50 protein-coding genes and 7 pseudogenes (2 of these 57 cut by a window edge) are annotated in these 56,936 nt (G+C 70.5%); 37 read left to right on the forward strand and 20 right to left on the reverse strand.

The features are described from left to right. Both ACSUPV_RS38550 and ACSUPV_RS38555 read left to right on the forward strand, forming a co-directional pair. Positions 1-440: the 3' portion of an SDR family oxidoreductase gene (locus ACSUPV_RS38550; protein ID WP_436949606.1), read on the forward strand. The gene continues 310 nt to the left of window position 1, outside the view; only the last 440 of its 750 coding nucleotides appear in the window; the start codon falls outside the window, past its left edge; its stop codon occupies positions 438-440. 50 nt (positions 441-490) lie between these two features. Next, positions 491-1,105 (forward strand): TetR/AcrR family transcriptional regulator, encoded by a 615-nt coding sequence (locus ACSUPV_RS38555; RefSeq protein ID WP_359784960.1) that lies wholly within the window; start codon positions 491-493, stop codon positions 1,103-1,105. Between the two features lie 97 nt (positions 1,106-1,202). On the opposite strand, the gene ACSUPV_RS38560 is transcribed toward ACSUPV_RS38555, so the two are convergent. Then, on the reverse strand, positions 1,203-3,842 hold the full coding sequence (locus ACSUPV_RS38560) for a cellulosome protein (RefSeq protein WP_436949986.1): 2,640 nt from the start codon (positions 3,840-3,842) through the stop codon (positions 1,203-1,205). A 325-nt stretch (positions 3,843-4,167) separates the two neighbouring features. Here ACSUPV_RS38560 and ACSUPV_RS38565 point away from each other — a divergent pair, with 325 nt between their 5' ends. The 8 genes from ACSUPV_RS38565 to ACSUPV_RS38600 all read left to right on the forward strand — a co-directional run bounded on the left by ACSUPV_RS38565 (position 4,168) and on the right by ACSUPV_RS38600 (position 11,539). Further along, positions 4,168-5,214, forward strand: a complete 1,047-nt coding sequence (locus tag ACSUPV_RS38565; protein ID WP_359784958.1) for a LacI family DNA-binding transcriptional regulator — start codon at positions 4,168-4,170, stop codon at positions 5,212-5,214. A 117-nt stretch (positions 5,215-5,331) separates the two neighbouring features. Further along, the gene (locus ACSUPV_RS38570; protein ID WP_031119536.1) at positions 5,332-6,576 is read left to right on the forward strand and encodes an ABC transporter substrate-binding protein; all 1,245 of its coding nucleotides are present in this window, start codon (positions 5,332-5,334) and stop codon (positions 6,574-6,576) included. 20 nt (positions 6,577-6,596) lie between these two features. After that, complete coding sequence (locus tag ACSUPV_RS38575) at positions 6,597-7,571, forward strand: carbohydrate ABC transporter permease (protein ID WP_382611459.1); 975 nt, start codon at positions 6,597-6,599, stop codon at positions 7,569-7,571. Next, complete coding sequence (locus ACSUPV_RS38580) at positions 7,568-8,395, forward strand: carbohydrate ABC transporter permease (RefSeq protein ID WP_037758088.1); 828 nt, start codon at positions 7,568-7,570, stop codon at positions 8,393-8,395. Before ACSUPV_RS38575 ends, ACSUPV_RS38580 begins: the two co-directional genes overlap by 4 nt. Before the next feature lie 60 nt (positions 8,396-8,455). Then, positions 8,456-10,198 carry an amylo-alpha-1,6-glucosidase gene (locus ACSUPV_RS38585; RefSeq protein ID WP_436949607.1) on the forward strand — a complete coding sequence of 581 codons (1,743 nt, stop codon included), beginning with the start codon at positions 8,456-8,458 and terminating at the stop codon, positions 10,196-10,198. Between the two features lie 153 nt (positions 10,199-10,351). Next, positions 10,352-10,669, forward strand: a complete 318-nt coding sequence (locus ACSUPV_RS38590) for a PadR family transcriptional regulator (protein WP_031119532.1) — start codon at positions 10,352-10,354, stop codon at positions 10,667-10,669. Then, on the forward strand, positions 10,669-11,370 hold the full coding sequence (locus ACSUPV_RS38595) for a hypothetical protein (protein ID WP_031119531.1): 702 nt from the start codon (positions 10,669-10,671) through the stop codon (positions 11,368-11,370). The genes ACSUPV_RS38590 and ACSUPV_RS38595 overlap by 1 nt, the downstream gene beginning before the upstream one ends. A gap of 28 nt (positions 11,371-11,398) precedes the next feature. After that, positions 11,399-11,539 carry a hypothetical protein gene (locus tag ACSUPV_RS38600; RefSeq protein ID WP_359785293.1) on the forward strand — a complete coding sequence of 47 codons (141 nt, stop codon included), beginning with the start codon at positions 11,399-11,401 and terminating at the stop codon, positions 11,537-11,539. On the opposite strand, the pseudogene ACSUPV_RS38605 reads toward ACSUPV_RS38600, so the two are convergent. After that, positions 11,479-11,775, reverse strand: a pseudogene (locus ACSUPV_RS38605) (non-oxidative hydroxyarylic acid decarboxylases subunit D); the annotation flags it as partial. The gene ACSUPV_RS38600 and the pseudogene ACSUPV_RS38605 overlap by 61 nt on opposite strands. 546 nt (positions 11,776-12,321) lie before the next feature. Here ACSUPV_RS38605 and ACSUPV_RS38610 point away from each other — a divergent pair. Then, positions 12,322-12,369: pseudogene (locus tag ACSUPV_RS38610) on the forward strand (hypothetical protein); the annotation flags it as partial. Positions 12,370-12,530: 161 nt separating this feature from the next. Here ACSUPV_RS38610 and ACSUPV_RS38615 read toward each other — a convergent pair. After that, positions 12,531-13,568 carry a LacI family DNA-binding transcriptional regulator gene (locus tag ACSUPV_RS38615; protein WP_037758093.1) on the reverse strand — a complete coding sequence of 346 codons (1,038 nt, stop codon included), beginning with the start codon at positions 13,566-13,568 and terminating at the stop codon, positions 12,531-12,533. Positions 13,569-13,815: 247 nt separating this feature from the next. Between ACSUPV_RS38615 and ACSUPV_RS38620 the strand changes: the two genes are divergently transcribed. From ACSUPV_RS38620 to ACSUPV_RS38635, 4 genes are all read left to right on the forward strand, one after another. Further along, positions 13,816-14,766 carry a carbohydrate ABC transporter permease gene (locus ACSUPV_RS38620; RefSeq protein ID WP_037867523.1) on the forward strand — a complete coding sequence of 317 codons (951 nt, stop codon included), beginning with the start codon at positions 13,816-13,818 and terminating at the stop codon, positions 14,764-14,766. Next, complete coding sequence (locus ACSUPV_RS38625; RefSeq protein ID WP_436949608.1) at positions 14,763-15,584, forward strand: carbohydrate ABC transporter permease; 822 nt, start codon at positions 14,763-14,765, stop codon at positions 15,582-15,584. The genes ACSUPV_RS38620 and ACSUPV_RS38625 overlap by 4 nt, the downstream gene beginning before the upstream one ends. A gap of 32 nt (positions 15,585-15,616) precedes the next feature. Beyond that, positions 15,617-16,885, forward strand: coding sequence for an ABC transporter substrate-binding protein (locus tag ACSUPV_RS38630; RefSeq protein WP_436949609.1), 1,269 nt, complete (start codon positions 15,617-15,619; stop codon positions 16,883-16,885). A gap of 145 nt (positions 16,886-17,030) precedes the next feature. After that, a complete protein-coding gene (locus tag ACSUPV_RS38635) occupies positions 17,031-20,051 on the forward strand; it encodes a family 78 glycoside hydrolase catalytic domain (RefSeq protein ID WP_436949987.1) in 3,021 nt (1,006 codons plus the stop codon). 43 nt (positions 20,052-20,094) lie between these two features. Here the strand turns inward: ACSUPV_RS38635 and ACSUPV_RS38640 are convergent, their stop codons facing one another. Further along, positions 20,095-21,831 carry a cellulase family glycosylhydrolase gene (locus tag ACSUPV_RS38640; RefSeq protein WP_436949610.1) on the reverse strand — a complete coding sequence of 579 codons (1,737 nt, stop codon included), beginning with the start codon at positions 21,829-21,831 and terminating at the stop codon, positions 20,095-20,097. Between the two features lie 202 nt (positions 21,832-22,033). On the opposite strand from ACSUPV_RS38640, the gene ACSUPV_RS38645 reads away from it, so the two are divergent. The 4 genes from ACSUPV_RS38645 (at position 22,034) to ACSUPV_RS38660 (ending at position 26,667) form a co-directional block, all read left to right on the forward strand. Continuing rightward, positions 22,034-23,101 carry a LacI family DNA-binding transcriptional regulator gene (locus tag ACSUPV_RS38645; protein ID WP_436949611.1) on the forward strand — a complete coding sequence of 356 codons (1,068 nt, stop codon included), beginning with the start codon at positions 22,034-22,036 and terminating at the stop codon, positions 23,099-23,101. A 91-nt stretch (positions 23,102-23,192) separates the two neighbouring features. Beyond that, positions 23,193-24,737 (forward strand): glycoside hydrolase family 43 protein, encoded by a 1,545-nt coding sequence (locus tag ACSUPV_RS38650; RefSeq protein ID WP_436949612.1) that lies wholly within the window; start codon positions 23,193-23,195, stop codon positions 24,735-24,737. Positions 24,738-24,855: 118 nt separating this feature from the next. Further along, on the forward strand, positions 24,856-25,956 hold the full coding sequence (locus tag ACSUPV_RS38655) for a winged helix DNA-binding domain-containing protein (RefSeq protein ID WP_436949613.1): 1,101 nt from the start codon (positions 24,856-24,858) through the stop codon (positions 25,954-25,956). A 129-nt stretch (positions 25,957-26,085) separates the two neighbouring features. Continuing rightward, entirely contained in the window at positions 26,086-26,667 is a 582-nt protein-coding gene (locus ACSUPV_RS38660; protein ID WP_436949614.1) for an Rv1733c family protein, read from the forward strand. A gap of 63 nt (positions 26,668-26,730) precedes the next feature. Here the strand turns inward: ACSUPV_RS38660 and ACSUPV_RS38665 are convergent, their stop codons facing one another. From ACSUPV_RS38665 to ACSUPV_RS38705, 9 genes and pseudogenes are all read right to left on the reverse strand, one after another. After that, positions 26,731-27,987: a cation:proton antiporter gene (locus tag ACSUPV_RS38665; protein WP_436949615.1), complete on the reverse strand. Its 1,257-nt coding sequence runs from the start codon at positions 27,985-27,987 to the stop codon at positions 26,731-26,733. Positions 27,988-27,993: 6 nt separating this feature from the next. Continuing rightward, positions 27,994-28,479, reverse strand: a complete 486-nt coding sequence (locus ACSUPV_RS38670; protein WP_037758104.1) for a cation:proton antiporter regulatory subunit — start codon at positions 28,477-28,479, stop codon at positions 27,994-27,996. A gap of 131 nt (positions 28,480-28,610) precedes the next feature. Beyond that, positions 28,611-29,066 (reverse strand): hypothetical protein, encoded by a 456-nt coding sequence (locus ACSUPV_RS38675; RefSeq protein WP_037758105.1) that lies wholly within the window; start codon positions 29,064-29,066, stop codon positions 28,611-28,613. 151 nt (positions 29,067-29,217) lie between these two features. After that, positions 29,218-30,882: a purine-cytosine permease family protein gene (locus tag ACSUPV_RS38680; protein ID WP_436949616.1), complete on the reverse strand. Its 1,665-nt coding sequence runs from the start codon at positions 30,880-30,882 to the stop codon at positions 29,218-29,220. Positions 30,883-31,000: 118 nt separating this feature from the next. Then, positions 31,001-31,147: a hypothetical protein gene (locus tag ACSUPV_RS38685; protein ID WP_359785290.1), complete on the reverse strand. Its 147-nt coding sequence runs from the start codon at positions 31,145-31,147 to the stop codon at positions 31,001-31,003. A 31-nt stretch (positions 31,148-31,178) separates the two neighbouring features. After that, positions 31,179-31,433: pseudogene (locus tag ACSUPV_RS38690) on the reverse strand (sigma factor); the annotation flags it as partial. A gap of 180 nt (positions 31,434-31,613) precedes the next feature. After that, a complete protein-coding gene (locus ACSUPV_RS38695; RefSeq protein WP_031119516.1) occupies positions 31,614-31,964 on the reverse strand; it encodes a hypothetical protein in 351 nt (116 codons plus the stop codon). Between the two features lie 89 nt (positions 31,965-32,053). Beyond that, positions 32,054-32,419, reverse strand: a complete 366-nt coding sequence (locus ACSUPV_RS38700) for a DUF6479 family protein (RefSeq protein WP_031119515.1) — start codon at positions 32,417-32,419, stop codon at positions 32,054-32,056. A 166-nt stretch (positions 32,420-32,585) separates the two neighbouring features. Continuing rightward, positions 32,586-32,981: pseudogene (locus ACSUPV_RS38705) on the reverse strand (ChaB family protein); the annotation flags it as partial. Between the two features lie 124 nt (positions 32,982-33,105). Between ACSUPV_RS38705 and ACSUPV_RS38710 the strand changes: the two are divergent. The 3 genes from ACSUPV_RS38710 (at position 33,106) to ACSUPV_RS38720 (ending at position 35,642) form a co-directional block, all read left to right on the forward strand. Continuing rightward, entirely contained in the window at positions 33,106-33,480 is a 375-nt protein-coding gene (locus ACSUPV_RS38710) for a ferredoxin (protein ID WP_031119513.1), read from the forward strand. A 161-nt stretch (positions 33,481-33,641) separates the two neighbouring features. Then, positions 33,642-34,820 carry an acyl-CoA dehydrogenase family protein gene (locus tag ACSUPV_RS38715; RefSeq protein ID WP_436949617.1) on the forward strand — a complete coding sequence of 393 codons (1,179 nt, stop codon included), beginning with the start codon at positions 33,642-33,644 and terminating at the stop codon, positions 34,818-34,820. A 432-nt stretch (positions 34,821-35,252) separates the two neighbouring features. Further along, positions 35,253-35,642, forward strand: coding sequence for a hypothetical protein (locus tag ACSUPV_RS38720; RefSeq protein ID WP_436950005.1), 390 nt, complete (start codon positions 35,253-35,255; stop codon positions 35,640-35,642). 10 nt (positions 35,643-35,652) lie between these two features. On the opposite strand, the gene ACSUPV_RS38725 is transcribed toward ACSUPV_RS38720, so the two are convergent. Beyond that, the gene (locus ACSUPV_RS38725) at positions 35,653-36,330 is read right to left on the reverse strand and encodes a TetR/AcrR family transcriptional regulator (RefSeq protein ID WP_436949618.1); all 678 of its coding nucleotides are present in this window, start codon (positions 36,328-36,330) and stop codon (positions 35,653-35,655) included. An 88-nt stretch (positions 36,331-36,418) separates the two neighbouring features. Here ACSUPV_RS38725 and ACSUPV_RS38730 point away from each other — a divergent pair, with 88 nt between their 5' ends. Both ACSUPV_RS38730 and ACSUPV_RS38735 read left to right on the forward strand, forming a co-directional pair. Beyond that, a complete protein-coding gene (locus tag ACSUPV_RS38730) occupies positions 36,419-36,862 on the forward strand; it encodes a nuclear transport factor 2 family protein (RefSeq protein WP_037758112.1) in 444 nt (147 codons plus the stop codon). Next, positions 36,859-37,074, forward strand: coding sequence for a heavy-metal-associated domain-containing protein (locus tag ACSUPV_RS38735; protein WP_382611423.1), 216 nt, complete (start codon positions 36,859-36,861; stop codon positions 37,072-37,074). Before ACSUPV_RS38730 ends, ACSUPV_RS38735 begins: the two co-directional genes overlap by 4 nt. A gap of 16 nt (positions 37,075-37,090) precedes the next feature. Here ACSUPV_RS38735 and ACSUPV_RS38740 read toward each other — a convergent pair. Then, positions 37,091-38,157, reverse strand: a protein-coding gene (locus tag ACSUPV_RS38740; RefSeq protein WP_436949619.1) for an IS630 family transposase whose coding sequence is annotated in 2 segments (ribosomal slippage) — positions 37,091-37,677 and positions 37,677-38,157 — 1,068 coding nt in all. Because the reading frame shifts where the segments join, the coding sequence is not laid out codon by codon here. A gap of 70 nt (positions 38,158-38,227) precedes the next feature. Here ACSUPV_RS38740 and ACSUPV_RS38745 point away from each other — a divergent pair. Further along, positions 38,228-38,503, forward strand: a pseudogene (locus tag ACSUPV_RS38745) (DNA helicase); the annotation flags it as partial. A 245-nt stretch (positions 38,504-38,748) separates the two neighbouring features. On the opposite strand, the gene ACSUPV_RS38750 reads toward ACSUPV_RS38745, so the two are convergent. The 4 genes from ACSUPV_RS38750 to ACSUPV_RS38765 all read right to left on the reverse strand — a co-directional run bounded on the left by ACSUPV_RS38750 (position 38,749) and on the right by ACSUPV_RS38765 (position 43,484). Continuing rightward, positions 38,749-39,627, reverse strand: coding sequence for an NAD(P)-dependent oxidoreductase (locus ACSUPV_RS38750; RefSeq protein WP_436949620.1), 879 nt, complete (start codon positions 39,625-39,627; stop codon positions 38,749-38,751). Between the two features lie 69 nt (positions 39,628-39,696). Beyond that, a complete protein-coding gene (locus ACSUPV_RS38755; RefSeq protein ID WP_359787314.1) occupies positions 39,697-41,118 on the reverse strand; it encodes an APC family permease in 1,422 nt (473 codons plus the stop codon). A 628-nt stretch (positions 41,119-41,746) separates the two neighbouring features. Next, entirely contained in the window at positions 41,747-42,697 is a 951-nt protein-coding gene (locus ACSUPV_RS38760) for an alpha/beta hydrolase (protein ID WP_436949621.1), read from the reverse strand. Positions 42,698-42,737: 40 nt separating this feature from the next. Next, positions 42,738-43,484, reverse strand: a complete 747-nt coding sequence (locus ACSUPV_RS38765; protein WP_436949622.1) for an acyl-CoA dehydrogenase family protein — start codon at positions 43,482-43,484, stop codon at positions 42,738-42,740. Positions 43,485-43,636: 152 nt separating this feature from the next. On the opposite strand from ACSUPV_RS38765, the gene ACSUPV_RS38770 reads away from it, so the two are divergent. Next, positions 43,637-44,224, forward strand: coding sequence for a TetR/AcrR family transcriptional regulator (locus ACSUPV_RS38770; protein WP_436949623.1), 588 nt, complete (start codon positions 43,637-43,639; stop codon positions 44,222-44,224). A 15-nt stretch (positions 44,225-44,239) separates the two neighbouring features. Here the strand turns inward: ACSUPV_RS38770 and ACSUPV_RS38775 are convergent, their stop codons facing one another. After that, the gene (locus tag ACSUPV_RS38775) at positions 44,240-44,836 is read right to left on the reverse strand and encodes a TetR/AcrR family transcriptional regulator (protein WP_436949624.1); all 597 of its coding nucleotides are present in this window, start codon (positions 44,834-44,836) and stop codon (positions 44,240-44,242) included. Positions 44,837-45,127: 291 nt separating this feature from the next. Here ACSUPV_RS38775 and ACSUPV_RS38780 point away from each other — a divergent pair, with 291 nt between their 5' ends. The 11 genes and pseudogenes from ACSUPV_RS38780 to ACSUPV_RS38830 form a co-directional block, all read left to right on the forward strand. Next, on the forward strand, positions 45,128-45,610 hold the full coding sequence (locus ACSUPV_RS38780; protein WP_436949625.1) for a 3-hydroxyacyl-CoA dehydrogenase NAD-binding domain-containing protein: 483 nt from the start codon (positions 45,128-45,130) through the stop codon (positions 45,608-45,610). Between the two features lie 307 nt (positions 45,611-45,917). Then, positions 45,918-46,784, forward strand: a complete 867-nt coding sequence (locus ACSUPV_RS38785) for a phytanoyl-CoA dioxygenase family protein (RefSeq protein ID WP_436949626.1) — start codon at positions 45,918-45,920, stop codon at positions 46,782-46,784. Between the two features lie 55 nt (positions 46,785-46,839). Next, positions 46,840-48,438: a flavin-containing monooxygenase gene (locus ACSUPV_RS38790; RefSeq protein ID WP_436949627.1), complete on the forward strand. Its 1,599-nt coding sequence runs from the start codon at positions 46,840-46,842 to the stop codon at positions 48,436-48,438. Between the two features lie 49 nt (positions 48,439-48,487). After that, a complete protein-coding gene (locus ACSUPV_RS38795) occupies positions 48,488-49,114 on the forward strand; it encodes a hypothetical protein (RefSeq protein WP_436949628.1) in 627 nt (208 codons plus the stop codon). Position 49,115: 1 nt separating this feature from the next. After that, positions 49,116-50,480, forward strand: a complete 1,365-nt coding sequence (locus tag ACSUPV_RS38800; protein ID WP_436949629.1) for a glutamine synthetase family protein — start codon at positions 49,116-49,118, stop codon at positions 50,478-50,480. Continuing rightward, a complete protein-coding gene (locus tag ACSUPV_RS38805) occupies positions 50,480-51,586 on the forward strand; it encodes a Zn-dependent alcohol dehydrogenase (protein ID WP_436949630.1) in 1,107 nt (368 codons plus the stop codon). Before ACSUPV_RS38800 ends, ACSUPV_RS38805 begins: the two co-directional genes overlap by 1 nt. Positions 51,587-51,642: 56 nt before the next feature. Then, positions 51,643-52,370: pseudogene (locus ACSUPV_RS38810) on the forward strand (gamma-glutamyl-gamma-aminobutyrate hydrolase family protein). 47 nt (positions 52,371-52,417) lie between these two features. Further along, positions 52,418-53,923, forward strand: coding sequence for an aldehyde dehydrogenase family protein (locus ACSUPV_RS38815; RefSeq protein ID WP_436949631.1), 1,506 nt, complete (start codon positions 52,418-52,420; stop codon positions 53,921-53,923). A 14-nt stretch (positions 53,924-53,937) separates the two neighbouring features. Continuing rightward, positions 53,938-54,966 (forward strand): dihydrodipicolinate reductase, encoded by a 1,029-nt coding sequence (locus tag ACSUPV_RS38820; RefSeq protein WP_436949632.1) that lies wholly within the window; start codon positions 53,938-53,940, stop codon positions 54,964-54,966. 80 nt (positions 54,967-55,046) lie between these two features. Then, the gene (locus ACSUPV_RS38825) at positions 55,047-56,624 is read left to right on the forward strand and encodes an AMP-binding protein (RefSeq protein ID WP_436949633.1); all 1,578 of its coding nucleotides are present in this window, start codon (positions 55,047-55,049) and stop codon (positions 56,622-56,624) included. Continuing rightward, a pseudogene (locus ACSUPV_RS38830) lies at positions 56,585-56,936 on the forward strand (SDR family oxidoreductase); it runs 324 nt beyond the window's last position. Before ACSUPV_RS38825 ends, ACSUPV_RS38830 begins: the two are co-directional and overlap by 40 nt.

A 56,936-nucleotide genomic window follows, 5' to 3' on the forward strand; every position in this document is an offset into this window, starting at 1 on the left:
TCGCAGAGCTGAACCTGGACGACCTGGACCGGATGCACCGCACCAACATCCGCGGCACCTTCGTCGTCGCCCAGCAGGCCGCCCGCCGGGTGCGCCGCGGCGGCGCGATCATCAACGTGTCCACGTCGGTCACCCGCACCCAACTGCCCGGCTACGGGGCGTACGTCGCCAGCAAGGCGGCCGTGCAGAGCATCTCGCTGATCCTCGCCCGCGAACTGCGCGGCAAGGACATCACCGTCAACACCGTCGCCCCCGGCCCCGTCGCCACCCCGCTCTTCCTGGAGGGCAAGGACGAGGCCACCGTCGCCCGCTTCGCCCAGGCCACCCCGCTGGAGCGGCTGGGCGAACCGCGCGACGTCGCCGAGTCCGTCGCCTTCCTCGCCGGCCCCGCCCGCTGGGTCAACGGCCAGGTCCTCTACACCAACGGCGGGCTCGCCTGACCCCGGGCCAGGGAGCCGGCCCGACCTGGAACGAGCGAAGGAGAGACACCGTGACGCAGCAGGACGCGGGCGCCGAGGAGCGCCCGGCCCGCCGGCGCGGGCGCCGCCCGGCCGACGAGGTCCGCGCGGACGTCTTCCGCGTGGTCGGCGAGGTGCTCCTGACCGAGGGCATCGCCGACCTGACCTTCGAACGGGTGGCCCGTCTGTCCGGCGTCAGCAAGACGACGCTGTACAAGTGGTGGCCCTCCAAGGGCGCCCTCGCCCTGGACGGCTACTTCCACGCCGTCGAGGAAACCCTCGCCTTCGAGGACACCGGCGACATCCGCGCCGACCTCACGCGTCAACTGCGGTCGTTCGCGCACCTGATGACCCGGACGCCGGCCGGGCGGGTGCTGACCGAGCTGATCGGCCAGTCCCAGACCGACGAGGACCTCGCCACGGCCTTCCGCTCCCTGTACTCCTCCGGACGCCGACGGCTGGCCGGGGAGCGGTTGCTGCGCGCCCGGGAGCAGGGGCAGATCCGCGACGACGTCGACGTCCAGGTCCTCGTCGACCAGCTCTGGGGCGCCGTCTACCACCGGCTGCTCATCCCGGACGAGCCCGTGACCGACGACTTCGTCGCCGCCCTGGTCACCAACCTGTTCGACGGCATCACCCCACCGTGACCAAGCGCCCGCGCCGTGCGCCGCGGTGCCGCACGGCGACGACCTCCGCCGTGCGGCACCGCGGCCTCCGTCAGGGCACGGCCCGGTGATCCGCGGGTTACCTCCGGGTGAGCGGTGTGACGGCGACCCGGTCGATGACCGGTGCGTACGGGGAGCGCTGGTCGTACTGGTTGAACGTGTCGCCGTCGAAGTCGGGCAGTTCCTCCGCGGTGAAGGTGAGCCGGTTGGTGCCCTTCTTCAGGGTGACCGGGACGGTCAGGTCCCAGAAGTTGTTGAAGTGGAAGGTCGTCGGGAACAGGATGCGCCGGGCCGGTCCGCCGTTGACCGAGAGGTCGGTGTGGCGGGCGATCGGGTCGGGGTTGTAGTGCGTGGCCGGCGCCTGTTCGGCGTTGGAGTAACGGATCGTCAGGGCGTGGCGTCCGGAGCGCTCGGCGACGACGTCGAGGGTGAGGGCGTTGGCCTTCCCGTCGCCGATGCCGGTGACGGCCTTGCCGCCGGAGGCGAAGCCGTAGGCCTCGGTCACCTTGGCGGCGCCGCTGGGAGTGCCGGACTCCGCCTGGTACACCGTCGGCACCAGTACGCCGCTGGACGATGTGACGCGCAGGCGGTCGAGCAGCAGCGCGCCCGACGCACCGGTGACGGTGATCTTGTTGATGCCGCCGGACAGGAACAGCCGGAATCCGTCCGTGCCCTTCCTGGCACCACCGGCCTTGGGCAGGTCGAGCGGCTCCCCGTTGAGGGAGAGGGCCGCCCGGCCGCCGCCCAAGTGGTCGACGGACACGGTCGATTCACCGTCGGTGGGGGAGTGGACCCAGAAGGTCGCGGAGGCGCCCTTGGGCAGCGGTACCGTGCCGGGACCCGAGGCGCCGGGGTGGGTGTAGTCGGGCCGGGCTCCGGAGAGGGTGGCGTACTCGGCCTCGTAGATCGCGGGTGCGGTCACGCGCTCGTCGCGCAGGGCCAGGTCGATCTTGTCGATGATGGCGTCGCCCTTGGTGACACCGAGGTCGGGGTCCTGCGCGGCGAGCGTGATGCGGTGCTTGCCCGCGGTCAGCTTCACCGTGGTGTCCGTGTGGCCCCAGACCACCCACTTGTAGCCGAGCGGCAGGCGCAGCTCCTGCGGGTCCCTGCCGTCGACGCGGAGGAAGACGTTGGTGGGGCCCTGCTCCTTCACCAGGTCGTACAGGTTGTAGGAGTTGGCGAAGACGCTGAGATCGTAGGTGCCGTCCTGAGGGACCTCGACGTCGAAGGCGAGCACTCCGTCGGAGCCGGTGCGCAGGCCGCCGACGTTGTACATGCCGGAGGTGGCGAACTTGCCCACCTGAGAGGGCGATCCCTCGGGCCCGTTCTTCGAGTAGCCGCGGCCGGTGTACGTGGCGTTCTCCGCCTCGTAGGTCCTGCGCCAGCCGACGGACGGTTCGGCCGGTGTTCCGCCGTTGCCGCCGGGGGAGAGGATGACCTGGTACGCGGACATCTCGTTCATGCCGGTCATGGGGAGCGTGACCGAGCCGTCGGCGCCGACCGTCAGCTCCTGGTCGGACAGGCGCAGCGGCTGTGCGGAGTCGCCGACCTGCCCGGTCCAGGGGATCTCCTGGACGATCGCGCGCACGGTCTTCCCGAACAGCTTCGGGTCGACGTTCTCGAAGACGATGTCCGCGTCGCCGCTCTTGCCGCCGAAGAGCGCCCGCGACTGCCTCTTGTCCTCGTCGAGCGTGGCCACGCCCTGGAGGGTGTACTGCTGGTTGGGGTGCGGTGCGGTCACCTCGACGGTGTGGCCGGTCATCCGGCCGTAGGCGTTGAACAGCCACCACTGTCCGTTGCCCTTGTTGGCCTCCACGGCCGAGTCGTTGAGGTTGCCGTCGATGTTCCAGTACGCCAGGTCCGCGTCGATCTTGGACTCCTCGATGGCGGAGACCCACTGGACGACCTGGCCGGGCACGGACAGGTGGTAGTTGTGGCCGTACTCGTTGACGTTGATCGGCAGCGGGCCGACGCCGACGTCCTTCTCCATCTGCCGGTACCTGGCCACGTTCGTGCGGACGGCGGCGGGGCTGGACAGCTCGTGCCAGGTCATCACGTCCGGCACCACGTCGTTGGCCTTGGCGTACTCGAGGAAGCCCTTGACCTGGTCGTAGAGCACGCTGGTGTTGGGGCCGGCGATGCGGGCGTCCGGGTCGAGTTCCTTGATGAGCCGGTAGACCTCCTTCCAGGCCGCGAAGTAGTCCTTCGGGTCGTTCAGCCAGGAGATCTTGTTGTAGCTCCACGCGCCGGTGCCGAACATGTTCCCTTCGGGCTCGTTGAAGGGCACGTAGACGACGTGGTCCTTGTACTCGCCCATGGTCAGGACCTGCCGGACCTGCTTCCTGATCTTCTCCTTGAAGTCGGCGAGCCGGGCCGGACCGTCCGCGCCCGGCCACTGGTACGGGAAGCCGCGGTAGATGTCGGTCATGTAGATGTAGACGTCCTTGCCACCGGAGTCCACGAACGGCGGCAGAATCTCCAGCGCGTCCGCTCCCGGGTGCTGGGGCCCGTCCTGCGCCTTCGTCGAGACCGTGCGGACGTGCATGCCCTCCAGGAGGTTGCGGGTGGGCACCCCGTCGCCGTAGACGCCGTACAGCGAACCCGACGCGCCTCCGTGGAAGGGGCCGGTGTCGGTGCCGAGATCCACGACGAGCCGCTCCGGCTCCGCCGCGCCGGCCGTGCCGGTGGTGCCGGCGAGTGCGGTGGCGAGGACCGCCACGGCCACCGCCGCGGCACCTGCTCCGGTGGTTCTTCTTCTGCGTGGCACTGAGGTCTCCGAGTCGTCCGTGAGAGGTGGGATGGAACGTGGAGGGGGTGGGAGGTGAGACATGAGGAGTCGAACCGGTTCGACGGCTCGACGGAAGCTAGCACCGGCGATACGGGCCAGCAATACTCCGTACGCGAAGTCTGTGCCGGGGGTGCCGTGTTCTCGCAGGTGCGCCGGGAAGCGTGCGCAGGCCATTGACAGTCGCGCGGACAGCTCCTACCTTCCCATCACGCGAACCGGTTCGATGACGCCGGATCAGTCCTGTGAAGGAGTCCCCGTGAACATCGGTGAGATCGCCCGGCGGGCCGGTGTCTCGCGGAGCACCGTGTCGTACGCGCTGAGCGGCAAGCGTCCGGTGTCGGACGAGACCCGGGAGAAGATCCAGCGGGTCATCGACGACCTCGGCTACCGGCCCAACGCGAGCGCACGCGCGCTGGCCAACGGCCGGACCAGCACCATCGGCCTGGTCTTCCCGCCGGCCGGTGACCACTACACCGGAATGCAGCTCGACTTCATCGGCAGCGTGGTGGAGGCCGCGGCCACCTACGACTACGACGTGCTGCTCTCGCCGAGCGGCGTGGACAGCGACCGCTCGTTCCAGCGGCTGCTGGGCGAGCGGCGCGTCGACGGCGCCATCCTCATGGAGATCAGGCTCCAGGACGACCGCGTCGACCACCTCCTGGCCGAGGACTTCCCCGCCGTCTGCATCGGCCGCACGGCGCGGCCGGAGGGCGACTGGTGGGTCGGCCTCGACCACACCGCACTGGCGGCGGCCTGCGTCCACCACCTCGCCGACCTGGGCCACCGCCGGATCGCGTTCGTCAACCGGCCCGAGCGGCTCCTGCGCGCCGGGTACGAGTCCGCCCACCGGGGACTGGACGGCTTCACCAAGGCCGCCGCGGAACGCGGGCTCACCGTCCGCACGTACACCTGTGGGGACGACGCACCCTCCGGCCAGGCCTGCCTGGAGCGGATCCTGCACGACGACCCCGCCACCACGGCCCTCGTCACGCTGAACGAGGCCGCGCTCGGAGGCCTCTACCGGGGCCTCGCCCACGCGGGCCGCCATGTGCCGCGCGACTTCTCCGTCACCGGTGTCGTGGCCTCGCGCTGGGCCGAGACGGTGACCCCACAGCTCACGGCGGCCGACGTACCCGCGGCGCAGATGGGACGGCTGGCCGTGGACCTGCTCGTCGAGCGGCTCGACCACCCCGATGGGCCGCCACGCCACCACCTGCTCACCCCGCCGATCTCCCTCCGCGCCAGCACCGGGCCCGCCGGCGCGGTCGCGCCCCCGAGCCCCGCTCCCGAGCCGACCGCCTGACCGACCGTCCGACCGGCCGCCTCCCGGAGGGCGCCCCCGCCCCGGACCTGGTTCCCGGGTCGGTCTGCTTGGCATGCCCACGTCCACCACGAGGCCGTACTACCCGAAGGAACACCCATGACCAGACCCGCAAGACGCCGCCTCACCGCCACCGCCCTGACCGTCGTCGCCCTGACGGCCGGCGCCACCGCATGCTCCTCCGGCGACGGCACCACCACCGCGACGGCGGAGGACAGCGGCACCTACACCGTCTGGGACCCGTACCCGCAGTTCGCCAAGGACTCGGACTGGGCGAAGCTGCTGGACGACTGCGGGGGCAAGGCCGGCGTCACGATCAAGCGGACGGCCTTCGACACCAGCGACCTGACGAACAAGGCGCTGCTGGCGGCGCAGCAGGACAACTCGCCGGACGTCCTCATCCTCGACAACCCGGTGGTGTCGACGCTCGCCGAGGCGGGAGTGCTCACCACGACCGACGAGAACAAGGTCGACACCTCGAAGGCCGACCCCAACCTGCTGGCGGCCGGCCAGGCGGACGGCAGGACCTACGGCACGCCCATCGGCGCCAACACCCTCGCCCTCTACTACAACAAGGACGTCCTGAAGGCCGCCGGCGTCGACGTCGCCTCGATCAAGGACTGGGCGTCGCTGACGTCCGCGCTGGAGAAGGTGAAGAAGGCCGGGAAGAAGGGCATCACCTTCTCCGCGATCGGAACGGAGGAGGGCAGCTTCCAGTTCCTGCCCTGGTTCTGGGGATCGGGCGCGCAGCTGACCGACCTCGACTCCGCGCAGGGCGTCTCGGCCCTGTCCCTGTGGAACGACTGGCTGAAGAAGGGCTACGCCCCCAACTCGGTCATCAACAACACGCAGACCACCAGCTGGCAGGAGTTCGCGAGCGGCGACTACGCCTTCGCCGAGAACGGCACCTGGCAGCTCGCGAACGCCGAGAAGGCCGGCTTCGACTACGGCGTCCTGCCCATCCCCGCGTCCGACGGCGGCAACGCCGCGGCCCCGACCGGAGGCGAGTTCGTCACCGTCCCCGTCCAGGGCGACACCGGACGCTACGCCACCACGCGGAAGCTGGTGTCCTGCCTGACCAGCACCGAGAACCTGTACGCCACGGACACCACCCTGTCCTACGTGGCGCCCACCGCCGAGGTCCAGGACAAGCAGGTCGCCGAGAACGCCGGGTTGAAGCCCTGGGTCGAGGCGGTCAAGGCGGCCAAGGGACGGACCAGCGACGACCTCGGCACCACGTACCCGAAGATCTCCGAGCAGATGTGGAAGGCGGTCCAGTCCGCCCTCAGCGGGGCCGAGTCGCCCGAGGACGCGCTGGCCAAGGCCCAGTCCGCCGTCAAGTGACGGTATTCCAGGACCTCTCGATGAGTCACACGACACAAGTACCGCACCGCCGGCCCGTGCCCGGCCCCAGCGGGGCGGTCCCCGCGGAACCGCCCCGCGCACGGCGCCGCCGCCCCACGTCCCAGCAGCTCGCCGCCTGGGCCTTCCTCGCCCCGGTCGCCCTCTACCTCGCCCTCTTCTACGCCTATCCGCTCTACCGCAACGTCGACCTGAGCCTGCGCGACTACACCGTCCGTTCCTTCGTCCAGGGCGACGCGCCGTTCACCGGGCTGGAGAACTACCGGAAGGTCTTCGACGACCCGGCCTTCGGACCCGCCCTGACGCACACCATCGTGTTCACCGCCGTGTGCCTGGTCTTCCAGTACGCCATCGGCCTGGCCCTCGCGGTCTTCTTCAACCAGCACTTCCGGCTCTCCGCGACGCTCCGGGCCCTGTTCCTCGTGCCGTGGCTGCTGCCGCTGATCGTGTCGGCCTCGACCTGGTCGTGGATGCTGAACAGCGACTCCGGGATCGTCAACGCCCTGCTCGGTGCCGTCGGCATCGGTCCGGTGAACTGGCTGACGTCACCGGACTGGTCGCTGACGTCGGTGATCATCGCCAACGTCTGGATCGGCGTGCCGTTCAACCTGGTCCTGCTGTACAGCGGCCTGCAGTCCATCCCGGCGAGCCTGTACGAGGCGTCCGCGCTGGACGGTGCGGGCCCCTGGCGGCGGTTCTGGAGCATCACCTTCCCGCTGCTGCGCCCGGTCTCCGCCATCACCCTGCTGCTGGGCCTGGTGTACACGCTCAAGGTCTTCGACATCATCTGGATCATGACCAAGGGCGGCCCGGCGGACTCGTCCACCACCTTCGCCACCTGGTCCTACCGCCTCGGCTTCGGCAACCTGCTCCCCGCCTTCGGCCCCGGCGCGGCCGTCGGCAACCTGCTCGTCGTCGCCGCCCTGATGTTCGGCCTGGTCTACCTGAGGGTCCAGCGAAAGCAGGCACCGGCATGAACTCCCCGCACCGTCGCCGCACGGGGTGGCAGACCGCCCTCGGCCTGGCGCTGACCGCCGTCATGCTCTTCCCGGTCTACTGGATGCTCAACGTGTCCTTCACCCGCGACCAGGACATGCGCAAGAGCCCGCCGGACCTGTTCCCCGTCCACGCCACGCTGGACGGCTACCGAGCCGTCCTCGACCAGCAGTTGCCCTACCTCGGCACGAGCCTGGTCGTCGGCCTGGGCACGGTCGTTCTGACCGTGGCGCTGTCCGCGCCCGCCGGTTACGCGCTGGCGAAACTCCGGCCGCGCGGCGGGGGCGTGATCGGCTTCCTGCTCCTGGTCGCCCAGATGATCCCCGGCATCATCATGGCGATGGGCTTCTACGCCATCTACCTCCAGCTCGGACTGCTCCAGTCCGTGCCCGGCCTGATCCTCGCGGACTCCACCCTGGCCGTCCCCTTCGCGGTGCTGATCTTCACCGCGTTCATGTCCGGCATCCCCGGAGAACTGCTCCAGGCCGCGCAGATGGACGGAGCCGGGCCCCTGCGCACCTTCCGGTCGGTGGTGCTGCCGATGAGCCGCAACGCCGTCGTCACGGTGTCGCTGTTCGCGTTCCTGTGGTCCTGGTCCGACTTCGTGTTCGCCGGCACCCTGGTCAACGGCGGCGCCCACGAGCCGATCACCCTCGGCATCTACCACTACATCGGCAACAACAACCAGGAGTGGAACGCCATCATGGCCACCGCCGTCGTGGCCTCCCTGCCCGCCACGGTGATCCTCGTCCTCGCCCAGCGCTACGTCGCCGCGGGCGTGACGGCCGGAGCCGTCAAGGACTGAGACCCGGGTCGGCGCTCACCCGGAGCAGCAGACCACCGCAGAAGAAATGAGTCACGCCTGATGACCGCCGCCCGATCCGGCCCGGCCTTCTCCCTCCACGACATCCCGTTCAGCACGTACGGATCCTGGTTCGGTATCTCTCCCGTCCTCGCGGAGAAGACCCGGGCCGAGGACCTCCACCTCGTCTCGCACCAGAACGGCATGCACCCGGTCCTGCGCTTCACGCCGCTCGACGCGACGACAGGCGACCGGGCCGCGACCCACGTCGAGGCGACACCGGGCCTGCTCACCTGGACCGGCGCGGCAGGGCGCGTCGGCCTCGCCTACGCCTCACCGGACACCGTCCGCCTGCGCGGCGAAGGACTGGGCCTGCGCATCACCGCCGCGGCGGACACCCTGACCCCCTTCACGGGCACCTACTTCTACCGTGACCCGGTGGCCGGGGCGTACGTGTTCACCTCGTACGAGACCGGGCGCCGCTACCGGATCACCGTGCTGTCGGGCACCGTGACCGAGGAGTCCGGCACCCAGGCCCTCGGCGCCGGCGAACGCGGCGTCACCCTCACCGCGGAGGCCGACGAGGCCTGGGAAGCGGCCGTCGAGGAACTGGACACCGCCCGCGCCCCCCACACCCCCACGGGAACGTTCGACCAGATCGTGGCGGGCGCGCGGGCCGCGTTCGCCGCCTTCGCCGACGCGGTCGCCCCCTGGCGCTCGCCGGACACCCCGGCCGCCGAACTCGCCGTGTACGTCCTGTGGTCGGCGACGGTCCGCCCGGCGGCCCTCGTCACCCGCCCGGCGGTGCTGATGTCCAAGCACTGGATGGACAAGGTCTGGAGCTGGGACCACTGCTTCAACGCCCTCGCCCTGGCGCCCGGGGCACCCGCGCTGGCCCGGGACCAGTTCTCGCTGCCGTTCGACCACCAGGACGAGTCCGGCGCCCTGCCCGACTCGGTGACCCACTCCGAGGTCCTCTACAACTTCGTCAAACCCCCCATCCACGGCTGGACCCTCTCCCGGCTGCGCAGCCGGCTCTCCGAGCCCCTCGGCCGGACGGAACTCGCCGAGATCTACGGCAGGCTGGCGCGGTGGACGGACTTCTGGCTCACCGCCCGCCGGGCACCGGGCGCCGCCCTGCCGCACTACCACCACGGCAACGACAGCGGCTGGGACAACGCCACCACCTTCGACCCCGAGCGCGTCGTCGTCACCGCCGACCTGGCCGCCTTCCTCGTCCTCCAGCTCCGCGAACTCGCCCGTCTGGCCACCGAGCTGGGCCTTCCCGACGACGCCCGCCGCTGGACCCGTACCGCCGAGGCGACCCAGGCGGCGATGGTCGACGAACTGTGGACGGGGAAGCGGTTCGTGGCCCGCGGTGTCGCCAGCGGGCGGACGTGGGGCAGCTCCGGTCTGCTGGATTTGATGCCGATGGCCCTGGGCGAGCACCTGCCCGAGAACATCGGCAAGGCCCTGGCCGCCCGGATCGAGACCCACCTGACCGCGTACGGCCTGGCCACCGAACGGCCCGACTCCCCGCACTACCTCTCCGACGGCTACTGGCGCGGCCCGATCTGGGCGCCCGCCACCGTCCTCGTCGAGGACGGGCTGCGCCGCGCCGGCCACCACCGCCTCGCCGACGCCATCAGCGCCCGATTCCGGGCCCTGTGCGAAACCCACGGCTTCGCGGAGAACTTCGACGCCCTCACCGGTACGGGCCTGCGCGACCGCGCCTACACCTGGACCGCGGCCGGCTACCTCCTCCTCGCCGAAGCCCACGCACTCCGGCGCACCACGACCGCTTGACGTCCGAACCGATCCCCTCAGCGCGCCGACGTCCGGCGCAGCCCACCGGCGATCGAACGGACATCGTATTACCGTCGGCCGTCACAGCATGCTCCAACTCTACCTAGCCCTAAGTAGAGTTGGAGCATGCCTCACGAGCCGTCGAGTCCACGGATGACGCTGCCGACCCAGTTGGTGCTGCGTGCGTTCCTGGAGGAGCCCACCGAAGAGTTGTACGGGCTGGAGGTCTGCGCCAGAGCCCAGCTCGCCAGCGGCACGATCCACCCGATCCTGGCCCGCCTGGAGTCCGTCGGCTGGCTGGTGTCCCGCTGGGAGGAGGCGGATCCGCACGAGCAGGGCCGCCCCCGGCGGCGCTACTACCGACTCAGCCCGGACGGCTGCGTATCGGCCAGGGCCGCACTGGCCCGCGCCACGGCCGACAGGAACGCGCTCGGCGTACTCCGGCCCGGCCTGGCCGGAGGCGCCGGCTGATGAACGCGGAGCCCCTTCCCGGCGGTCCGAGCCTCGCCGCCGAGTCCCCCTACAGTCACGCGGTCAGCCTGGCAGGCGACCTCGTCCGCACGCTCGCCCGCGCCGACATCCGCGCCAAGGACCTGGCGCACGGCCTCGCCCTTCGGCGCTCCAGGGTCATCAGCAGCGACATCGACCTGGCGCTCGACCTGGCCGAGGCCGTCGGCAACCTCCATATCGCCGCCGTCCGGCTCCCGTCCGTGATCGACAGGCCCCGGGTCGTCGCGGCCCGCACCGCCTACCTGGTCAAGGGACTGGCCTACGCCTCCACGGCCGCCGGCGAACTCGCGCTGCAACTCGACCGCGTCGACCCGCGCGGGGGTGCTCAGGCCCGCCGCGTCGCCCAGGCCTGCGGCGAAGCGACGACGCTCCTCGACCGGTTCACCACCGCCCTGCACAGTCCGGGAGAGGCCGCCGCCCCCCTCACCACTCGGCGCCGGGTCAGTCCGGCGGCGCAGTGGCTCATCGGCTCCGCGGCGCTCGTCCTCCCGGCCGCGGACCGGGCGCGGTACACCGAGGAGTGGCGCGGCGAGCTGTGGGACCTCGCGGCGGAGCCGCGCCGCCGCCACCTCCTGCACGCCCTCCGCGTCGCGTTCCACGCCTGGTCCACGCGCCGGGCGGTCCTGTCCGCGCGGCGCGACGACGACGGCGGGGAGTGGTGAGAGGAGGGAGTGGGGCGGGGAGGCTCGGATGCGGTCGCCCGGCGCGCGCCGCGGCGGGACGGCGGGCACCTCGATCGCGTTCTCGATGTCCGTCGCGGTCATCCTGAACTCCTCCGGGTACGCCTGGCGCGTGGTGCGGCGGGCGGGCTCGGTGGTGCGCCAGGTGTAGAGGCACCGCTCGCACTGGCGGACCAGCCACACGTCCGCCACCGGCGAGGCGGCGAGCGTCCGAACGGCGTCGAAGGCACAGCGGGGGCACACGGCGTCGGTGGTCATGAGAGCTCCTCGAGTGGGCCAGGGGGGCGGGTCACCGGGCAGAGGCGGCGCGCAGCTGCCGGAGCCTGGCCGTCCAGTCCCGGACCTCCGGCAGGTCCCGCACGGGCGTCGAGAAGGTGCCCCGCGCATCGGGGAAGCGGGTTCGACGACGGAGAGGTTGGGGACGACGACCACGTCCTGGACTTCGTCGAGCACGAGCTGCCGCCCGGCGCCTGGCTGTGGATCCGCCCCGGGCAGGTGCAGCGGTTCGGACGGGACCCGCCGGCCGCCGAGGGGACGATCGTGGTGTTCCGGCCGGGGTTCCTGCCGCCCGCGACCCTCGCCGCCGGCGGCATGGACCCGCCGTACCGGCAGGCGCCGGTGCTGCCCTTGGGGCAGGACGCGCGGGCGCTGGGACTGGGCCTGGAACACCTGGCGTTCGGGTACGCCGCGCTGACCTCGCTGCCGCTCGCCGCGCACGTCGAGGTGCTCCGGCACCTGGTGTCCGTGCTGGTCCTGCGCCTGGCCAAGGTGACGGGCGGGTCCGCCGCACCGGCCCCCGCGACGGAGGTGTTCCGGCGCCTGTCCGACGCGGTGGAGCGCGACCACCGGGTGACGCGGCGGGTGGAGGACTGCGCCGCCGCCCTGGGCTACAGCCCCCGCACCCTGTCCCGCGCGAGCCTGGCGGTCACCGGGATGAGCGCGAAGAAGTACATCGACGAGCGGGTCCTGCTGGAGGCGAAGCGCCTGCTGCTGCACACCGACCGCGCGGCGAAGGACGTGGCCGCGGAGCTGGGGTATTCGCCGATCCCAGCGACTTCACCAAGTTCTTCCGGCTGCGGACGGGCACGACGCCCGGAGCGTTCCGGGCGGGAACACCCCGCGCCGGCAGCACCTGAACGCCCCTACGCGGGCGGCCGGTCCGTGGTGCGGCGCGCCACCAGCGTGGGGGAGAGCCTGACCTGGACCGAGCGCCTGCCGCGGTCCGCGATGCGCTCCAGGAGCAGCCGGGCGGCGTTCCGGCCGATCTCCTGGCCCGCCTGGTCGACGCTGGTCAGGGAGATCTGACCGAGCGCGGCGAAGGTGGTGTTGTCGTAGCCCGCCACCGAGAGGTCGCCGGGCACCGAGAGGCCGGCCTCGGCGACCGCCTCCAGCACGCCCATGGCGACGATGTCCGCGCCCGCGAAGACGGCCGTGGGCCGGTGGGGGCGCGCGAGCAGCTGCTTCGCGCCCTCGTAACCGCCCTGCTGGGTGTAGCTGGTGGAGACGACGTCGATCTCCCCGTCCAGGCCGAGGTCCCGCATGGCGCGCCGGTAGCCGTCGGCGCGCTGGGCGTTCGGCATCTCGGTGGCGCGCGTCGGGTCGGTCTCGTGGTGCTCGATGTGGGCGATCCGGCGGTGGCCGAGCTCCGCGAGGTGACGGACCACCAGGGCCGCGCCCGCGCGGTCGTCGTCGGCGACGGTGTCGTACACCGGGGAGTGCCCGTGGCGGCCGACCACGACGGTCGGCACGGCGGAGGCGACGTGTTCGAGACGGTCGCGCGGTGACACGGGGGCGACGAGGACGAGGCCGTCCATGCCACGGTCGATCATGGCGTCGGTGACGCGGACCTCCTCCTTCTCGCCGTTGCCGCCGGGGCCGAGCAGGACCTGGTAGTCGGTGCCCTCCAGGCAGCCGGTGACGCCGTCGAGGATCTCGGGGAAGAACGGGTTGCGGATGTCGGGCAACATCACGCCGATCGTGTACGTCTGGCCGCGCAGCCCCCGGGCGGCCGCCAGCGGCCGGTAGCCCAGCTCGTCGATCGCCCGCCGCACCTTGGCCCGCATCTCCGGGCTCGCCCCGTAGGCGTTGCGCAGCACCTTGGAGACGGCGGTGGTCGACACGTTGGCGTGCCGGGCCACGTCGACGATGGTGACGCGACGGGGTGCTGCGGGCGGCTCCATGCGGCTTCCTCCGGGTGCCGTGGGCAACGTTGGCGAGAAGTGTACGGATCCAGCCCGGACCGGGTAAGGGGCCTCCCCCACTACGTCTCCGGGCGAGGCGGCCGCAACGCGTGACGACAGTGCAGCGTGCGCGACATCTTGACGCCCCGTGGAGGGCTCTCTAGGGTCTGGCCCACCCCATGGGAAACGTTACCCATCAGCTTGCCCGCAGCGAGTGCTGAAACGTTTCAAGGAAGCAGGTCCGCCCGTGACCCTCGCCCCGAACGAGCAACTACCGGATCGTGACCGTCCCCCGGACCCGGTCCCGGTCACGACCGCCCGCCGCGACGCGCGCACCACCCCGCCCTGGTGGTTCGCCGCGCCGGCGCTCCTGCTGTTCGCGTTCGTCGTCCTCGTACCGAGCGCCCGCGGTGTGTACTACGCGTTCACCGACTGGGACGGACTCGATCCCCACTACGCCTTCGTGGGCCTCGGCAACTTCGCCGACATGCTCCGCGACGCCGACGCGATGCAGGCCATCTGGCACACCCTGCTGATCGCCGTGTCGATCACGGTCGTCCAGAACGGGGTGGGGCTGCTACTGGCGCTGGGCGTCAACACGGCCATCCGGTCCCGGAACCTGCTCAGGGTGTTCCTGTTCGCCCCGGCCGTGGTCACCCCGATCGTGACCGCCTACCTGTGGCGCAACCTGCTCGGCCCGGACGGAGCCGTGAACAGTCTGCTGGGCGCGGTCGGACTGGACAGCTGGGAACAGGACTGGCTGGGCGATCCCGACCTCGCCCTCTGGGCCGTCGTCGGAGTCGTCGTGTGGCAGTTCGCCGGCTACTCCATGGTGATCTTCCTGGCCGGGCTCCAGTCGGTGCCCAAGGAGGTCCACGAAGCCGCCGCGATGGACGGCGCCGGTCCCGTACGGCGCTTCTGGTCGGTGACCCGGCCGCTGCTCGCCCCCGCCCTCACCATCAACCTGATGCTGTCGATCATCGGCGGAATCAAACTCTTCGACCAGGTGTACGCGCTGACCGGCGGCGGCCCCGGACACGCGACCGACACGCTGTCGACCCTCATCTACAAGGACGCCTTCACCCTCGGCGAGTTCGGCTACAGCATCGCCCTCGCGGTGGTCCTGACGGTCATCGTGGCGGTCGCCTCCACGGGGCAGTACCTGCTGCTCTCCCGCAACGAGAGGGCCGCGTCATGAACCGCTACCGTCCCCGCACGTTCGCCCTGGAACTGGCGATGATCGCCGCTGCCCTGTTCGTGGCGTTCCCGCTGTACGTCCTGGTCAACCTGGCCGTGCGTCCGTCCTCCGACACCTCCTCGCCCATCAGCCCGACCGGCTCGCCGACCCTGGAGAACTTCACCCAGGCCTGGCAGCAGGGCGCGCTCGGCGGGGCACTGGCCAACAGCCTGCTCGTGACGGTGTGCAGCGTCGCGATCGTGCTGGCCGTCTCCTCCCTCGCCGCCTACCCGCTGGCCCGCGTCACGGCCCGCTGGTCACGGGGCACCTACCTGCTCGTCCTGCTGGGCCTGGTGCTGCCCTTCCAGCTCGCGTCCCTGCCGCTCTACCAGACCTTGCGCGACCTCGGTCTGCTGGGCACCCCCTGGGCGCTGGTGCTGTTCTACTCCGGGCTGCAGGTGCCGTTCACCGTCTTCCTCTACGTCGGGTTCCTGCGCGCATTGCCCCGGGACTTCGAGGACGCGGCGCTCATCGACGGCTGCACACCGCTGCAGGCCTTCCGGCGCGTGGTGCTGCCGATGCTCAAACCCGTCACCGTCACGGCTCTGGTGCTCAACACGGTCGCCGTGTGGAACGACTTCTTCACCCCGCTGCTGTATCTGAGCGGCAGCGCCCAGCAGACCATGCCGGTCGCGATCGCGGGCTTCGTCGGCCAGTACGTCACCGACTGGAACCTCATCTTCGCCGCCCTCATGATCAGCGTCCTGCCCGTCCTGCTCGTCTACTTCCTCCTGCAACGCAGCATCATCAACGGCTTCGCCGGAGGGCTGCGGGGATGATCCCCGCCTTTCTTCTCCGTAAGGGAGACCTCATGAACACACGCAACCTCACCGTCCTGGTGGCCGCGACGACGGCCACCGCCCTCCTGGCCGCGTGCAGCGGCGGGACGAAGGCGAGCGACTCCGGCGGAGGCGGTTCCAAGACGCTGACGCTGGCCTCGGTCGATCAGGGCTCCGTCGAGGACGTCGTCAAGGCGTTCGAAAAGGCCAACCCCGGCGTCAAGGTCCGCTACACCACCAGCGGCGCCGACCAGTACCAGCAGCAGATCCGTACCCAGCTGTCCTCGGGTACCGCACCGGATGTGATGTCGGTCTGGCCGGGCAACGGCAACCCCGGCGCCACCTATGTCCTGGCCAAGCCGGGCTATCTGCGTGACCTTTCGGACCAGCCGTGGGCCGCGAAGCTGCCGGACGCGGTCAAGAGCGTGGCCCAGTACGAGGGGAAGACCTACAACGCGGTCTTCGGGCTGAACGGCATCGGCGCCGTCTACAACCAGCAGGCGATGGAGAAGGCCGGGCTGACCCCGCCGGACACGTGGAAGGAGCTGCTCGCCTTCTGCCGGGACGCGAAGGCCAAGGGCACCCCGGCCTTCGCGCTGGGCATCCAGGACAACTGGGTCACGCAACTCGTGCTCTATTCGATGGTCGCCACGACGGTCTACGGCGACGACCGCGACTTCGATCAGAAGATGCAGGCGGGACAGGCCACCTTCGCCAAGTCGGCGTGGACCACCGCCGTCGACAAGTACCTGACGATGGAGAAGACCGGCTGCTTCCAGAAGAATCCTCTGGGCACCAACTACGAGGCCAGCCAGCAGCTCGCCGCCACCGGCGAGACGCTCGGCATCGTCCAGGGCAACTGGGTGATCGCCCTGCTCAAGGGCAAGAACCCCAAGGGCACGTTCACCTTCAAGGCGCTTCCGGCCACCGACGACCCGGCCGCGACCCTCATCCCGGCCGCGGCGGGTGCCGGCTACGGCGTCAACGCCAAGGCGAAGAACCCGGAACTGGCCCTGAAGTTCGTGAACTTCGTGATGTCTCCCGAGGGCATGAACCTCTTCGTCAAGAAGCAGGGGAGTCTGCCCTCCCTGCCCGACACGGGCCACAAGGTCGACCCGTCCCTGACCGAACTCTCCACGTTCATCCAGGATGACCGCACGGTGCCCTTCATGGACCAGCTGTGGCCCAACCCCAAGGTGCAGCAGACCATGCTCAGCGGCCTCCAGGAGATCTTCAGCGGCCAGACCACATCCGCGGAGCTCCTCGCCGAGATGGACAGCGACTACAAGGCCGGCTCGTGAGCGCGACGCCGGCCCCGACCGAAGGGACGACGGAGTGACGAAGGACGTGCGCGAACCCGACGACGCGGAACCCGGGAACCGGGGACCTCGCCGCCGGACCGTGCTCGCGGCGAGCACCGGCGCGGTGCCGGTGCTCGCCGAGGTGATGAGCGCCGGCGCCACCGCGCAGGCAACACCGACTCGCCCCCCGGAAGGCGGCACCGTGTACGGACTGACCGTGGAACACCGCACCGACCCGCTCGGCGTGGACGCCGCGCGCCCCCGCTTCGGCTGGCGCATGCGAGCCGACGGACGGGGGCGGAGCCAGGGCGCGTACGAGATCCTGGTGGCGACCTCGCCCGGCAAGCTGACCAGTGGCCGCGCGGACGTCTGGACCAGCGGCCGCGTCCGCTCCGACCGGTCGGTGGCCGTCCCGTACGCGGGCGAACCCCTCAAGCCCTCGACCCGCTACCACTGGACCGTCACCGTCTGGGACACCGATGACCGAAAGGTCGGCAGCGGGCCCGTCGCCCGGTTCGAGACGGGCCTGATGAGCACCGACGGCGTCACCGGCTGGGACGGCGCGCAGTGGATCGGCATGCGGGGCAAGGCCCCCAACTCCCCGGGCGCGCCGATGCTGCGCACCGAGGCACCATTGACGGGCCGGGTACGCGAGGCACGGCTCTACGTCTCCGCCCTCGGGGTCTACGACGCCTACGTCAGCGGGCACCGCGTGACCGTCCCCCAGGACGACGGCACCACCCTCGAACTGCTGCCCCCGGGGTGGACCAACTACGACGCACGCGTCACCTACCTCACCTACGACGTCACCCACCTCGTGGCCCGGGAACCGACCGTCACCCTCGCGGCCGTCCTCGGCAACGGCTGGTACAACGGCCGCATCTCCGAGGGCAGCACCTACTACTCCGAGAGCGGCAACGCCCTCGCCCTCAAGGCCAGGCTGCTGATCCGCTACGCCGACGGCACGACCCAGTCCGTCGTCACCCGCCCGGACGGCTCCTGGAAGGCCACCGACACCGGCCCCTGGCGGGCCGACGACATCTACGACGGCGAGACCTACGACGCCCGCCTGGAACTGCCGGGCTGGACCTCCTCGGGCTTCGACGACTCCGCCTGGTCCGACACCGAACGCGTCCCCTTCGAGACGAGGTACCCGCGGGCACAACTCCTCGCCTACCCCGCCGAGACCGCCCGGCTGATGAGCCGCTGGGACCGCCGGCCCCGGTCCGTGACCGTCTACACGGGAGTGACCGGCGAGGGCCGGGGCCGTATCGTCGTCGACCCCGACCGGACCGTGACCGACCCGCACCGGGCGGCCTCCGCGCCGGTCACCATCGGAGCCGGCGACACCGCCGTCTTCGACCTCGGACAGAACATGGTCGGCGTACTCCGCTACACCCTGCGCGGGCCGGCCGGCGCCCAGGTCACCTTCCGCTTCGGCGAGATGCTGAACGACGACAGCGCCGGCGCCGACGGGCCCGAAGGGTCCGTGTACCTGGCCAACCTGCGCAGCGCCAAGGCCACCAGCACCTACGTCCTCAAGGGCGACCGCGACGGCGAGACCCACCAGGACTCCCTGACCTTCTACGGCTTCCGCTACGTCTCCGTCACGGCGACATCCACGGTCACGATCACCGGACTGACCGGCAAGGTCGCCACCTCCGCGATCCGGGAGACCGGCACCCTCACCACGAACGACCCCGACACCAACCGGCTCGTCAGCAACATCCGCTGGGGCCAGCGCGGCAACTACCTCTGGGTCCCGACCGACTGCCCGCAGCGCGACGAACGCCTCGGCTGGACCGGCGACACCCAGGTCTTCGCCGCGACGGGCCTGTACAACGCGGACGCCGGACCCTTCCTCGCCCACTTCCAGAACACCGTGATCGACTCGCAGACCATCTACGGGGAGGACAAGGACCAGTTCACCGGAGTCGCCCCCGGGGGCCGCTACAACTTCCCCGGCGGCGGCAGCGGTTGGGCGGACTGCGGCGTCGTCCTCCCGTGGACCCTGTGGCAGATGACCGGCGACCCGGCCGTCATCGAGAGCAGCTGGCCCGCCATGACCCGCTACCTCGACTGGATCCGGCGGCAGACCGGCGACACCTACGCCGGGCAGGGCTCCCTCACCGGCGACTGGCTCGCACCGCAGAAGACCAGCGCCCAGCTCATGAGCGACGTCTACTACGGCTACTCCGCCCGGCTCATGGCCCACATGGCCCGAGCCGTCGGCCGTCCCGCGGAGGCCACGGCGTACGAACGGCTCTTCGGAGACATCAGGAAGGCGTTCATCAAGAAGTACCTCGCCACCGACGGCGGCACGGTCACCGTCAGGTCCAGCCTCGGTGACGCCTCCCCGATCGAACCGGGCGCGGACCCCGACGAGAAGACCGAGGACAACTCCCAGTCGGCCCTGCTGTGGGTGCTCAAGCTCGGCTTCTACGAGACCGAGGCCCAACGCCGCGCCCTCGTCGAGGCCTTGGCGGACAACATCGGCAACGACGCCGCCTACAAGGCGGCCCACCCCGACAGCAGCCGGGTCAAGTACGCCGAGAACACGCTGTCCGTCGGCTTCCTCGGCGTCAACGTCCTCGCCCCCGTCCTCACCGACGAGGGCCGCGCGGACCTGGCGTACAAGCTGCTGCACCAGGACGCCATGCCGTCCTGGCTGTTCTCCGTGCGGAACGGCGCCACCACCGTCTGGGAGCGCTGGAACTCCTACTCCGCGGAGGCCGGCTTCGGCCCGGTCAGCATGAACTCCTTCAACCACTACGCCTACGGCGCCGTCATGGAGTGGATGTACGCCTGCATGGCGGGCATCGCCCGGGATCCGGAGAGCCCCGGCTTCAAGCACTTCGTCCTGCGGCCGTACCTCGACCCCACCGGGAGGATCACGCACGTCACGGGCTCGCACGTCTCGCCGTACGGCGAGATCAGGAGCGAGTGGAGCGTGCCGGACGGCGGCGGGCGGCTGTCGTACGAGGCGGTCGTGCCCGCCAACAGCGAGGCCACGCTGTACCTTCCGGCGGTCTCGGCCGACGCCGTACGCGAGGGGCGCACCCCACTGGCGCGTGCGGACGGCGTGCGGTTCCTCGGGCACAGCGGCGGTGTGGCCTCGTTCCGGCTGCCGTCCGGCTCGTACCGCCTGACGAGCCTGCTGCGCTGACCCGTCCGGTCCGGCCACACCGCCCTGGTCACCGGCGCCCGGCTCAGGCGGGGGTGCCGGTGACCGTGGTGCCGGTCCTGGTGACGTGGTAGGCCACCTCGGCGCCGCTCCAGAAGTGGAAGGTGAGCGTCACCCGGGAGCCGTCCTTGAGGGAGTCGAGGAACGCGGAGGTCAGCTTGATGGAGTCGGGGGTGTACGCCGTGAAGGAGGTGTCCCACTGCTGGAAGGGGGTCCAGTCGGCGGGGCCGGCGTTGCTCCCGTCGTCGTACCGTGACTCCATCGTCGCCAGCATGTCGCCCCGGAACCGAGTGGGTATCGTCAGGCCGCCGGTGTCCCCGGTGGCGTTCGACAGCACCGGCGTGTCGGACGTGATCACGTCGATGCGCCAGGGGACGCCCCGGGAGAACCTGGCCTCCAGGGTCGCGTTGACGCCGTACGCGCGGTCGCCGGCGAGGGTGGTGAGCGCGCCGGCCGTCAGCGTGAGCTGGTTGCCGGAGACGGTGTAGTCCCGGCCCTTCACGAGGGTGCGGGTGCCGTGCCGAAGGCCCTGGAAGTCGGTGCCGTTGGGGTTCAGGGTGAGCGTCCGGCTCGTGATCTCCTCCGACTTGGGGAGGAACACCAGGTCGCTGGAGGCCGTTCCCGAACGGGTCGTCCAGCTCGACCTGATCTGGGCGAACAACTCCGGATCCCGCCACTGCAGGGTGGTGCGGTTCAGGAACTGACCGGCGTCCCACAGCATGGTGGTGAGCCGGCGCTCCCGGGCGTAGTTGCCGAGGAACTCGAAGTACTTGCGCTGCTCGCCCCGCTCGATGATGCCGGGACGGTTGTGGTCGTAGGCGAGCAGGGCGTACTCCCCGACGACGACCGGGATGCCGCGCGCGACGAAGGTGTTGTACACGCGGTCGAACTGCGCGGTGAGGTCCTGCTCGGACGTGGCGTCGAACCGGGTGTAGCCGGCGATGTTCACGCTGAACGGCCACCACCCGTAGAAGTGGATGGTCGTCGCCACCATCGGGTCGCGCAACTCGGTCAGTTCCGCGGCCAGCGCGTCGAGCCGGCCCTGTTCGGAGTTGGTGTACAGGGTGGGCAGGACGAGCAGCCGGTCCGCGTTCCGGCCGCCGGACTCCCGCACGATCCGGTGGAACGCCCTGTTGAGCTCCGCCAGCAGCCGGTAGTTCTCCTCGTCCCCCGACGTGCCGCTGAAGGTCGGCTCGTTGATGCTCTCCAGCACCAGCTTCGACGGCCGGTCGCGGAACTCCGCGGCGATCTGCGTCCAGGTCGCCTCGTACCGGGCGAGGACGGCGTCGTGGTCGGTGGCGAGGTTGTTGACCCACATCCAGGAGTCGTGGTGCATGTTGAGCAGCACGTACAGGTCCTCGTCCAGCGCCCAGTCGACGACCTGGCGCACCTTCGCCATCCAGGCCGGGTCGATCGTGTAGCCGGGCGCGCCGCCCTGGTGGATGCCCCAGGTGACGGGCAGCCGGATGCTCTTGAAGCCCTGTGACTTCACCTTCCTCAGGAGCTCCCGGGTCACGGGCGGGTTGCCCCACGAGGTCTCGTCGGGGATGGCGTCGTAGGTGTTGCCCATGTTCCAGCCGGGCTGCATGGCCGCCACCGCGCTGCGGGCGGCCGGGGCGCTGGGCGGCGGCGGATCGGCGGCCCGCGCGGTCGCGGGCAGCAGGGGGAGCAGTGCGATCGCCAGGAGGAGCGCTGCCAGTCTCCGTGGGGGGCGCGACGATCGGCGTCGTCGCGGAAGCAGTCGAGCCAGTCTCCTCGTCATCACGTGGACCTTCCCTGGGGAGCGACGGAGGAAAACTTTCGCAGTGCGCGGCGGAGAAATTAACATGAAGGGGTGTGCCAGGCCACAGCTGTGACGGAAGGAGATGCGAGAATGGCCCGCGCCCACGCAGACACACTGTCAAAGCCGCTTTCGCGCCCGGTTCCGGTCGTGCGGCGGCTGCTCGACGACCGGGAAGGCGACCTTGGCGGACCACGCAGCTGACGGGCCGGCGGACGACGGCGGCGGGGCGGGTGACGCGTCCCGGCCGGTCACCATCGCGTACATCGCCGAGTCGGCGGGGGTCTCGGTCCCGACCGTGTCCAAGGTGATCAACGGCAAGTCGGGGGTCTCCGCGGACACGCGCGCCCGGGTCGAGGAACTGGTCAACCGCTACGGCTACCGCAAACCCGGCGCGTCCCACCGCAACAACGTGGTGGAGCTCGTCTTCCGCGAGCTGAAGGACATGTGGGCGGTGGAGATCATCCGGGGCGTCGAGCGGGTGGCCCGCCGGCATCGCGTCGGCGTCATGGTCTCCGAGTTCGGACTGCACGACACTCCCGCACCCCACTGGGACGACACCGTCTCCCGGCGCCCGAGCTGCGTGCTGTCGGTGGCCCAGCTCTCCGAGGCCGAGCGGGCGCAACTGAAGGCGAAGGGCATCCCGTTCGTCGTCTTCGACCCGACCATGGAGCTGCCGGACGACGTCCCCTTCGTCGGCGCCACGAACTGGTCCGGCGGCCGTGCCGCGACCCGGCACCTCACCGAGCTCGGGCACCGCCGCATCGCCATGATCAGCGGGCCCGAGGACGTCCTGTGCTGCGCCGCCCGGCTGGACGGATACCGCTCCGCGATGCAGGCCGCCGGCCTGCCGGCCGATCCGGACCTCGTCGTCCACGCGCCGCTCACCCGGGAGGACGGCTGCGCCGCGGCGCGTTCCCTGCTGGCCCGGCCCGACCGGCCGACGGCGATCTTCGCCGCCAACGACCTCCAGGCGCTCGGCGTCTACCAGGCGGCGCGCGAGGCCGGCCTGCGCATCCCCGACGACCTGAGCGTCGTCGGCTTCGACGACCTGCCCGTCGTCGCCTGGGTGGACCCGCCCCTGACCACCGTCCACCAGCCGCTCACCGAGATGGCCGTGGCCGCCACGGAACTGGCGCTCACCCTCGGCCGCGGGGAGGAGGCCCCCCAGGTCGGCCTGGAGCTCGCCACCACCCTCACCGTCCGGTCCAGCACCGCTCCGCCGCCCGCCACCGACGCTCGAGGCCATTGATTTTCCCGGGCGCCCATCGCTAGCCTCGTGGAAACTGTCCACGGATCGAGCGCGAAACTTTCCGCGAAAGTTTCTCCGGCGAGAGGACCCGATGAGAGTGCCGAGCACACCCGACCCGGGCGCCACCCTCAGCAACCCCGTGATCCCCGGCTTCCACCCGGATCCGAGCGTCTGCCGGGCCGGCGAGGACTACTACCTCGCGTGCTCCAGCTTCGAGTACTTCCCCGGCGTGCCGATCTTCCACAGCCGCGACCTGGTGCACTGGACCCAGATCGGCAACGTGCTCGACCGGCCGGACCAACTGCGCCTGCCCCCCGGTTCGCCCTCCTCCGGCGGGATCTACGCCCCCACCCTGCGCTACCACGACGGCCGCTTCTGGCTGATCGTCACCAACGTGAGCGGCGACGGGAACCTGCTGGTCACGGCCACCGACCCGGCCGGGCCCTGGTCCGACCCGATCCGGCTGCCCGGGGTGCACGGCATCGACCCCGACCTCGCCTGGGACGACGACGGGAACTGCTGGTGCACCACCGCCGGAGTCACCCAGGTGCGTCTCGACCCGCACACGGGACGGACGTTCGGTGAGCCGCGGCGCCTCTGGTCCGGCACGCCCGGCGCCAAGGCGCCGGAAGCACCGCACCTCTACCACATCGGCGACTACTGGTACCTGCTCATCGCCGAGGGCGGCACCGAGCGGTGCCACGGCGTCTCGATCGCCCGCGGCAGCGGGCCGCAGGGCCCGTTCGAACCCTGCCCGGCCAACCCGATCCTGACCCACCGCGGCACCAACCACCCCATCCAGAACACCGGCCACGCCGACCTGGTGCAGGGCCCGGACGGCTCCTGGTGGATGGTCCTGCTCGGAGTCCGGCCGCAGGGCGGCACCCCCGGCTGGCACGTCCTCGGCCGCGAGACCTTCCTGGCCCCGGTGACCTGGTCCGACGGCTGGCCGGTCGTCGGCGAGCTCACGCCGGACCTGCCCCGGCCCCCGTGGCCGCTCCAGGAGCCCGCGCCCGCGCCGGTCCGGGAGGACTTCGACGACAGCGAACTGGCCCCGGCCTGGATCTCCCCCCGCTCCCGCTCCGCGGAGCACTGCACCACCAAGGAGCGGCCCGGCTCGCTCACGCTCCGCGCCCGGGGCGAGTCGCTCGACGACCCCGAGGTCACCTTCGTCGGCCGCCGCCAGCAGCATCTGTCCTTCCGCGCCCGGGTGCTGGCCGACCCGGCCGAAGGACGCGGCGGACTGGCCGTCCGCCTCGACGAGCAGCACCACTACGAGATCGAGGCGACGGCGGGCGAGGTGCGGGTCGGGGCCCGCGTCGGCTCGCTGCGCTCGTCGGTCGCGTCCCGTGCGGTCCCCGCCTGTCCGGTGGTGCTGAGGATCGAGGCGGCCGCCACCCGGCAGGTCAGCGACGCGCGCCAGGGCCCGGACACCGTCACCCTCGGCCTGGAGGACGCGGACGGCACGTTCACCGAACTCGCCACGCTCGACGGCCGGTACCTGTCCACCGAGGTCGCGGGCGGCTTCACGGGCCGGGTCATCGGCATGTACGCCGCGACCGGGACCGTCCACTTCGACTGGTTCGACTACGAGCCGCTGGACGCCGACGCGGCCGCGTCCCCGTCGGGCAGCTGACGGCCGACCCCCGGCATGCGGTCAGCAGCTGACCGCATGCCCTGGGACGGTGGTCGCGCATGCCGCCCGGACCCCCCGACCACGGGCCGGCCCTCGACGCGAAGGCCCAGATGCCGCCATGACCGTTCTCGACACCCGGGCGCTCAACCGCGCCACCCTCGCCCGGCAGCTGCTGCTCGACCGCGCCGACCTGCCGGTGCTCGACGCCGTCGCCCACCTGTGCGGCCTCCAGGCGCAGGAACCGCAGGAGCCGTACGTCGGTCTCTGGTCCCGGCTGCGGACGTTCGACCCGGCGGCGCTGTCGGACCTGCTGACCGGGCGGCGCGTGGTGCGGACCCACCTCATGCGCCGCACCGTCCACCTCGTCACCGCCGACGACGTCCTGGCCTGGCGGGCCCGCCACCACGACATGCTGCGCACGCGGGTGCTCGGGACCTACCGCCGAGAACTCGACGGCGTCGACCTCGGAGAACTCGCGGCGGCCGGCCACGAGGTCATGGCCGACGACGAACCTCGCTCGATGTCCGACCTCGCCCGGGCCGTCTCCGACCGCTGGCCCGCCCCGGGGAACCGCCCCCTGGGCGAGATGCTGGCCGCCGCCCTCCTCCCGACGGCGCAACTGCCGCCGCGCGGGCTGTGGCGCACGACGGCGGGAGCACGCTACGCGCTGCTCTCCTCCTGGCTGGGGCGCGAGATCGACCCGCCCGCCCCGGACGGCTCCGACCCCGTGGGACAGGCGCTGGTACGGCGCTACCTGGCCGCGTTCGGACCCGCCGCCTCGGCAGACCTGCGCGCCTGGTGCGGCCTGGCCGGACTGCCGGCCGCGGTCTCCGCCCTGCGCGGCGAACTGGTCGCCTTCCGCGACGAACGCGGCCGGGAACAGCTCGACCTCCCCGACGCCCCCCGACCCGACCCCGAGACCCCCGCCCCCGTCCGCTTCCTCCCGGCGTTCGACAACGCGATCCTCGGCTACCACGACCGCGGCCGGATCATCGACGACGCCCACCGCGGCCTCTCGGTCGCCGGTGCCCGGGTCGTCCTCGTCGACGGACGCGTCGCCGCGACCTGGACCGCCGAGGCCGGCACCGGCACCGTCCTGGTCACGCCGCTGCGCCGCTTCTCCCGGGCCGACCGCGCCGCCGTCGAAGGAGAGGGCCGGGCGCTGGCGTCCTTCCTGTCCGACGGCGCCGGCGACCGGGTACGCGTGGCCGCCCCCTGACGCCGGACACCGGCCACCTGCCGATACGCGATAGGCGGTCGGCCCCGCGGGTACGGACCGGTGGGCCGGCTGACGTGGAGGGAGCACACTGGAAGGGAGCTGCCGGTGCTCACGAGGGGGTGTCGGCCGATGAAAGCGTCAGGGCGTACGACCGTGCGGTGCTGGCGGTGGCGGCACAACACGCTCAAGCGGCGCATCGACGTCGTCGAGGCGTGGGTCGTGCTCGCCGGCTGGGCGTTCGCCCTGCTCGGCGGGCTGCTCGCCGGCGCGATGGCGGCGGGCGCCGTCGAGCGGGCCGTGGAACGGCAGCGGGCCGAGAGCCGCAAGGTCACGGCGGTCCTCGTCGAGGACGCGCCCGGTCCGTCCCCGGCGCGCGCGGCGAGCGACCACCGGGTCTGGGGCAAGGTGCGCTGGACCGCGCCGGACGGCTCGGCCCACCGGGAGGAGGCACGGGTGCCGCCCCGGGCTCCCGCCGGGAGCACGATCCCCGTGTGGGTGGACCGCGGCGGTGACCTCACGACCCCACCGGTCTCCCCCGGAGAGGCCTGGCTGCACACCACCGTGGGCGGCGTCCTGGCAGGAGCCCTGACGGGCGGGGCGGTACTGGGAGCCGCCTGGGTGGCCCGACTCTGTCTCGACCGGCGGCGGATGGCGCAGTGGGACGCGGAGTGGGAGCGGATCGACACGCGGCGGGGGTGGAAGACGGGCTGAACGCGCGGTCGTCCCGCCGCCCTCCCTCGATCACGGGCGGCCGACCGTGTCCTGCCTTCTCGATCACGCGCGGCCGACCGTGTCCTGCCCCTCGATCGTCTCGTGGTCGCCGGAAGGGACCGGCGCCGCCGACCCGGCCGCCTTGACCCGCCGCCGACGTGCGCGGCGGCCGGTCAGGCGGGTGGCCAGGGGCTCGGTCCAGCGGGCGGTCAGCGGACCGAGGAGGACCAGGATGAGGACGTATGCCGTGGCCAGCGGGCCGAGGGACGGCTCGATGCCGGCCGTGACGGCGAGCCCGGCGATGACGATGGAGAACTCGCCGCGCGCCACCAGCGTCCCGCCCGCGCGCCAGCGGCCCTTGGGCCCGATCCCGGCACGGCGCGCGGCCCAGTAGCCGGTGGCGATCTTCGTCGCGGTGGTGACGGCGGCCAGCGCGAGAGCGGGCAGCAGCACGGGCGGGATGCTGGCCGGGTCGGTGTGCAGGCCGAAGAAGACGAAGAACACCGCGGCGAACAAATCCCGCAGCGGCGCGAGCAGGTTCGACGCGCCCTCGGCGACCTCACCGGACAGGGCGATGCCGACCAGGAACGCGCCCACGGCCGCGGATACCTGCAACTGCTGGGCGACCCCGGCTACCACGAGGGTCACTCCCAGCACGACCAGCAGCAGCTTCTCCGGGTCGTCGCTGGAGACGAAGCGGGAGACGTGTCGGCCGAAGCGCACCGCGAGGACGAGCACGAGGGCCGCCACCCCGAGGGCGATGGCCAGCGTGAGCGCGCCCGCGGCGAAGCTCACCCCGGCCAGCAGGGCGGTGACGATGGGGAGGTAGACCGCCATGGAGAGGTCCTCGAGGACCAGGATGCTCAGGATGGCCGGGGTCTCGCGGTTGCCGAGCCGCCCCAGCTCGCCGAGGACCTTGGCGATGACGCCGGAGGACGACACCCAGGTGACGCCGGCCAGCACGACGGCCGCGACCGGGCCCCAGCCGAGCAGCAGGGCGAGGGCCGCGCCGGGCAGCGCGTTGAGGACGGCGTCGACGATCCCGGCGGTGTAGTGGGTCCTGAGGTTGGAGACGAGGTCGGCGGCCGTGTACTCCAGGCCCAGCATGAGGAGCAGCAGGATGACGCCGATCTCGGCACCCACCGCCACGAAGTCCTCGCTGGCGCCCAGCGGCAGCAGCCCGCCCTCGCCGAAGGCGAGCCCGGCCAGCAGGTAGAGGGGGATCGGCGAGAAGCGGAAGCGCCCGGCGAGGCGGCCGAGCAGCCCGAGCCCGAGGATGAGGCAGCCGAACTCGATCAGGAAGACCGCGGAGGAGTGCATGGCGGGTCACTCCCGCCCGAGTATCGCGGCGGCCGCCTCCACGCCCTCGCGGGTGCCGATGACGATGAGGATGTCACCCCCGGCGAGCCGGAAGTCCGGGGCGGGGGAGGGGATCGCCTCGGCCCGGCGCAGCACCGCCACGACGGACGCGCCGGTGTCGGTGCGGAGCCGGGACTCGCCCAGCAGCCGGCCGTTCCAGTGCGAGGAGCCGGGCAGCTCGATCCGCTCGGCGACGAGCCCCAGGTCGGTGGTGGACAGCAGGTTCGGCGTGTGGTGGGCGGGCATCAGCGCGTCGATGAGGGTCGCCGCCTCCTCCGCCGTGAGACGCACCGACAGGTCGCAGGCGTCGGGGTCGTCCTCGCGGTAGGCGCTGATCGTCCGGTGTCCGTCGCGGTGGGCGACCACGGACAGGCGGCGGCTGTCCCGTGTCGTCAGGTCGTAGCGGACCCCGATGCCCGGCAACGGTGTGCTGCTGAGGCGTGGCGCGCTCATCTCGTCCCCCTTCGGTCGGCGTGCGCGTTCCGGTGACTCGCCTGCGGGGGGCCTCGCCCGGACGAACGCCCAGATCCGGCCTGTGCGCTCATCCTAGGCGGCCGTGCCGGACCGTACCCGTCCTGCGTGTGCTACCTGGACGGCTCCGGGACGGGGGATCCGGACGGGAAGGGAGTGGTCGTGGGCTGCCGCGCGGTCGCCCCCTCGACCTGCCGCACGGTGTCCGTCCCCGGCCGGTGGCCGGAGCCCGTGCCCGTGGACAACTGGCACCAGGCCCCGAGGGCCAGGGCCACGGCGGCGGCGGTCGCGACGACACGTCCCACGCGCCGGACCTTGGCGCCGCGGTCCAGGTCCCGCCAGGCGACGCGGACCCACAGCTCCTCCGGCTGCCACAGGTCACCGACGGTGTGCGGGGGCTGCGGCCGCCGTCCCGCCGCCCTCTCCTTCGCGGAGGGTTCCCTGGGGGCCGAGGCGCGTATGGCGGACTCGCTGTCCGTCAGGAACCGCAGCCACACCTCGTCCGGGACCGGGGGAGCGCCGTCGGGCTCGTCGGGCGTTCCCCGTCCGCCCGGTCTTTCGGTGGTCACGTCCCGTCATCCCCTCTCCGCCCGTCGGCCTGGTCACCGGGCAGCGAAGATCAGTATGCCGCCCGGCCTCGGAAGCCGCTGCCCAGGAGAGAGGGGTGGTCGCCTGCCGTGCCGTGGGGCGGGAGCGACGCGCGCCGTCCCGCCCCGGGGGTCAGACGGCCGCCGGCAGCACGTGGTCGCCGACCTTGTCGGTGCTCAGGCAGAGGGAGCAGACGACCGCGTCGTGCGTCTGGCACGCGGTCACGTCCGGCCGCTCGAACCGCTGCCGGCACACATGGCAGTCGTAGGTGGTGGCGCTCGGGTTGCCGTCCTCGTCCAGGAGCGGTTCGGCGATGCCGTCGTCGGTGCGGCGCAGGTAGTACCGGCCCTGGGTGACCACGGCCATCAGCGGCGTGAGGACGAAGGCGATGACGGCCGCGGCGACGGGGGAGTACGGCTGGAGCGTGTCGCCCAGAGCGTGGAAGTACATGGCGATGGACAGCCCGGACGCGGCGACGAAGGCCACGACACCGACCGGGTTGACGGCGTACAGCATGCCGCGGCGGAACTCGGGGGCGTGCGGGGACAGCTTCAGCACGTACTTGTTGATGCCGATGTCCGTGGCCACGGTGACCACCCAGGCGATCGCGCAGTTCGAGTAGAAGCCCAGGATGCTGTTGAGGAAGCTGAACATGTCGGCCTCCATCAGGGCCAGCGCGAAGCCCAGGTTGACCAGGACGAAGACCATCCGGCCCGGGTAGCGCTTCGTGACGCGGGTGAAGGAGTTCGTCCAGGCGAGGGAGCCGGAGTACGCGTTCGTCACGTTGATCTTGATCTGGCTGATCACGACCAGCGCCACGGCCAGCGGGACGACGATCCAGGACGGCAGCATCGCGTCGAACGCGTGCTTGAACTGCTGGATCGGCTCGGGCGCGGCGGCCGCGCCGACCTCGGCGATGATGTAGACCGCGAGGAACACGCCGATGGCCTGCTTCAGCGCGCCGAGCACCACCCAGCCCGGGCCGGCCATCACCACGGCCGTCCACCAGGCACGCTTGTTGGCCTCGGTCCTGGGCGGCATGAAGCGCAGGTAGTCGATCTGCTCGCCGATCTGCGCGATCAGCGACAGGCAGACGCCGGCGCCCAGCAGCACCGAGGCGGTGTTGACGCCGCCGTCGCCGTCGGTGCCCGCGTAGGCGAGGAAGCGGTCGACGCTCCCAGGGTCGGTGGCGACGAGGTAGACCAGCGGGCCGACCATGAGTAGCAGCCAGATCGGGGTGGTCCACACCTGGAGCTTGCTCAGCGCCGTCATGCCGTAGATGACGAGCGGGATCACCATCAGCGTGGAGACCAGGTAGCCCAGCCACAGCGGCAGCCCGAGGCCCAGCTTCAGGCCCTGCGCCATGATCGAGCCTTCGAGGGCGAAGAAGATGAAGGTGAAGCTCGCGAAGATGACGCTGGTGAGGACGGACCCGAAGTAGCCGAAGCCGGAACCGCGGGTGATCAGGTCCAGGTCGATGTTGTACCGGGCCCCGTAGTAGGCGAGCGGGAACCCGGTCACGAAGATGACGACCGCGGCGACGGCGATCGCCAGCAGCGCGTTGCCGGTGCCGTGCGCGAGGCCGATGCCGGCGCCGATGGAGAAGTCGGCCATGTAGGCGATGCCGCCGAGCGCGGTCGTCGCCACCACCATCGGAGTCCAGCGCCGGTAACTCCGGGGCGCGAAGCGGAGGGCGTAGTCCTCCAGGGTCTCCTTGACGGCCTGGTCCGTGCCCCGCGCTGCCTTCTGCGCGGGGTCCGGCTCGACGACTTCTGCCAGTCGTGGCTCCGTACTCATGCCACGCCTCCTTGCTGCGGGTTGGGGACCGACAAGGCAGGCACGGTAGGCAGCGGTCGTTACCCCTAAATACTTCCTGCGTGAAGGGAATGTTTCGGAGGCATCTCACGGACACCCCCTAGGGCACCCCCAGTTCGAACAGCACGTACCCCGCGTACGACCCGGAGGCCAGTGGGTTCTTCTTCCGGAAGTCGCCCGCGGAGTCCAGCAGGTACAGGAAGACGGCGAAGCCGACCAGCTTCAGGACGCCGTACGTCAGCAGCACGGGACCGTAGCGCGCAGGGCCAGGGCCGCCTCCAGCGCCGCCGCGCCGAGCGCGCCGCCATCCGCACGAGCACCGTGCGGACGTACGCCTCCGGGGCCTGCTCGGCGACCTTCGGCCAGGCGAACCAGAACTTGACCAGGGCCTCCTGCGCCAGGTCCTCGGCCCGTTGCCGGTCGCCGCCCGTGAGCAGACGCGCGACATGGAGCAGCGCCGACCAACGGGCGGCCGCGAACTCGTCGAAGCCGTCCGCCCGAACCTGCTCCCTCCTCACCGTCCCGCGTCTCAGTGGCCTCCTACACCCCTCGAAAGACGCTGGACCCCCCTCCACGCTGCACCCCAGCTCTATGATCCACCTCACTGCCGACGGGTCGCGGACATGACGAAGGGCCCGCGCACGAGGCACGGGCCCTTCGAGACCCCTCGGCTGGGAGCACGCGGCCGAGCGGGGGGCTCAGGCGGGTGACGCCTACGTCCGGTCGCCCTTCGGCTTGCCGGGCTGGTCCGGCGTACCGTGCGGCGGCGCGCTGAACGGCTCGGGCGACGTGGCGGGCGACACCGGCGAGCCGCCGTGCCCCTCGCCCGTCTCGGGACGCAGGGCGCCCGGGTCGCCGGACGTCGGCTCCGCGCCCGCGCGCAACTGCTCGAGCCGGGACCCCAGCAGCTCCGTCACCGGCAGGCGGTCGGCGTGCGACCGCTCGTACGCCAGCAGTTCCTCGACCTCCTCCGCCGACAGCGACCGCACACGGCTCTCCAAGCCGCCGATCGGCAGATGGTCGTAGTCGGGCAGCGGCAGAGTGTTGCGGGCGGGATCGGCCATGGTTCTCACTTCCCTGTGTACGACGTGATGTGCGACCGGGGCGGGGTGGCTCGGGCGGCTGGGTCAGGGCGGGTGCCTCAGCGGATGCCTCAGCGGGCGCCCGGTCCGCCGCTGCCGAAGCCGCCGCTGCTGCCCTCGCTCCAGCGCGGACGCTCCTGCGAGGCGCTCGTCCGGTCGCTCTGGCGGCCGTTCGTCTTCAGCTCGTGCGGCGTCAGACGCTCCTCGCTTCTCGGCACCTCGTCGGGCTCGCGGCGCTCACGTGTCTCGCGGACCGGGCCGCCGGCGGGCATCCGCGGCTGTTCCTCCGGGCGGGGTGTGGGCAGTTCCCTGCGCTTGCTGCGGAAGCCGAGGACGAAGGCGCCCAGCAGCAGGCCCACGACCACCACGCCCGCCACGACCAGCCCGATGCCGAGGGCGCCACGTCCCGCGGCCAGCTCCATCCATGCGGTATTCATGGCTCGCGGGTACCCCTGGTCCGCCCCGTGAACCGGCTCACCTCGATCGCGAGGACGTGCGCGACGACGAGCCCGAGGGCGACCGGGACGAGGAGCGCGAGGACGAGCCCGTGGAGGATCGGGACGACGAGCCCGACGACGACCGGGACGACGAGCCCGAGGACGGCTGCGAGGACCTGGTCCGCGCGCGGTTCTCCTTGCGGACGGCGTCCAGCAGCTCCGCCTTCGACATGCGCGACCGCCCCTCGACCCCCATCCGCCTGGCGAGGTCGTAGAGGTGCTCCTTCGAGGCCTGCTCGTCGACGCCCTCGCCGCTGCGCCCGCCCTGCTGCCGGGGCCGGGCCGACCGTGGGTCGGAGGGGCCCTTGCGGCCGCCCTCCTTGCGTTCCCAGTGGTCGCCGACCTTCTCGTGGGTGTGCTTCAGCGCGCCGAACGCCGTGCGGTGCGCGCGCTCGCCCTCGCCGTACTGCTCCACGGCCGAGTCGTGCGCCTTGATCCAGGTGCGCTGCGCCTCCTTGGAGGACCGCTCCAGGGTCGACGGAAGCTCCTCTCGCCCGGGCATGTGACTCACCTCCGTGCGTGGTCGTTCCGGGGTCGGCGGGTGCCCGGCCGTGAGGCCGGAAAACGGGGCGCGGCCCTTGGGAACACCGGGTTTGACCGGCAGGTCCGGGGGCTACCCGCGCGGTGTGACTTCGACGACATCCCAGCAGGAGCTGTTCCGGTTCCTGGAGGACCGCTTCGCCTGCGCGCAGGCGTGCACCGAGTGCGCGCGGGCCTGTGCGCTGCGCGCGAGCCTCGTGGATCCCGACGGCACCGAGAACCAGGAACTCGTACGACGCAAGGGCATCATGTGCGCGGAGGTCTGCGATGCGACCTGCCGCGTGCTGTCCGAGCAGAACCAGGTGGACGAGAGCAGCATCCGCGTCCAGGTGGAGTGGTGCCGGACCGTGTGCCTGGAGGCCGCCCACGCCTTCGACCGGCAGCCGGGGGCGGAGGACTCGGCGGAGGCCTGCCGCGCGTGCGCGCGGGCGTGCACGGACTTCCTCGCGACCCTGAACTGACCCGCACGCGCCCCCGCACCCGACAGCGGTACCCGCACCCGACACCGGCACCCGCGCCGTACGCGGGAACACGACACCGAGGAGGCATCGCCATTCCCAATTTCTGAAACACGTTCTACGGTGTGCGCCGACAGGACCGGCCTGGGGAGCCTGGAGGCGCCGTGCACCTCGAATACACGCCCGAGCAGCAGCGGCTGCGCAATGAACTGCGCGCGTACTTCGCCGAACTGGTCCCGGACCAGGCCTACGCGCGGCACGGCGACCCGGCCGACCAGAAGCGGTTCTACCGCGAGACCATCAGGCGGCTGGGCGCCGACGGCTGGCTGGGCGTGGGCTGGCCGCGGGAGTACGGCGGGCGCGGTCTGACGGCGATGGAGCAGTTCATCTTCTTCGACGAGGCCGCCCAGGCCGGCGTTCCCCTGCCGCTCATGGCCCTGAACACCGTCGGCCCGACGATCATGCAGTACGGCACCGACGAGCAGAAGGCGTACTTCCTGCCCAAGATCCTCTCCGGGGAGATCGACTTCGCCATCGGCTACAGCGAGCCCGGCGCGGGCACGGACCTCGCGTCCCTGCGGACCCGCGCGGTACGGGAGGGCGACGAGTACGTCGTCGACGGCCAGAAGATCTGGACGACCAACGGCGACACCGCCGACTGGGTGTGGCTGGCCGTGCGCACCGACCCCGACGCCCCGCCGCACAAGGGCATCACCATGCTCCTGGTGCCGACCTCGGCCCCCGGCTACTCCTGCACCCTCATCAACACCCTCGCCTCGCACGACACCACGGCGAGCTACTACGAGAACGTCCGCGTCCCCGTCTCGCACCGGGTCGGCGCCGAGAACCAGGGCTGGCGGCTGATCACCAACCAGCTCAACCACGAGCGCGTCACCCTGGCCGCCCACGGCACCATGGCGATCCGCGCCCTGCACGACGTGCAGCGCTGGGCGAGGGAGACCAAGCTCGCCGACGGCCGCCGCGTCGCCGACCTGGCCTGGGTCCGCCGCCTGCTGGCCCGCACCCATGCCCGGCTGGACGCGCTGAAGCTCCTCAACTGGCGGATGGTCGGCGCCGTCCAGGACGGCACGCTCACCCCGCAGGAGGCCTCCGCCGTCAAGGTCTACGGCTCCGAGGCCCGGCGCGACGCCTACGCCTGGCTCATGGAGATCGTCGCTGCCCCGGGCGCGCTGAAGGAGGGCTCGGCGGGCGCGGTCCTGCACGGCGAACTGGAACGCGGCTACCGCTCGGCGGTCATCTTCACCTTCGGCGGCGGCAACAACGAGATCCAGCGGGAGATCATCTCGTGGATCGGGCTGGGGATGCCTCGGGTACGGCGCTGACACCGTGTGCGACGAGGCTTTTTAGTTGGCATAAAAGCGGGATAGTTGGCACTGAGCGGAGCGCTTGGCCTGACGCGCGATGGGCTTGGCTTGTTGGCGTCCTGAGCCCGCTGACCTGCTAATTCCTCAGCCGCCCAGGGCCAGCGCAACTGGGCCGTGCGGGGCTGAGGCGGCGGCCGATACTGAGGTCGCCGGCGTCCCGGATGTTGAACGGCGCCAGGCCGATCCTCTGGGCGCCCTCGCCGCCCATCTGTGTCAGGCGGCGGTGGCCGACGTCGTGAACGTGACCAACGCCGACGAGAACGTACGGACGACGGTCGCACTGCTCCTGGTCGGACTCGTCGCCGTCCTGTGGCCGGCTGAGCGGCACCCCGCCTGGCTCACCCCCTCAACTGCGCACCGCCGTACCGGCATTGTGTTCCCTGCTACTCGGTGGGCACGCTGCTCGCCGGGCCGCAGGCCCTGTTCGGCCCGGGCGAGACCGCGATCCTGCTGTCCCTGCTCTTCATCGCCGTACGGCACTACAGGCCGCTGTGGGCCGTGGTATGCGGCACGCTGAACGGCGTCGCCCTACTGCTCACGCCGGTACGCTACTCGCACTCGCTCAAGGACGACGGCACCCTCGGCTCCACGGTCGGCGGCCTGGTCCTCATCGGCCTGGTCACCTGCCCGGACGCCGTGCTGTGCCGCACTAACGTCGGAGCCATGACCGAAGTCATGAGGCAGTTGGAAGCCGACCGTCGGGTGGCTCTGACCAGGGGTGGACAGGCACTCGTCGCACTGGCGCTAGAGACCTTCAAAGGTCGACGTTACGGCGGCTGAAGGTCCTCTGTCATTTCCGAGGATTGCGGAGCTTCGCGCCCCTGGCTTTGGCCCCGCTGCGAGCCGGAGGGGCGCCCTCCTCTGGTGTCGGGGTTCCTGTCGGCGCGACTGCGCCCAACGCGCGGAGCAGACTGGTGTGGAGTGCTTCCGCTGCCTCCTCGCTGGACATCCGGCCGGCGTCTACCTCGCCGCTCGCAGCGTGGCCGAGGTTGATGGTGACAGCTACGAGCCAGTCCGGTGAGAGTCTGCCGTCGAATTCCCCGGTCTCCTGGCCGCGCTGGATCACCCGCTTCAGCCGGTCGGCGACCGGCGCGTGGCGTTCGTGGTCGGTGTGCGGATCAACGGACAGCAGGCTGATCTTCTGGAGCAGGACGGGGTATCGCCCCGCTGTCCGGTTGCTGGCATCGAGCAGTCGCAGCAGGGCGCCCGCAGCAGGTCCCGTGTCAAGGCCGGCGGCGTCCATCGCGGCGACCGCTTCCTCGGTGATCCGGTCGAGGGCTGCTGTCAGCAGTTGTTCCCGCGAGGGGAAGTGGGCGTAGACGGTCTGGCGAGTCACGCCTGCGGCGGTGGCGATGGCTTCGACGCTGGTGTCGGGATGGGTGTTCAGGAGCTGGACCGCCGCGTCCAGGATGGCGGCCCTGCTGCGCTGGGCGTCGGCACGGCGATGCGGCGCCTGGCGTGGAGTCATTTCTTACACCTTGTAAAGATTACGGGAGGGTGCATATCTTACAGACTGTAAGAGGTAGTACGCCGACCAGCAGCGTGACGGGAGCACCATGAGTCCGTTCAGCGACACCGACCCCAAGCAGTTCATCGCCGATTTCTATGCGTCCTTCCACAACGACCTCCTGGACAGCGACGAGGACCCGGGACTGATCGTCGACCGCTATCACACACCGGACATCGTCCAGATCGCCGACGGACACCGGATGGACCGGGACAAGCTCATCGCGCACACTCGCCCGGTGCGCAAGAACCGTCCCAGTGGCCGCTGGGATGTGCACGAAGCACTGGTGGATGGGGATCGGATCGCCGTCCGGTCCACCTTGTATGTACAGAACCGCAAGAGAGCCCTCGCCATCGAGACGCACATGTTCGCTCAGTTCACGGATGACGGGCGGATGCGTCAGGCACACATTCTCACCCGCACCCTCCCAGCGGACGCCGGCCCGGGACAGCCGACGCCAGAGGTGTCCGAGGGGCAGGTGCGGCCGGCGTGACCGAGAGCACCTACACCGTGAGCGGAATGGTCTGCGACCACTGCGCAGGCTTTGTCACCGAGGAGATCGAACACGTCGCCGGCGTCACCGCCGTGGCGGTGAACGTCGACAGCGGCACGGTCACGGTGACCAGCGACAGGGATCTCGACACCGCAGACGTGCGCGCTGCGGTCGAGGAAGCCGGCTACGAACTCGACGACCAGATCGGCTAGCGACCTTCAGCTGGCGTTACGGCGGCTGCTCGAGGCCGGTCTTGGTGATGAATCCGGCGATGAGGGCGGGACGGTACTGCATCCGTTTGAGGCGGGTCTTCACGATCCTGGCGAGCTGGTCGATGGTCCGCTTGGCGAGCTTGGCCAGGGATCGCTTCAGGTGGGACCACACAGCTTCCACCGGATTGAGTTCCGGCGCACAGGAGGGCAGTTGGTAGACGACCAGCCACGGCCGGGCAGCGATCAGCTGCTGCATGGCCTTGCTGCGGTGAGTGTTCAGATTGTCCCAGATCAGGACGATCGGGCCGCCGAGCTGCTGATGGGCGGCGTCGAGTAATCGCGCGTAGTCGGTCTCGGTGAAACCCTTCTTCTCGCCCTTGCGGCCGCGGTGCAGGCGGGTGCGGTAGATGAGCCGCGGCGCCCGGCCGGGGCGAGTGGCAACCAGACCGGCCAGCGAAATGCGGCCGGAGCCAGCGGCGGAAACCCGCACCAGCGGGGTGCGGCCACGCCGACCCCAGGTGCGACCCTTGGGCGGCCTCAGGCCCTGGCCTGCCTCGTCCTCGAAGCACAGCCAGGCCCCAAGGTCCGCCGCCGTCCGTTTATGACGAGCCACTGTTCGTCCCTCCAGGCGGCGGTCTTCTCCTCTTCGCGTTCGGCGGCCCGCCTGGCGGGGACCTGCACGCTCCAGCCGATACGGTGCAGCAGGGCGTTCACCCCGCCGAGGGTGTAGCCGACACCGAACTTCGCCTCGATGAGCTCGGTGATCCTCGCCAGGTTCCAGCACTGGTCCTCATCCGAGCCGTGCGCGACAGGCCCGGCCTCCAGTTCCTGTTTCAGGGCCCGTAACCGGGCCTCGTCGAGCTTGCAGCGCGCGCCGCCCGGCCCCTTCGAGGCCAGCGCCTCGACGCCGCTTTCGGTGAAGGCCCGATGCCAGCGGTTCGCCGACATCCTTGAGACTCTGAACTGCCGGGCGACCTCCGGCTCGCTCGCCCCTTGGGCAAACATCTCGGCTGCTGCGAACCGCACCCGCTCCCGCCGAGCCCGTTCCGCAGCGGTCAGACCACCACCGTCGGGATACCTCATGGAACCGGCATAGCCGACGCCACGTCAGCCGTCACCAGCCCGCGCTCGACATAACCCCGAAACTTGAAGGTCTCTAGCCGCCCGGGACCTCAAGGGCGGCCGTCGCACCTCTCACCCCGAATTGGTTCTCTTCGCCTCCTGGGGCGAGTTGCAGGACTATGCCGAACACGATCCCTCGGGCCGAGACCTCCAGCCGTTCGTTGAACTCGTCGACACCCACGGCGCCGAAGCCATCATTGCCGCTGTCGATGCTCTAACAGACGAAGCGGCGGCCGAGATCACGATCTCCACCGCCCACAAGGCAAAAGGCAGGGAGTGGCCCAAAGTCAAAATCGCGGACGACTTTCGCCGTACTCACCGATCGGCACATACGGCTCAATCAACTCCCACTGATCATCGGCGAGTTGCCTGCGCGTCACAGTCCTCGTTCCTACCGGATCCGCTCTCCCGGCGGACCCGGACCGGCAACATTGATCACGACATCACACAGGCCCTGGCCGTGCTGCACGTCGCGCATCTTCTCGGATGACGGTGGGCCCCCGCGCCAGGGCAGGAAGCGGGGGCTCGGGGACGCCGCCGACGGTGGCGCGGTCAGTCTGCCTGCGGCGCGGGCTTCTCCAGGAGAAGCGGGAACAGCGCCGCGGGCAGGTCGGCTCCGCGCCCGGCCTCCACTGCGCGCTGGTAGAGCTTGCGCGCACCTTCCGTCATCGGGCCACGCAGGCCGACGTCGTAGGAGGATGTGGTGGCCAGTTCCATACAGGCGAAGAACGTGTCGATGGTCGCCTCGTCCGTGCTGTAGTCGCCCTTCTCGACGCGGTCCACCGAGTCGCGGAGTTCGCGTTCCAGGATCGCCACGGTCGGCAGCGTGTGGTTGAGCAGCCTCCGGGGCGAGACGCCGTACGCCGACGCGAACGCCAGTGCTTCCTGGAAGGCGCCTTCCGCAGCCATGTAGAAGATGAGCATGCCGAGGTCCAGGGCACAGGCGTCGCCCACGTTGTCGCCCGTGTGGTTGGTGGTGCCGCCGAGCAGCAGCAGGGTCGGCTCCAGCTCGTTCCAGATCTCCGTGGGCCCGGAGAAGACGACACCTCCACCCGGCTGGCCGATGTCCTTGGGGTACGCGGCGATGGTCCCGTGCAGATAGCGGCCACCACGCTCCCTGACCCACGCGTCGGTCTCGATCGCGTGGTTGGGTGTTCCCGTCGCGAGGTTGACGATCGTCCGTCCGTCGAGCCGGACGTCGTCGCCCAGGGCTGTGCGCAGCGCCGCGCTGTCGGTGAGGACCGAGATGACCACCGGGCTCGCCTGGGCGGCGGCGACCGCCGACTCAGCCACGTCGGCACCCCGCTCGCGGAGCTTCTCCGCTTTGGTGGCGGTGCGGTTCCACACCGTGACCTCCCGACCGCCTTCCACGATCGCGGACGCGACCGCCGTCCCCATCAGGCCGAGACCGAGAACACTTACGTCGGACAAGGTGTCCACCTTCCTCTTTCGTTCATTTTCGTACCGGCCCTGCGGGTCGGAGTGGCGGCTGCTCGGTGCCTACTGCCGGCCGATGCGCTCGTAGACGTCCGGGCGGGACCGGCGGTAGACCAAGGCCGTGATGACGCCCACTACGAACGTTCCATAGACCAGGGCGAACATCCCGTTTGTCAGGCTCTTGGAGCCACTGATGAGGGTGCTGAAGTTCTGCGTCGCCAGGACCAGCGACACGGCGAGACCGGCGAGAGCGAGGACGGGCGCGACCACTGACTTCCAGACGTTGGTGTCGCTCGGCCTGGTCCGCCGGAGGTAGACGGGGATCGCGACTCCGGTGACCAGCAGCAGGACGATCAGTGCGTAGCCGAAGACGCCGCTCAGGGTCGCGTACAGAAGGGTGGGGTCGGCCGCGAAGATGACGAAGGGCGCCAGGCCGAGGACCGTCGTCACGGTGGTGACCAGGGACGCGCGGTAGGGGGCGCCCTGGCGGGGGTGCACCTTGCTGAGCCCCTTGTGCAGGATTCCGTCCGCGCCGAGGTTGTAGAGATAGCGAGCCGTGATGTTGTGACTGGACAGCGCCGCGGCGAAGATGCTCGTGGTGAGCAGCACGGTGGCCAGGTCAACCACGACGCGCCCGCTGTACGCTGCGGCGCTGTCCATGAACGACTGGGTCGGGTTGGCAGCCGTGGCAGCCACCACCTTGTCGGTGCCGTACGCCTGGATCAGCAGCCACGCGGTGCCGGCGTACAGGAGCGTCACCAGGCCGATGAACAGGTACGTCGCCCGGGGCACGGTGCGGTCCGGGTCACGCACCTCGTCGCGGAAGATGGTGGTCGCCTCGAACCCGCCGAAACAGAGGATGGCGAACAGCAGCGCGATACCCGTCGATCCCGAGAGGGCCGCGTGCGGGGTGAAGGAGGAGAGGCTGAAACCCGAGGCGCCGCCCTTGAACACCACGCAGGCGTCGTAGACCAGGACGATGACGACCTCGCACACCAGCACCACGGACAGGATCCGCGCTGACACGTCGAGCTTGAAATAGCCCAGCACGCCGACGACCGCCACCAGCGCCAGGCCCCAGAGCCACCAGCTGATCGCCGGTCCGTGGTACCTGTCGTGGATGAGCGACTTGAGCACCAGACCGAAATACGCGTAGCAGGACAGGGTGATGGCGTAGTAGCACAGGAGTGCCAGGAACGAGGAGCCCAGCCCGACGACCCGGCCCAGGCCTGCGGTGATGTAGGCGTAGAACCCACCGGGATTGGGGAGATGCCGGGCCATCGTGGTGAAGCCGGCGGCGAACAGGGCCAGGATCACGCCTGCCGCCACGAAGGCCATCGGTGCGCCGATGCCGTTGCCGTAGCCGACGACGAGCGGGATGAAGCCGACGACGACCGCCATGGGTGCGTTGAAGGCCAGCACGGTGAACAGTAGGTGGAACATGCTGAGGTTGCCGCGCAACTGGGGCCCTGAAGCGACTCCCACGGACGGCACCTCCGTCTCGGTCACTGGTCTCACGGAACTCATGGGTTGTCTCCTGACGATGGCCCCTGCCCCTGGACAGGGGCTTCGGCGGTGAGGGTTGAGATCTGAGCGGGCTGCCCTGGGAGTTCGTGTCTCGGCCGGGTCCAGGATGAGATCAGTCCGGATTGGGTGAGTTGCGTTCAGCCGACCGAATTGGTCGAAAGACTAGGTCGCATGTCCCAGGCAGGCAAGACGGAGGGACGGTAAATTCTTTGTTTCGCGTAGGGGCAAGGAAAGGAATCCTCTCCGAAGATTGCGATTAACTCCGACACGGCACGACACCCCGGAAGCAACGAGGTCCGGTGCCAACTCGGCCCGTATTGCGGTGAGGTCAACGGCATTGACGGGCCGCGCTCATCGCGACCTCGCCTGGGCTGCATTCATCCACGTCAGCGCGATTTGCCGATCGAGGGCACGCGGGAACGCGGTAAGTGCACCGCCCGCCGAAACGTGTGGGAAACGCAATTCAAGGAATGCCGAGTGCTTCTACACTCGCAGGGAAGGGCCTTCCCGTACCGGGTGCCTGGCACCGCCTGCCTTCGATCACCTGGGTAAGCTGCCGCCGGAGCCAATCAGCTTGGTCATGCGATCAGGAACTGTCATCCTGGGTGTCCGCTCCGAACGCGTGGACAAGGTGCCCGGCGGCGTCGTCGACCGCCTCCTTCGCCCGTGCGATGGTTCCGACCTCGGTGAAGAAAGCGTGGAAGACGCCCGGGTAGCGCTTGGCGGCGCTTCGTACGCCGTCCTCTCGTAGCCGGCGGGCGAAGTCCTCCCCGTCGTCGCGCAGCGGGTCGCACTCCGCGGTGATGATGAACGCCGGCGGGAGGCCTCGCAGGTCGCGAGCGTTCGCGGGCACGGCGAGCGGGTCGGCGCGATCGGCCTCGTCGCGCAGGTACTGGTCCCAGAACCACAGGACGTCGTCGCTCGTGATCAATGGACCGTCGGCGTACTCGGTCCAGGACGGGCGTGGCACGCCGTACTCGGTGGGCGGGTAGGCCAGCAACTGGAAGACGATGGGTGGGCCGCCCCGGTCGCGGGCGAGCAGGCACACGGCCACGGAGAGGTTGGCGCCGGCGCTGTCGCCGCCGATCGCGATGCGGGACGAGTCTGCGCCCAGTTCGGCGGCGTGGGAGGACACCCAGGTCAGGGCGCGGAAGCAGTCGTCGAGAGGCTCGGGGAACTTGTGCTCGGGCGCGAGACGGTAGTCCACCGAGACGACGACACAGCCCGCCGCCGTCGACAGCGTGCGGCACAGGGCGTCCACGCCGTCCAGACCGCCCACCGTCCAGCCGCCTCCGTGGAGGTATACCAGGACCGGCAGTCCGGCCTCGGGGCCGGGCCGGTACACCCTGACCGGGATCTCGGCTTCCGCGCCTGGGACGGTCCGGTCGTACACCTCGTGGATGACCGGAGGCGGAAGGTCGGAGGCGAGTGCGCGGACCCACTCTCGTGCACCCGCAACGCCCAGCCGGTGCAGCGGTCGCGGAAGCAGCTCCTTGAGCAGGTCGGCCGACGCCTGCGCGTCGGGATCGAGTTTCACGGTGCCTCCGGGACGGTGCGCGACGTGCAGGGCTCAGGGGTCACCGGACAGTGACAGGACATTCCGCCGTCGACGGCGAGGGTGGTGCCGGTGATGTACGCCGAGGCCGGGCCGGCGAGGAAGACGACTGCCGGCCCCCGAAGAGGTTTTCGTCGAGTGTCCCGATATGCCGGACGGTCTTCGTCCCCGGATTGTCGGCGTCGACGAAGAACATGGTGGCGCCCCCGCGTTCGCCGGGTTCACCCGAGGTCCGTGCCATGACGATCGTGAAGCCCGCTCCGTCGGCACCGGTGATGAACCACTTGCGGCCGTCGATGCGCCGGCCGCCCGGAACCCGTTCGGCGCGCGTGGCCAGCGCGGCCGGGTCCGATCCCGCACCGGGGGCCGGTTCGGTCATCGCGAAGCACGACTGGATCTCGCCGGTGGCGAGCGGGCGCAGATGGCGCTCCTTCTGCTCGGGGGTCGCGACGGCCTCCAGCAGGTGCATGTTGCCCCGGTCGGGAGCGGCGATGTTCAGCGCCAGCGGGCCGAGCAGCGAGTAGCCCGCCTCCTCGAACACCACGGTGCGGCCCCGCATGTCCAGTCCGTGACCGCCGTACTCGGCCGCGACATGGGGGGCGAAAAACCCCGCCTCCTTCGCCGCACACTGGAGGTCCACTCGTACGGCCTCCGAGTGGACGACTCCCCTGTGCCGGTCCTCGACGGGGAGCACGGTCTCCCGGATGATGCGGGCGCCGAGGTCGGCGAGCTCCGCCACGACCGGGCCGGGGAAGAGATCGACAGTCATGAGTACTCCTGTCGGCTAATGAGGGTTAGCCGACTGTAAGGCGGCACAAACGGGATGACAAGAGCCAGGCATTCGATCCGATGACGCTCCTGCTACTTTTGGCTAGCCGGTCTGCACTGGCATGGGAGTACAAAACCGAGGGGTGAGTGGGGATGACCGTGTCGGGATCGCGCACCGAGGGCATCCGCGCCGCGGCGCTGGACCTGTTCACCAGGCTCGGCTACGGGGCGACCACGATGGCCGACATCGGCGCGGCGGTGGGGATCCGCGGACCGAGCCTGTACAAGCACGTCGCGTCCAAGCAGGATCTGCTCGTGCAGATCATGACGGACACCATGGACAACCTGCTGGCGCTGCACCGGGTGGCCGTCGACAGCAGCAGTGATCCTACCGAGCGGCTGCGGCGCGCCACCGAGGCACACGTGCGCTACCACGCCCGCCATCGGCAGGAGGCGTTCGTCGGCAATCGCGAGGTCCGCAGCCTGGCCGAGCCGCACCGTACGAAGATCCTGACCCGCCGCGCAGAGTACGAGGCGGGATTCCGCGACCTGGTGACGGAGGGTGTTGCGGCGGGGTGCTTCAGTGTCGCGTCGGCCCGGCTGGCCTCGTACGCGATCCTGGATCTCGGTATGGGCGTGGCCACCTGGTTCCGGGACGACGGCGAACTGACCGAGGACACCGTGGCCTGGCAGTACGGAGAGTTCGCCCTCAGTATGGTCGGGGCGACCCCGCGGTCGTGAGCGCGGGAGCAGTGGTCAGGGCCGCCCGGCCCGGTGTGCGTCGGCCAGCCGCTCCATCGCCTCGGTGGCCAGGTCGATGTCGACCATCAGGTGGTCGGGGTCCCGGAAGGCCAGCCACTGGTAGACCAGCCCGTCACTCACGGCGGCGATCATGCGGGCCAGTGGCTCCACGAGCTTCGCCTCGTCACCCTCGCGCATCCCCTTGTTGAGGGTCTTGATCATCACTTCGAGATGGATCTGGTAGGCCTTGGAGGCAAGTTCCCCCTCTTGGCGCAGGACCCAGAAGAACAGCTCCGCCTGGGCGTGCGCTTGCTTCTCGGCAGACTGGTAGTAGCCCATGAGCTGCCGGAGCAGGCTGGCCGCGGTGCGGCCCAGGCCGGCTCGTTCGCGTACGTGCCAGATGGTGTTCTCCAGCGTGGCGATCTGCTGCTCGTAGATCGCGAAGAAGAGCTCCTCCTTGGAGCTGAAGCAGTAGTGCAGGCTCGCGAGAGGCGCGCCGGCCTGCGCCGCGATCCGGCGGGTGGTGGCACCGTCCACCCCGAATTCCGCGATCACGTCGACGGCCGCCTGGATGAAGACCTCGCGGCGCTGGGTGGCTCGGAGTCGCGCCATGGCAGAACCCTATCTACGTGGACGGAGGTGACTGTCGCCTGTCAGGGTATCGTGACCAAGTCGCATGCCCATGACGCGCGACTGGCCAGAAGCAGTGCATTGCCGGGGCGCATGGCCCGGCTTCACCAACCGTTCGGACCGACTCGGACCGTTGACCAGGTTTCGGTACTCCCTGCGTTGAGCCCCTGCCCATCACGGCGACGCGAGGTCACCGTGACTCCAGCCTCATGCACTCCGTTGACACCGTCGGCCTTCCTGGAGGGGACCGCCCGCGTGTGACCGAAGGGTGCGATGATCCACGGGCGCCGGGGGGACATACGCGGCGTTCACCACCGAGGGGACACCGGCCTCCCGGGGTGTTGCGGGCCGTCGGCGTGGGTGGCGGCGACCGGGCCGCTTGTCCGATGGGGACGGATCAGGGGCGTCACGCGCTTGGACGGAGCCGCCGATCGCGATCTGCTGGTTGAGACGACCGCCGAGGACGAGACCGCGACGGTCTGTCCCTTCCAGCGGCTGGACGCGATCGCCCACTCGCCGCGAGCGGTGCTCGCCTCCAGCGCATCGTCCATTCCGATCATGAAGCCCGCCGTCGCCACCTCTGAACCGGCTACGGGGTCTCGTTCCTGCTGTGCGCGAAGGAAGATCGAGTCGGGTATCGCCACGACCGAAAACATCGACATGGGAAGGTGCGTGGCTGCGCACCTCCGCCGCCTCCCGCGAAGTCCCTATCGAGTCCGATTCCCTCTAGATCAAGTGACCAACTTTTTTCGCTAGTTGGCCGGTTGAAGCGGAAATGGAGCGTCGCAACCGAAGAGTGTCACCCGGGTCCGGCGCTTCGCCCAGCCCCTCCTGGATCCACTGGTACCCCCAGGTTACGGGGCTGGGACGCTCTCGAATTTCCGCCACATCGACCGTTGACATCAGTTCATACCAGCGCCACGATGTGGTCATCGGACTTGGTCTTACGACCAAAAATGGCTCGCCCGACCTCCTTGTCCCACGCCGGCACCCCGTCAGCCGGTATCCGAGCCTCCCCGCACGTCCCTTCAACCGCCCACCCGGTATGCACAAGGGGTACGAGATGACCACCAGCACGAACGTGAAACTGCGCTCCGTCCCGGCAGCGACTCCGGTCGCCGACATTCTGGCCATCGTGTCCGAGGACGGCGGGGTGATCATCCAGCAGCTGTTGTCCCAGGACCAGGTCCGCCGCTTCAACGCCGAGATCGACCCGGCGATGCACGCCCTGGAGCCAGGCGCCAAGAACCCCGGTGACGAGGGCATCGCCGACTTCCACGGCAAGAACACCAAGCGGCTCACCAACCTCGTCATGCTGAGCAAGACCTTCCGCGAGGAGATCCTCAACCACGAGATCGTCGCCGCCCTGGCGGACGCGGTATTCCTGGAAGAGTCCGGGGCGTACTGGATGAACACCGCGCAGGTGATCGAGATCGGGCCGGGGAACAAGGCGCAGCCGCTCCACCGTGATCTGGAGAACTACCACCCGTTCATCGGCATGGGGCCGGCCGGCCCCGAGGCAATGATCAACTTTCTGGTCGCGCTGACCGACTTCACCGAGGAGAACGGTGCCACGCGCGTCATCCCCGGCAGCAACCACTGGCCGGACTACGAGGACCGCGGCAACCCGGAGATGACGATCCCCGCCGAGATGAAGAGCGGCGACGTGCTGTTCATCAGCGGCAAGGTCGTCCACGGCGGCGGCCAGAACCGGACGACGGACTTCTACCGGCGCGGTGTGGCCTGGGCCTTCCAGCCCAGCTTCCTCACCCCGGAGGAGGCGTACCCCTTCATCGTCGACCACGAGCTCGTCCGGTCGCTGCCTGAGCGGGTGCAGCGCCTGCTCGGCTTCCGGTCCCAGTACCCCAAGGGCTGCCCGGGCCTGTGGCAGGTCGACTACGCCGAGCTGGCCGAGTACCTGAAGCTCTGACCGGCCCCCCGACGGCAAAAGCCTGCCCCGCCCGGACACTGAGAGGAACAGACACATGGATCTCGCTCGCGCGACGGCGCAACTGGGCCGACCGGACTCGGTACCCGGCCAGAGCCGGAGCCGGCACACCGACCCCGCGCCGGGCGGCCACTACGCGGTCGTCGTCATCGGCTCCGGGATGGGCGGGATCTGTGCCGCGATCAAGCTCAAGGGGATAGGGGTCGACTCCCTGGCTGTCCTTGAGCGTGCCGAGGAGGTCGGCGGCACCTGGCGGGCGAACACCTACCCCGGGATCGCCGTCGACACGTCAATCCTCCAGTACTCGCTGTCCTTCGAGCCGAACCCCGGCTGGTCCCGCCTGTACGCCGGCGGCGCCGAGCTTCAGCGGTACCTGATCGGCCTGTCGGAGAAGTACGGCATCCGCCGCCACATCAGGTTCGGCACCGACGTCACGGAGATGCGGTACGCCGAGAACGAGCAGCTGTGGCAGATCTCCACCCGCTCGGGCGCGACGTACACCGCGAACGTCGTCGTCAACGCGACTGGGCACCTCAGCACACCGGCCATCCCCAGCATCTCCGGCCTGGACCAGTTCGAGGGCCAGGTACTGCACTCGGCCGAGTGGGACGCCTCCTTCGACGCCTCGGGGCGCCGTATCGCCGCCATCGGCAGCGGTGCGAGCGCCGCACAGCTCGTGCCGTGCATCGCCCGGGACGCGGAGCAGGTGTACGTCTACCAGCGCTCCGCGCCTTGGGTGTTCCCGCGCGACGACCGGCCGATCGGCCGGATCGAGGCGGCGGTCTACCGGCACGTGCCGTTCGTGCTCAAGGCGCAGCGCTGGCGCCGCTTCTGGGGCAACGACAAGGTGGCGTACGCCTTCGAGAAGCAGAACGAGACGGTCGGCAAGCAGCAGCGGTACGCCGAGGACTTCATCGAGCGTTCGATCCCGGACCCGGAGCTGCGCCGGGCGGTCACCCCTGACTACAGCGTCGGGTGCAAGCGGCGCATCATGTCCGACGACTGGTACCCGGCGCTGCTGCGGGAGAACGTGGAGCTGATCCCCAGCGCGCTGACCGAAGTGCGGCCCCGCTCGGTGGTCGGTCCGGACGGCGTGGAGCGGCCGGTCGACACCATCGTCTTCAATACCGGCTTCGCGGTCGAGGGCTTCATGCCGATGAAGGTCTTCGGCACCGGCGGGACCGAACTCCACGACGCGTGGTCGGACGGCGCCCAGACCCACCTGGGTATCACCGTCTCCGGCTACCCGAACCTCTTCTTGATCTCCGGGCCCAACACCGCGATCGGCGCGGGATCGTACGCCTTCATGATCGAGTGCCAGGTCCGGTACATCACCGGCGCGCTGGAGCTGATGCGCCGGCGCGGGCTGTCCGCGCTGGACGTACGGCTCGACGTGCAGCGCCGCTCGTACTGGAAGACGCAGAGCCGGCTGGCCGGGAGCGTCTACGGCTCCGGCTGCCAGGGCTGGTACCAGGGCGAGGGCGGCCGGATCGACACCCTGTGGCCGGGCACGAACGCCGAGTACTGGTGGCGCACCCGGCGCTTCGACCCGAAGAACTATCACCTCATCACCCGGGCGCCGATCTTTTCCCGCACCGCCGCTGCCGCGTCCGCGACGACGATTCCGGCCGCCTGAAACCCCACGAGTGAGTTGACCAGTTGACCATGAACAGGAAGTGCCGGCCATGACCCGATCGGCTGTCTCTGTCGTAACCGAGGACGATCCCACTCCGCTGGTGCTGTCGGTCGCACGGACGCTTCGTGCCAGCGCCCGTGTCCCGGAGCTGCTGCCGGTGCTGCGGGGCCTGAGCGGCACCGTCGTCGTGCGGTCGAAGGACGACCCCCAGGCGGTGACGATCCGCTTCGCCGACGGCGAGGCCAGGGTCGACCACGGGGCCGCCGCCGATCGCGATCTCGTGCTCATCGTGGATCTCGCGGACCGCTTCACCATCGTCGAGGTACAGGGATACGAACCGACGGCGCTCCTGGCCGACGCCGTGCACAGCGTGCTGGAACCGCCGCTGCCACCGTGGCGGGACGCCGCCACCGGCTTCTGGGAGTTCACCGGCTCGGATCCGGGGATGCCCGCGCAACTCGTGGTCACCTGCGAGGACGAGCAGAGCGAGTACGTACTCGGTGACGGTCTGCCGCGTTACGTGATCAGCGGCCCTTCCCACACGCTCGCCCGGGTGTTCACGGGGACCGATACCTTCCTCGACGCGGTCTTCACCGGAGCCGTGTCCATCCGCGGCACCCTTCCCCAGCTGTCCGTGATGGCCGGCGCGTCCCTGAAGGTGAGGTTCCGTGCCTGACATGCTTGACACGCCTGAGAACATCGGTAACTGGCTCCGCGAGCGGAAGATCACCTCCGTCAGGGTCGAGGGCACCAACCTCGAAGGGTCGTTCATCGGGAAATACATCTCGCCGCGCAAGCTGGAGTCCGGCCTGACGTCCGGCTTCGCGTTCGCCGACGTGGCCTTCGGCCTCGACCTGGGCAACGTCCCGCAGTTCGGTTTCGCCATGCCGTCCTGGCGTGGCGACCTGCCCGACATCCTGCTGCACCTGGACCCCTCGACCATCGTCGAATGGGCTCCGGGGCGCGCGGCCGTCCTCGGCGATTTCCGGGACAAGGAGGGGCAGCCGCTCCCGGCCTGTCCGCGCAACACCCTGCGCCGCCTGACGGACCGGCTGGACGGCCTGGGCTACCGGGCCAAGGTGGCGATCGAGATCGAGGCCACGGTCTTCGAGGAGTCCATCCACGAGGCCCGCCGGAAGAACTACCAGGACCTGACTCCGCTGGGCGGGGCCGCGGGATCGGCGTACCACCTCGCCAAGTCCAAGGACTGGGACGACTACATGTCGGCGGTCGCCCGCCGGCTGGACGAGCTCGGCATCGACTGGGAGGCGTGGAACGACGAGGCCGCCGCAGGTCAGATCGAGCTCAACCTCGCTCCGGCCGACCCCGTGACCGTCGCCGACTCCTGGGCCCGCACCCGGCAGGTCATGCGCGAAGTGGCGTTCGGACTGGACCACTGCGTCACCTTCATGGCCAAGCCGACGGCCGGCTACGGGCAGGCGTCACACGTCAACGTATCCCTGGAGCAGGACGGACAGAACGTCTTCTACGAGGAGTCCGGCCCCTCGAAGGTCATGACCCACTTTCTCGGTGGCGTCATGGCCACTCTGCCGGGAGCGACATCCTTCGCGCTGCCGCAGATCACCTCCTACCGCCGCCTGGTCGACCTCGACGGCCCCCCGACCACGGTCACCTGGGGTATCGCCAACAAGAGCGCGGCCGTCCGCGCCGTGACCGGTCACCCGAAGTACTCCCGGCTGGAGTACCGGACCCCGGGCGCGGACGCGAACATCTACCTCGTACTCGCGGCGGTGCTGGCCGGCGGTCTGGCCGGCCTGGAGGGCAAGATCGACCCGCCGGCACCGTTCGAGCAGATGGCCTGGTGCCTGCCCCCGGGGACGGCGAGGATCCCGGACAGCATCAGCAAGGCCGCCGCCGCGCTGGAAGCCGACGAGCTGCTGGCGGGCGTGCTGGGGCAGGATCTCGTCGACTACTGGCTGGGCACCCGGCGCTGGGAGTGGCTGCAGTTCCACACCACCGGCGGCGACCCCGACGCCGACCTGACCACGTGGGAGTCCAACCGCTACTTCGAGCTGCCGTGATGACGGCGCTCGTCGACGCGGCGGTACTGAACGCCGCGCCCGGCCGGCTGGAGATCGAGAAGCTGAGGCTCGATGTGCCGGGACCGGACGAGGTCCTGGTACGGGTGGTCAGCGCAGGCCTGTGCCACTCGGACCTGCACGAGATCGACGGAACCTTCGCGTCAGAACCGCCGATCGTGCTCGGTCACGAGGCATCGGGTGTGGTGGAGGCGACGGGGGCCAATGTGGTGGGGCTGCGGGTCGGCGACCACGTCGTCACCTGTCTGTCGGTCTTCTGCGGCCGATGCCGCTACTGCACCGGCGGCCGCCTCACGCTGTGCGAGAACCGGTCCCGGCTCTCCCACCAGCGGCCCGGCCCCCGACTGGTGAACGCCGCCGGGCGCCCGGTGCGGCCGACGGCGGGGATCGGCGCCTTCGCCCAGGCGATGGTGGTCCATCAAAACGCCCTCGTACGGATCCCTTCCGACATGCCGATGGCCCCGGCAAGCATCCTCGGCTGCGCGGTGACCACGGGTCTGGGCGCGGTCTTCCGCGGCGCCCGCGTGGAGCCGGGCAGCAGCGTGGTGGTGATCGGCACCGGCGGGATCGGCACGGCCGCCATCCAGGGCGCCAGGATCGCGGGCGCGACGCAGATCATCGCCGTGGACCTGATCCCGGAGAAGCTCAAGGCAGCCGAGCGGTTCGGCGCCACGCACGCCCTGCACGCGGGCGAGTCCGACCCGGTCGAGGCCGTACGCGAAATCACCGGCGGCGGCGCCGACTTCGCCTTCGAGGCGGTCGGGCGGAGTACGACGGTGGAGCAGGCCTTCGCGATGCTGCGCCCTGGCGGACTCGCCACGGTCGTCGGCATGGTGCCGGAGCACACGCCGATCCGGGTCAGCGGGCCGGAACTGTTCCTTCAGGAGAAGCGCCTGCAGGGCTCCTTCATGGGCTCGAACCAGTTCAAGACGGATATCCCGCGCTACGTCGACCTCTATCTCCAGGGCCGGCTGCTGCTTGACGACATGGTGTCCGAGCACGTCACGCTCGCCGGGATCAACGAGGGCTTCGAACTGCTGGCCCAAGGACGGGCGACCCGCGTGGTCGCCGACATCGGGGAGGTCTGATGCGACCCCTCATCGGTATCACCGGCCGCCGGCTGAGCGCGAGCCTGCTCAGCGGCATGGACGCCAGATACGCCGGCCGTCATGTCGACCAGTACTTCTCCGACTACGCCCGCTGTGTCGCCGAAGCGGGCGGCATCCCGGTGCACCTGCCCTTCGAGGCAGGGTCCATCGAGACGATGCGCCGCCTGGACGGCCTGCTCGTCACCGGCGGCCAGGACATCCATCCCAACCGCTGGGGCGGCGACGCGGGGGAGGCGACCGGCGCGGACCCGCGGCTGAACAGCATGGCCCACGACATCGAGCGGGACGCCTACGAGGCCCTGCTGATCCACGGCGCGGTCGCCGCGAGTGTGCCCGTGCTCGGGGTGTGCCGGGGCCACCAACTGCTCAACGTCGCCTTCGGCGGGCGGCTCGTCGCCGACATACCCCGAGCGTCGTCGAGCACTACTCGGGGCAGGCAGCCCTCACCGACGGGGCCGGCGACCACGTCGTGCGGTTCTCTCCCGGCTCGCTGGCCGCGTCGATCTACGGCTCCCTCGCGCAGGTCAACTCCTGGCACCACCAGGCCGTCGAGGTCTGCGGAAACGGGCTGGCGGTGTCCGGACGCGCCGCCGACGGCGTCGTCGAGTGCACCGAGATGCCCGGCTATCCCGTACTCGGTGTGCAATGGCACCCCGAGTGGCAGCAGACGCCGGACCCGGTCTTCGGCTGGCTGGTCGACGCCGCCGGGCAGGCGCTCCAGCGGCGCGCCGGGCAGTCGGTCTCCACCGGACAGCCCCGCTGACCGGGACAGCAAACGAAACCCCCGCCGACCAGAGAATGGTGTTGATCATGACGCGGACTCCGACGCCGACGACGCGGCAGGACTGGCTGGACCTGCTGGAATCCACCCGCCTTCCGGCGGCCATGTGGGTGGACGGTGAGTGGGCGCAAGCCCGGGGCGGAGCCACCCTGCCGCTGGTCACGCCACGTGACGGCTCGGTTCTCGTACACCTTCCGGCCGCTGACGAAGGCGATGTCGACCGAGCAGTCCGGGGTGCCCGGCAGGCCTTCCTGGACCGCCGCTGGGCGGGGCTCGAGCCCCGTGAGCGGGGCGAGATCCTGATCCGCTGGGCCGATCTGCTGGACCGGCACCGGGACGAACTCGCGCTCCTGGTGGCCATGGAGATGGGCAAGCCGGTCGTCACGGCCCGGTCCGTGGAACTGCGCACCACGATCAACCTCATCCGGTGGTACGGCGAACTCGCCGACAAGCTGATGGACGAGTCACCGCGGGGCCGCGGCGAGGCGGTGGCCCTGGTCACCCGGGAACCCCTCGGGGTGATCGCCGCGATCACCCCGTGGAACTTCCCCATGACACTGTCGACCTTCAAGGTGCCCGCCGCGCTGGTCGCGGGCAACAGCGTCGTGCTCAAGCCTGCCAGCCAGTCGCCGCTGTCCATGCTGCGGGCAGCCGAACTGGCGCACCAGGCCGGTGTGCCGGCCGGGGTGTTCCAGGTCGTCACCGGCAGCGGGTCGGTGACCGGCGCCGCACTGGGGCGGCACCCCGACGTCGCGACCCTGACGTTCACCGGCTCCACCGACGTCGGCAAGCAACTGCTGGGGTACGCGGCCGAGTCCAACGCCAAGCCGGTGTGGCTGGAGCTCGGCGGGAAGTCGCCGAACATCATCTTTCCGGACGCGCCGGACATGGCGAAGGCCATCGAGACGGCCGCCTGGGCGATCCACTTCAACTCCGGCCAGATGTGCACCGCCGGATCGCGGCTGATCGTCCACGAGTCGGTCCGGGACACCGTCGTCGCGGGCGTGGTCGAGCACCTGGCAGCACTTCGCATCGGCGACCCGCTCGACCCGGCGACCCAGTTCGGCCCGCTCTCCAGCGAACGGCACCGCCGCGAGGTCCTCGCCGAAGTCACCTCGGGCATCAGAAGCGGGGCCAAGCTGGTCCACGGCTCCGACAGTCCGCGCACCGGCCCCGGCTGGTACGTGGACCCGGCCGTGTTCGTGGACGTCGACCCCGACAGCCGGCTCGCCCAGCACGAGATCTTCGGGCCGGTGCTGTCCGTACTCACCTTCTCCGACGAGGAGTCGGCCGTCCGGATCGCGAACAACTCGGACTACGGCCTCGGTTCCTCAGTGTGGACCGCCGACCTCGCCCGCGCCCACCGCATGTCCCGTGCCATCGAGGCGGGCGTGGTGTGGGTCAACTGCTTCGAGGAGGGCGACTCGTCCGTGCCCTTCGGCGGGCGCAAACTCTCCGGCCACGGCTCCGACAAGAGCGTCCACGGCCTGGAGAAGTTCACCGCCCTGAAGACCACCTGGATCGCTCTCACATGATGAAAGGCGGACACATGACGGACACCACGCGCATTGCTCTGGTAGGGCTGGGAGCCACCGGCCTGGCGATCGGGCGGGCGCTGGCGGGCCGCAGGGACTGCACGCTGGTCGGGGCGGCGGACATCTCCCCGGAGCGGGTCGGCCGCGATCTCGGAGAGTTGCTGGGCGGCACGCCGTCCGGGACCGCCGTCGTCGCGGCCCCCGACGTACTGCCCTTGGCCGATGTCGCGATGGTTGCCACCACCTCGATGCTGGACGCTGTCGAGCCGGTGCTGTCGGCGCTGGTGCGGCGGGGGGTGAACGTGGTGAGCATCTGCGAGGAACTCGGTCATCCGTTCCTCAGCCATCCCGAGGTCTCCGGCCGGCTCGACAAGCTCGCGGTGGAACACGGGGTCGCGGTGCTCGGCACCGGCTGCAACCCGGGCATGATCATGGACACCCTGCCGCTGCTGCTGAGCAGCCTGACCCAGCGGGTGCGGCGGGTGCGGATCCGGCGCACCGCCGACATGTCGCGCTACGGCGCCATCCTGGCGAAATTCGGGCTGGGCCTGACCGAGGAGCGCTTCGCAGCCGAGCAGGGCGCCGGCCGGGTGATCGGGCATGTCGGCTTCGAGCAGTCGGTGGCGGCGCTGGCGGCCGGTCTCGGCTGGGACCTGGACGAGATCGTCGTCGATGCGCCCCGCCCCGCGCTGCTGGCCGCCGAGCCACGAAGCGGCGAGCACATCCGGATCGAGCCGGGGACGGTGGCCGCCGTGCTGCACGGCGCACGTGGGCTGAGCGGCGGTGAGGCCGTCATCGAACTCGGCATCCACTTCGGACTCTTCCAGCCCGGCGACCCCATGGAGGACGGCGACGCCTGCGTCATCGAAGGTGACGAGCAGACCGTCGAGGTCAGGGTGCCGGGCGGATACGAGAGCTTCCTGTCCACCGTGGCCGTGGCGAGCAACGCCGTGGTCGCTGCCGTCGGGGCCGCGCCGGGCTTGCGGACCATGGCCGACCTTCCCGTCGCCGCCCTTGCCAGCAAGGGCGCCTGGCGCCGCTGAGAAGCCGATCCCCGATCTGTGGTCACTCCCGGACGGGACCGGGATCCGCCGCACCGTGAATACGAGAGGAGGTTCACCCGATGCCCGGTGACCTGTCGTTCGAACCGCTCACACCCGTTTCCTACCTGGACCGTGCGGCCGCCGCACACGGCGACCGACTCGCGGTGGTGGACGTCGACCAGCGGTGGACGTACGCGCAACTGCACGACCGGTGCCGTCGCCTGGCCGGAGCGCTCACCCCGCTGGCCGGCGGGCGCCCGGTGGCCGTGCTGGCGCCGAACACCCATGTCCTGCTGGAGGCCCACTTCGGCGTGCCCTGGGCCGGGGTGCCGCTCGTCGCGGTGAACACCCGGCTGTCCGCCCGGGAGATCGCGTACATCCTGGAGCACTCAGAGGCGGCGGTGCTGATCCACGACCCGGCCTTCGACGGCCTCGTCGACGCCGCCCTCGCGCTACTCACCGCGCCACCGGTACGAATCAGAGCGGGCGAGGGCGACAACGGAACGTACGAGTCGCTGCTCGCCGACGCCGTCCCGCACGCGATCACTCCGCAGGACGAGCGGGCCCTGCTGGCGGTCAACTACACCTCCGGCACGACCGGCAGTCCCAAGGGCGTCATGTACCACCATCGCGGCGCCTACCTGCAGGCGCTGGCCATGGTGGGTCACACAGGGCTGTCGCCAACGGCCGTGCACTTGTGGACACTTCCGATGTTCCACTGCAACGGCTGGTGCTTCCCCTGGGCGGTGACCGCCGCGGCGGCCACCCACGTGTGCCTGCCGAAGGTCGACCCGGCCGAGATCTGGCGGCTCATCCGCGATGAGGGCGTCACCCATCTCAACGGGGCCCCGACCGTGCTGTCGATGATCGCGTACGCACCGGAGGCAGCCCCCGTCGCCCCGGCCGTGCGGATAGCCACCGGCGGGGCCCCGCCCAGTCCGGCGATCCTGCGGCGGATGGCGGAGCTGGGCTTCGACGTCACCCACTTGTACGGGCTCACGGAGACGTTTGGTCCGGCGATGATCTGCGACTGGCGTCCCGAGTGGAACGGGCTCGACACCCACCAGCAGGCCCGGCTGAAGGCCCGGCAGGGCGTGGGGAACATGATCTCCTGCGCGGTCCGCGTCGTCGCGGCGAACGGCGCCGACGTCCCGCGCGACGGCGCGTCGGTGGGAGAGATCGCGCTGCGCGGCAACAACGTCATGCTCGGCTACTTCAAGGACCCGGCCGCAACCGAAAAGGCCTCCCCCGACGGCTGGTTCCGCACCGGCGACCTCGGGGTGATCCACCCCGACGGATACATCGAGCTGCGGGACCGCAGCAAGGACGTCATCATCTCCGGCGGCGAGAACATCGCCAGCGTCGAGGTGGAACAGGCCCTCTGTGAGCATCCGGCCGTCCTGGAGGCCGCGGTGATCGCTGTCCCGGACGAACGCTGGGGCGAGGTCCCCGCCGCCTACGTCACCCTGCACGCCGGCAAGGCGGCCACGCAGGCCGAACTCATCGAGCACGTCAAGAACCGGCTCGCCCGTTTCAAGGCGCCGAAGTACGTCGTGTTCGGCACGCTCCCCAAGACGTCAACCGGCAAGATCCAGAAGTTCGTCCTGCGGGACCGAGCCTGGGCCACTGCCGGACAGTCGGTCAACGGGGCCGGCTGAACGGTGCGGACTCCTCGTCCGACGGGGGGCTTGTCACCGGCGCGGGAAGCGGTATCGGTGCCGCCGTAGCCCGAGCGTTGGCAGGTGCCGACGCGAAGGTGACCGTTGCCGATGTGGACTCGCGGTCGGCTGCCGGTATCGCCGAGGAGATCGGCGGAGAGCCGTGGGTCCTGTACCGCACCGACACGGGAGCGCTCGACAGCCTCTCCCTGGACTACGACATCCTCGTCAACAACGCCGGGTTCCAGCACGTCCCCCCGATCGAGGACTTCCCGCCCGAGACGTTCCGGCGGATGCTCACGCTGATGCTGG

Source organism: Streptomyces sp. SudanB52_2052 (genome assembly GCF_964272415.1).
GTDB classification, from domain to species: domain Bacteria; phylum Actinomycetota; class Actinomycetes; order Streptomycetales; family Streptomycetaceae; genus Streptomyces; species Streptomyces olindensis.

Coding starts and splice junctions, on each gene's coding strand:
- ACSUPV_RS38570 (WP_031119536.1), top strand. CDS start 5,332: ATGACCAGACCCGCAAGACGCCGCCTCACCGCCACCGCCCTGACCGTC.
- ACSUPV_RS38575 (WP_382611459.1), top strand. CDS start 6,597: ATGAGTCACACGACACAAGTACCGCACCGCCGGCCCGTGCCCGGCCCC.
- ACSUPV_RS38580 (WP_037758088.1), top strand. CDS start 7,568: ATGAACTCCCCGCACCGTCGCCGCACGGGGTGGCAGACCGCCCTCGGC.
- ACSUPV_RS38585 (WP_436949607.1), top strand. CDS start 8,456: ATGACCGCCGCCCGATCCGGCCCGGCCTTCTCCCTCCACGACATCCCG.
- ACSUPV_RS38590 (WP_031119532.1), top strand. CDS start 10,352: ATGACGCTGCCGACCCAGTTGGTGCTGCGTGCGTTCCTGGAGGAGCCC.
- ACSUPV_RS38595 (WP_031119531.1), top strand. CDS start 10,669: ATGAACGCGGAGCCCCTTCCCGGCGGTCCGAGCCTCGCCGCCGAGTCC.
- ACSUPV_RS38600 (WP_359785293.1), top strand. CDS start 11,399: ATGCGGTCGCCCGGCGCGCGCCGCGGCGGGACGGCGGGCACCTCGATC.
- ACSUPV_RS38615 (WP_037758093.1), bottom strand. CDS start 13,568: ATGGAGCCGCCCGCAGCACCCCGTCGCGTCACCATCGTCGACGTGGCC.
- ACSUPV_RS38625 (WP_436949608.1), top strand. CDS start 14,763: ATGAACCGCTACCGTCCCCGCACGTTCGCCCTGGAACTGGCGATGATC.
- ACSUPV_RS38630 (WP_436949609.1), top strand. CDS start 15,617: ATGAACACACGCAACCTCACCGTCCTGGTGGCCGCGACGACGGCCACC.
- ACSUPV_RS38635 (WP_436949987.1), top strand. CDS start 17,031: ATGAGCGCCGGCGCCACCGCGCAGGCAACACCGACTCGCCCCCCGGAA.
- ACSUPV_RS38640 (WP_436949610.1), bottom strand. CDS start 21,831: ATGACGAGGAGACTGGCTCGACTGCTTCCGCGACGACGCCGATCGTCG.
- ACSUPV_RS38650 (WP_436949612.1), top strand. CDS start 23,193: ATGAGAGTGCCGAGCACACCCGACCCGGGCGCCACCCTCAGCAACCCC.
- ACSUPV_RS38655 (WP_436949613.1), top strand. CDS start 24,856: ATGACCGTTCTCGACACCCGGGCGCTCAACCGCGCCACCCTCGCCCGG.
- ACSUPV_RS38660 (WP_436949614.1), top strand. CDS start 26,086: ATGAAAGCGTCAGGGCGTACGACCGTGCGGTGCTGGCGGTGGCGGCAC.
- ACSUPV_RS38665 (WP_436949615.1), bottom strand. CDS start 27,987: ATGCACTCCTCCGCGGTCTTCCTGATCGAGTTCGGCTGCCTCATCCTC.
- ACSUPV_RS38670 (WP_037758104.1), bottom strand. CDS start 28,479: ATGAGCGCGCCACGCCTCAGCAGCACACCGTTGCCGGGCATCGGGGTC.
- ACSUPV_RS38680 (WP_436949616.1), bottom strand. CDS start 30,882: ATGAGTACGGAGCCACGACTGGCAGAAGTCGTCGAGCCGGACCCCGCG.
- ACSUPV_RS38695 (WP_031119516.1), bottom strand. CDS start 31,964: ATGGCCGATCCCGCCCGCAACACTCTGCCGCTGCCCGACTACGACCAT.
- ACSUPV_RS38700 (WP_031119515.1), bottom strand. CDS start 32,419: ATGAATACCGCATGGATGGAGCTGGCCGCGGGACGTGGCGCCCTCGGC.
- ACSUPV_RS38725 (WP_436949618.1), bottom strand. CDS start 36,330: ATGACTCCACGCCAGGCGCCGCATCGCCGTGCCGACGCCCAGCGCAGC.
- ACSUPV_RS38730 (WP_037758112.1), top strand. CDS start 36,419: ATGAGTCCGTTCAGCGACACCGACCCCAAGCAGTTCATCGCCGATTTC.
- ACSUPV_RS38765 (WP_436949622.1), bottom strand. CDS start 43,484: ATGACTGTCGATCTCTTCCCCGGCCCGGTCGTGGCGGAGCTCGCCGAC.
- ACSUPV_RS38770 (WP_436949623.1), top strand. CDS start 43,637: ATGACCGTGTCGGGATCGCGCACCGAGGGCATCCGCGCCGCGGCGCTG.
- ACSUPV_RS38775 (WP_436949624.1), bottom strand. CDS start 44,836: ATGGCGCGACTCCGAGCCACCCAGCGCCGCGAGGTCTTCATCCAGGCG.
- ACSUPV_RS38780 (WP_436949625.1), top strand. CDS start 45,128: ATGATCCACGGGCGCCGGGGGGACATACGCGGCGTTCACCACCGAGGG.
- ACSUPV_RS38785 (WP_436949626.1), top strand. CDS start 45,918: ATGACCACCAGCACGAACGTGAAACTGCGCTCCGTCCCGGCAGCGACT.
- ACSUPV_RS38790 (WP_436949627.1), top strand. CDS start 46,840: ATGGATCTCGCTCGCGCGACGGCGCAACTGGGCCGACCGGACTCGGTA.
- ACSUPV_RS38795 (WP_436949628.1), top strand. CDS start 48,488: ATGACCCGATCGGCTGTCTCTGTCGTAACCGAGGACGATCCCACTCCG.
- ACSUPV_RS38800 (WP_436949629.1), top strand. CDS start 49,116: ATGCTTGACACGCCTGAGAACATCGGTAACTGGCTCCGCGAGCGGAAG.
- ACSUPV_RS38805 (WP_436949630.1), top strand. CDS start 50,480: ATGACGGCGCTCGTCGACGCGGCGGTACTGAACGCCGCGCCCGGCCGG.
- ACSUPV_RS38815 (WP_436949631.1), top strand. CDS start 52,418: ATGACGCGGACTCCGACGCCGACGACGCGGCAGGACTGGCTGGACCTG.
- ACSUPV_RS38820 (WP_436949632.1), top strand. CDS start 53,938: ATGACGGACACCACGCGCATTGCTCTGGTAGGGCTGGGAGCCACCGGC.
- ACSUPV_RS38825 (WP_436949633.1), top strand. CDS start 55,047: ATGCCCGGTGACCTGTCGTTCGAACCGCTCACACCCGTTTCCTACCTG.